Raw genomic sequence first — 56,707 nt, 5'->3', positions numbered from 1 at the left:
ACGTGTAGCACCGCGAGGAAGAACGAATATCCGGCGATATTTGCGCCGACGGGCACGAATTGAGGTAGGAAGGTGACGTAGAATACGCCTATTTTCGGATTCAGCAGATTTGTCAGGAAGCCTCGCGAAAAGGCGCCTCTGAGGCCAATTGAAACGGGTTGAAGGGTTGAGGCATCCAGTTCGTCACGCGGCTCCAGCAACAGCTTCGCGCCAAGCCATAGCAGGTAAGCAGCGCCGGCTGACTTGAGGATAGTGTAAGCCCAGTCCGATGCGCGGAGAATAGTGCCCAGGCCGAGCGAAACGGCAGCGCCCCAGATCAGGCAGCCAAGAGCAATGCCGATAGAGGCGAAAACTGCTGAATGCCGACCATCGATCGTCGCGGCGCGCAGCACCATTGCCGTGTCTACGCCAGGCGTCACAGTGAGGACGCAGGCCGCCCCCAGAAAGGCGAGAAGCAAGGTTAAATCCAGCATCGGGCGATCTCCTTGTGCTCAGTGTTTGCCGCCAATTGCGGCTGAATATGCGGACATCGTGACATCATCGCTTACCATCATCGATGCGCCGCGACCGGCGAGGGCTCCCACACAGCCGGACTCCAACCCGCGTCCGGCCCCGCGAACGAGCACCACGCGCTGTAAAAATTCGATTATAATATATCTCCTGCCGCAGAAGATGCGGCCAGAAGGTAGAGTCGTCCAATACTGTCGAGAGGATGCTGTGATAGCCTAGCACTATCTATGCAGTTACGTCTCCGGCGCGGCGCAGAGCAACAGTTCCAACCGGCCGATCGGCTGGAAATTGGTCGATACGCGATCATTGGTCGCTCGACATCACATCGGGCCAGAACAAATCTCAGATCAAAACCGTGCCCACGTCCGCTGTCTCAGATTTACTCCTGGAAGCGGACTGTCCCAAACCGGCCAAATTAGCCGGTTCGCAGCGGGCGCCCCCGTTCTGGGTCGCTGAACGGAGGGGTTGAGGATTATATCGATACAGTGGATGAAGGTTTGATGAAGCGCCACGTGCCGTAATGCCGGACGCTTTCGCCTCCTTCGTTCCGCCCATCAGATAGGATGTTGGATCCCAATGGGAAGAGGCGATCGATCTCACGCGAGATCGATCGCCCTCCAAACCCGAACGCCTACATCTTGAAGCTGGCGCGGACGTAATAATAGCGTCCGGGCAGGTCATAGCCCGTCGGATCGAAATTGTTGATGTCGCAGCTGATGCAGCCCGGCGCCTTGACGTTGAACAGATTGTTCACGCCGAGCGCGAAGCCGAAGGCCTCGGGATCGTCCGCCGGGAACCAGCGCAGCTGGAAGTCGGTGTAAAAGCGCGCCTTCAACTTGTTGTCGTCGGCCAGCGGCTCCCTGACGGCTGAAACATAACGGCCTGTCAGCGTTGCACCGATTGATGTGCCGTCCCAGTCGATTATGCCGACCGACTTCCATTTGGGGAAGACCTGGCTGGGGCTGCCCTGTTCGGTCCCCTCGCGGCTGACGACGAGAGGGCCGTCGGCGGTCGGCACGATCACGTCATATTGGGTGAGGAACGTGTTGTTCCAGGTGAAGCCGAACCGGCCGGCGGCGGTTTTCTGCGTCCGGTAGGTCAGGTTCGCGTCGATCCCCTTGGTGCGGATGCCGGCGATATTCTGGAGCAGCCCCTCGACGAAGGTGAGCTGTCCGCCGCCCGCGCGGGTGACGAGCGCGCAGGCGTCGGCATCATTCTGCGCGACACACTGGCCCAGCGTGATCTCGGCATTCACCGCCTGGATCGCCCCCTTGATCTTTATGTCGTAATAATTGGCCTCGATCGACAGGCCGGGGATGAAACCGGGACTGTACACGCCGCCGAAAATCCAGCTCTTCGAACTTTCGGCCGCCAGATCCTCGTTGCCGCCGACGAGCACCGAAATCTGCGGATTGGCTTGGGCATAGCCGGCGGCGGGAACGCCCTGCGCGATGCAATTGGCCCTAACGGTTGTGTTATTGTTCCAGTTCTGGCCCGTGGTCGTGGAGGTCGAGCAGGGATCGTTGATCGGCTGGTCGAAGCGCGACTGGGTGCCGAACAATTCGCCGATCGACGGGGCGCGGAAGCCTTCGGCATAGGAGGCGCGGAGGCGCAGGTCCTCGATCGGCTTCCAGTTGACGCCTCCCTTCAGCGTCGTCGTCGAGCCCGAAGTCGAATAGTCCGACCAGCGCACCGCGCCGGTGAATTCGAGCAGGTCGAAGAAGGGGGTGTTGGACAGCACCGGAGCGCTGAGTTCGGCATAGGCTTCCTTGACATTATAGCTGCCGCGCGTCGGCAGCGCCGGGATGTCCGAACTGAAGCCAGCGGCGACGATCGGGTCGGGATCGAAGCTGCCTTTCAGTTTGCGATATTCGACCCCGACCGCGATGCCGAGCGGCCCGCCGGGCAGGTCGAACAGGCTGCCGGTGACGTTGGCCGAGGCGCTGAAGGTCGACTGGCGGCTGCGGTCGCGCTGGGTGAACATGACATAGTCGAGCATCGGCTGGGTGATCGAACCGGCGCCGCCGAAGATGTTGAACGGCACGCATTCGCCGGTGCAGGCGGCGACGGGGCCGAGCGCCTGGCGCAGGCGATCCGAATTGATGTTGCCGAACATCGTCTGCTTGGCCTTGTTGCGGCCATAGGCGGCGTTGACGTCCCAATACCATTTGCGCCCGCCACCGATGTCGAAGCTGCCGTCGAGCGTCGCGACGCCATAGAGGGTCGTCACGGTCTGGTTGAAGCGGCGCGGACCGCCCTCGACGAAACGGCGATAGACCAGATCGGTGTTGCTTGCGTCGAGCGTCACCCCGAACGGGTTGAAGGGGTTGGTCGCATCGACGGTGATCGCGTCGAGCACCGGGGTCAGCCCCGCGGCGGGACCGAAACCGAAGGGCAGCGGCGCGGCCTGGTTTTTCGATTTACGCTGGTTCCAGATCCCGCGAACCGAGAAATTGATGCTGTCGGAGATTTCCTGCCGCGCGTTGATGAAGGCGCCATAGCGTTCGACCGGAATCTGCAGATAGTTGAACGGACCGAAATTGAAGCGGTCGGCATCGCCAAACGCCTTGAAATCGCTCGCGGGATCGGTCGGATTTCCGGCGTTGTACACCGGGTTGCGGCCGATCACCGGGCCGCGCAGCGTCAGGTCGTTGCCGAAGACGATAAAGCGCCCGAGCGGCACGAAGCCCGAGCAGCCGCCATCGAGACAGGTATCCGAATAGGGCGCCGGAAACCGCGAAATCGCCCGGCTGCCTGCGAGGACGCCGTCCTGCTGGACATAGTTGGCGCCGACGACGATCTGCGTCGGGCCGCGACCGTTGCCCCAGCTGACCTGCGCGCTCTTGGTAAAGCCGTCGCCCTGGCCATAGCCGCCGACCTGCGCGCTGGCGCGGAGGCCCTCCTGGCTCTTCTTGGTGATGATGTTGACGACGCCGGCGATCGCGTCCGACCCGTAAATCGCCGAGGCGCCGTCCTGCAAAACTTCGATGCGCTCGATCGCGCTTTCGGGGATCGAGTTGAGGTCGGTCGATCCGGGCACGCCGCTCGCCGAGGCGCCGTTCACATAGCGGATGCCATCGACGAGCACGAGCACGCGGCGCGATCCCAGATAACGCAGGTCGATTTCCGCCGCGCCCGCGCCGACCCCGCCGCCGTCGGGCGGATTGCCGAGGTTGCCGCTGTTGTTGAACTTGCTGTTTAGACCGCCTCCCGAACTGGGTAGCCGCTGGAGCACGTCGTTGACCGAATTGAGACCGGTCTTCGCGATATCCTCCTGACCGATGAACGCGATTGGGGCTTCCTGATCCAGCGGGTCGCGGCGGATGCGCGAACCGGTGACGACAATGGTTTCCCCCGATGCTTCGGCCGTGCTGTCCTGCGGAAGCGGTTCCGATTGCTGTGCGTTGCAGGGGGCGGCGCCTGCCAGAGCTGCCGCGACGGCGATGCCGGCCGTTCCCGACCGAGCAAATTGCTGGAATTGGGTCATCATCCTCTCCTCCTGTTGTTTTCAGGCATATGTGCGGTCGCCGAAATCCGGCAGCCGCGTCAGCAACGCTCGGGAAAACGGTTAGGATGAACGCCAATCTCCCGCCGGATACGAATCATCCGGCGCTGTGGCGCTACGGCCACAGTCTGGATGGAGCGCGAAAGCTTTACGTGGTGGACGACCGCTCCCGGCCATTTCGGCTGTAGGAGAATGATCATGGGATTGCCGCGTCCGGCTTGGAACACCGGCAGAAAGCTGGGCACCAAACGATTGTCGGCCGTGTGGTGCTCGTCGTCGCCGGCCCTTTGCCGGACTTCCGCGATTCTGGCGCTTGCAACGGCAACCAGGCCGCATCCACTCATACGCGCCCAAGTCGCAGGTTGCCATTTTGATCATACTTATATTATAAATAACGATCAGAGCAAAAGGAGGAGAGGCGCATGCTTTTTTCGGGTTCGGTCACCTGTCTTGCGCGCCGTTTCGTCCGGCGGATCGCATGGGGTGTTGCGGTCTCGGCAATCGGCGGTCTCGCATTGCCTGCGGCGGCTGAGGAGGCGGGCGTCGCCACCTTCGCCAATCCCCTGCTGTCCTCTGGCCCCGATCCGTGGATACTGCAGGTCGGCGGACATTATTATTACACTCATACGCTCGGCGACCGGATCGCGCTGTGGCGGACCGACAATGTGGCGAGGCTGGGCGAGGTCGAGCCGGTGGTTGTCTGGACGCCGCCGAAGGAGGGCGCGAACGCCCATTCGATATGGGCGCCCGAGCTGCACCGCATCGATGGGAAATGGTTCCTCTATTATTCGGCGACCGCCAGCGGTTTCACCGATGACGATCATCGCGCGATCTTTGTTTTGGAAAATGCGGGGCCCGATCCGATGCGCGGAAAGTGGATCGACCGCGGCCGCGTCAATACGGCGCATGCCGGGATCGACGGCACCATCTTCGATCACGGTGGCAAGCGCTATTTCGCTTACTCGCCCTATATCGGGCCCGACAGCGCCATCGCGATTGCCGAGATGGAGGATCCCTGGACGCTGAAGGGGCGCGAGACGGTGATCGCGCGGCCCGACCATGTCTGGGAAAGGCTGGGCGGGCGGCAGATTGTCGAGGGCCCCGAATTCCTGCCGGGGCCAAAGGGCGACCTGTTTCTGACCTATTCGGCCAGTGCCTGCTGGTCCGACGATTATTCGCTGGGGCTGCTCCGCGCGCCGCCGGGCGCCGATCCGCTCGACGCCGCCGCGTGGAGCAAGTCGCCGCAGCCTGTCTTCAAGAGCGCCAACGGCGTCTATGCGACCGGCCACAACGGCTTTTTCCGGTCGCCCGACGGCCGGGAAAGCTGGATTGTCTATCATGCCAACCCGGCCCCCGGCATGGGCTGCACGGCGAAACGGGCCCCGCATATCCAGCGTTTTGGATGGACCGCCGCGGGTTGGCCGGATTTCGGCGAGCCCGTAGCCGTCGGAACGCAATCGCCTGTCCCCGCCGGATCGCGCGCTCGCTGAGCGCCCGTTGACGCCGCGCCGGGGTCAGAAAGCGAAAGGCGGCGCGGCGCGCGCCTCACCAACACGGTAGGCTTGTTCGACGAGTTCGAGCGGCGCGGTGTCGGCTTCGATTTCCGCGGCTTCGACCAGCGCGTGGAAGCGACCGTAGAGGCGAGGATATTCGCAATTTTCGCCGCTATTCGGCGCGGCGCCGGGCAGCTCGACCGTCGCGCCGCCGTCGCGCAGGATCAATCGCCCGGCATCGGTCGCAATTTCGATGTCCCAGCTTGGCGCGCCGCCGAACAGGAAATCGAGATCGGCTTCGATCTTATAGCCTTCGGCGCTGCGCAATGTGCAGGCGGCGGCGATCGCGGCGGACCGGTTGCTTGGAATGTCGAGGGTGGCGGCCTCGACGTCGAAGCGTGCCGGCAGGATGCGGGTCAGGATCGAGAGCGCGTTGATCGCGGGATCGAAGACACCCATGCCCGCGCGCTCGAGGATCCACTCTTGGCCGGGGTGCCATTGGCGGATATTCTCTTTCCATATAATCCGCCCGCCGGTGACGACACGACCCGACAGCCAGTCGCGCGCGCTATCGACCGCGGCGGCTTCGCGCGAGTGCCAGGACGCGAACAGCGTGACGCCTTTCGCCGCCGCGTGGCGCGCAAGCGCGCGCACTTCGTCGGCGGTGACGCCGGGCGGCTTTTCGAGCATCACGTGCAGGCCTGCGTCGATCGCGCGGCGCGCGATATCGGCGCGGCCTTCGGGCGGCGTACACAGCGCCACGGCGTCGAGCTGGACGCCGGCGGCAAGCAGATCGTCGATGTCGCGATAGCCCGGCACGCCATCGACCGAATCGTTGCGGCTCGCGGTCGCGGCCAGCCGGAAACGCGGATCGGCGGCGATCGCGGGCAGGTGCTGATCGCGCGCGATCTTGCCGATGCCGAACAGCGCGAGGCGGATTTCCGTTCCCGCGCTACCCCGTGAAAAATCTTTTCCGTCGTTCATCGCGTCCTCTTTATTTATCATATATATCTGCTTATACGAGATCGAAGCTTATGCAAGGGGTCGACGCAGGCCCAACAGGGGAGAGATCATGTCGCTTCGCAGACTGTCGATGGCTTGCTTTGCGCTCGCCGCGCTCATGGCGCCGGCCCTGGCGCAAGATAACACGCAGCCGTCCGCGGCGCCGGGCACCTATGTCCATCCCGACAAAGCCTATCTGTTCGCGCATATGAAAACGGATCATTACGGCATCCTCTATTATTCGGTCAGCCGCGACGGCCTTTATTGGACCGAGCTCAACGGCGGAAAGCCGGTGTCGAAGGATTATCACGGCCACGCTTCGATCGCACAGGGGGCTGACGGACGCTATTATCTGGTCGGCAACAAGAGCGACGAGGACCCGCTGATCCGCTTCTGGGTGTCGGACGACCTCATCACTTGGGCGCCCTACGGCACCTATCAGCCCGACCTTCAGTCCGCGGTCGGCCTTGCCAATCCGCTGCAGCGCATCGGTGCCCCCAAACTCTATTTCGACAAGCCGTCGAAGCGTTTCCTGCTGAGCTGGCACACGCCCACCATTCCCGGATCGGCGAGCGACCCCGAACGTTATTGGGAAAGCCAGCGCACGCTTTACGTCCTGTCCCCCGACCTCAAAAGCTTTGCCGGGCCGCCTCGGCGCCTGTTCGAATGGGAAATGGCGACGATCGACACGGTCATCCAGCCGAACCCCGAGGGCGGCTATTGCGCGATCCTGAAGGACGAGCGTTACCCCTCCTATGCCTGGACGACGGGCAAGACCGTTCGCATCACCTGCGCCAAGGAATTGACCGGCCCCTATCCGACCCCCGGCCCGGCGCTCAGCCCCAATTTCCGCGAGGCGCCGACGATCATCCGCGCGCCCAACGGCGCCGACTGGCTGCTTTATTACGAGCAATATGCGGGCACCAGCTACGGCGTTTCCAAAGCGCCGCGGCTCGAGGGGCCGTGGTTCCAGATGTCGGGGAACAGCGGTGTGACCGAATGGAATCGATACGCGGTGCCCGCCGGCGCGCGCCACGGGTCGATGATCGAGATCAGCAAGGCGCAGTATGACAAGCTGGTCGCGGCCTTCAAATGACATTGAGCCAAGTCAGGAAATAATGTGACGGACGACAAGCAAGACGGCGGATCGAAGCGGCCGGCACTGAGGTCGCGGTTGTGGTTCGACAATCCCGACAATCCCGACATGACCGCGCTCTATGTCGAGCGCTATCTGAATTACGGCCTGTCGCTCGAAGAGTTGCAGTCGAACCGTCCGATCATCGGGATCGCGCAGACGGGCAGCGATCTTGTGCCGTGCAATCGCCACCACATCATTCTCGCCGATCGGGTGAAGCAGGGGATCCGCGACGCGGGCGGCATCCCGATCGAATTTCCGGTGCACCCCATTCAGGAAACGGGCAAGCGCCCGACGGCGGGGCTCGACCGCAACCTCGCCTATCTCGGTCTCGTCGAGACGCTCTATGGCTATCCGCTCGATGGGGTCGTGCTGACCATCGGCTGCGACAAGACGACCCCGGCATGCCTGATGGCCGCGGCGACGGTGAACATTCCGGCGGCCGCACTGTCGGTGGGGCCGATGATCAACGGCTGGTACAAGGGGCAGCGCACCGGGTCGGGCACGATCGTGTGGAAAGCGCGCGAGATGCTCGCGGCGGGCGAAATCGACTATAAGGGCTTTGTCGAACTCGTCGCCTCCTCGGCGCCGTCGACCGGCTATTGCAATACGATGGGCACCGCGACGACGATGAACAGCCTGGCCGAAGCGCTCGGCATGGCGTTGCCGGGCTCGGCGGCGATCCCCGCGCCGTATCGCGACCGCCAGGAATGCGCGTGGCAGACCGGTCGTACGATCGTCGAGATGGTCCACGCCGATCGTAAGCCCTCCGACATCTTGACCCGCGCCGCGTTTCTCAATGCGATCAAGGTCAACGCCGCGCTCGGTGGCTCGACGAATGCGCCGATCCATCTCAACGCGATCGCGCGGCATATCGGGGTCGAGCTGACGATGGACGACTGGCAGCGCGAAGGCGAGGATGTTCCCCTGCTCGTCAACCTGCAGCCCGCGGGCGAATATCTGGGCGAGGATTTTTATCGCGCCGGCGGCGTCCCGGCGGTGATCGGTGAGTTGCTACGTCAGGGGTTGCTCGACGGGACTGTACTGACCGCCAACGGCCGCACGCTCGCCGAAAATTGCGGCGAAGCCGTGACGCAGGACGCGGCGGTGATCCGGCCCTTTGCGTCGCCGCTTCGCGAGGATGCGGGGTTGATGGTGCTCAGCGGCAATCTGTTCGATTCGGCGGTGATGAAGGCGAGCGTGATCTCCGACGCCTTCCGCGCCCGCTATCTGTCGGACCCCGACCGGCCGAACGTCTTCGAAGGCCGTGCGATCGTCTTTGACGGCCCCGAAGATTATCATGCGCGCATCGACGATCCCGCACTCGGCATCGACGAGGATTGCATTCTTGTCATCCGCGGTGCGGGACCGATCGGCTATCCCGGCGGCGCCGAAGTCGTGAACATGCAGCCCCCCGTCGCGCTCATCAAGCGCGGGATCCATACCTTGCCCTGCATCGGCGACGGGCGGCAGTCGGGCACGTCGGGTAGCCCGTCGATCCTGAACGCATCGCCCGAGGCCGCCGCCGGCGGCGGCCTCGGGCTGCTGGCGACGGGCGACATCATTCGCGTCGATCTGGTCCGCCGGACCGCCGACATGCTGGTCGACGACGCCGAGCTTGCGGTACGGCGCGCCCGGCTTGAGCAAGCGGGCGGCTATGCCTATCCAGCTTCGCAGACCCCTTGGCAGGAAATTCAGCGCCAATTGGTCGGTCAGTTCGCTACCGGCGCCGCGCTGGAGGACGCGACCAGATTTCAGCGCCTAGCCCAAAATGCCGGCCTGCCGAGGGACAGCCATTGAGCGCTTTCGCAATTGTCGAGCGCGATACGCGCGACCGGCTGGGCGAGGGGCCTTTGTGGTCGCCGCGCGACAATGCGCTCTATTGGGTCGACATCCTTGGCTGCGGGCTCAATCGGTTCGACCTCGCGGGCGGGGATGTGGCCCGCTGGACGCACGCCGAGCCGATCGGCTGGGTGATCGAACGCGCGCCGGGCGACGGTTTTATCGCGGGGCTGCAAAGCGGTTTCGCCGAGCTACGGCTCGATCCTTTCTCAGTAACTCCGTTCCATGATCCCGAGCCCGGCCTGCCCGCGAACCGGATGAACGACGCCAAGGCCGACGACGCGGGGCGCATCTGGGCGGGGACGATGCCGTTCGATTGCGAAGGCGCGAGTGGAAGCCTCTATCGGCTCGATCCCGATCGCCGCGTCACGCGGGTCGATACTGGCTATACGATCGCGAACGGTCCCGCGCTGATGCCCGGGGGCGAGCATCTGTTCCACACCGACAGCAAGCTGGGACACGTCTATCGCTACCGCATCGCCGACGACGGCAGTCTGCACGATCGCAGCATTTTTCTCGATTTTTCGGATAGCGACGGCACCCCCGACGGCATGACCTTCGATGCCGAAGGCGGGCTGTGGATCGCGCTCTGGGGCGCCGGCCGCATCGAACGCTATGCGCCCGACGCCAGCCTCGACCGCAGCATCCCGCTGCCCGCGGCACAACTCACCAGCTGCGCCTTCGCGGGCGCCGATTTGGACCGCCTGTTCGTCACCTCTGCCGCCGAAGACGACACCGCGTCGCCGCACGCCGGTGCCTTGTTCGAGGTCGATGCCGGCGTCCGGGGATTCGCTCCACGCCAATTCGCAAGTTAATTATCATATTAAACGGCTTTACTCGCAAAAAGGTGCGTGATAGACCATGAAAAGGGAGAGATCATCATGAAGGCGAAGCTTGCGGCATCGCTCGCAATCGGGGCGGCCGGCTGGGCGCTGGCCCTTGCCCCCGCGGGCGCGGCGGAAATCCAGCGCAAGCCTTTTGGGGCGCTGCCCGACGGACGGCAGGTCGAGGCGGTGACGCTAACCAATGCCCAGGGCGTCTCGGCGACGATCATCAACTGGGGCGCCGCGATCCAGTCGCTGATGATGCCCGACAAGCAGGGCAAGGTCGCCGACGTCCAGCTCGGTTACCCCACGCTCGACGGCTATCTGACCAAATCCGAATATTTCGGCGCGACGGTCGGACGCTTTGCCAACCGCATCGCGAAGGGCAAGTTCAGTCTCGACGGCAAACATTATCAGACGCCGGTCAACAACATCGGCAATTCGCTCCATGGCGGCACCGCCGGTTTCGACAAGGTGCTGTGGGAGGTTGTCGAGGTAAAGCAGGGCGACACCGCGTCGGTGACGCTGCGCTATGTCAGCCCCGACGGCGATCAAGGCTATCCGGGCAAGCTCACCGTGCTGGCGACCTATTCGCTCAACGAGCAGAATGAGCTCGGCATCGAATATCGCGCGACGACCGACAAGCCGACGATCGTCAACATCACCAATCACGGCTATTGGAATCTCGCCGGCGAGGGATCGGGGCAGGGGGCGTTGGGGCATGTCCTGACCATTCCCGCAGCAGCTTATACCCCGGTCGACGAAACGCTGATCCCGACCGGCGCGTTCCAGCCCGTCGCGGGCACGGTGTTCGATTTCAACACGCCGCACGCGGTTGGCGAGCGGGTGCGTGACGCGAGCGATCCGCAAATCGTGACCGGCAAGGGCTATGATCATAATTTCGTCGTCGCAAAGACCGTGTCGAAGGCGCTGCGCCAGCTCGCACGGGTCAAGGAACCCATTTCGGGCCGCGGCTTCGAACTGTGGTCGAACCAGCCCGGGGTGCAATTTTATTCGGGCAATTTCCTCGACGGCACTGTCGTCGGTAAGGCGGGCAAGCTCTATCGCCAGGGCGATGCGATCGTGCTCGAGCCGCAGATTTTTCCGGACACGCCGAACCAGCCTGCGCTCGGTTCGGCCCGGCTGGCCCCGGGTCAGACCTATATGAACAAGATGGTTTACCGTCTCTTTTTCGGAGAGTGAGATGCTTCGTACGCTGATGGCGCTGGTCTGCGCCGCGCTGTTCCTGATATCGCCCGCGCATGCCGCCGAACGCTGGACCAAGGCGCAGGCGCACAGCTGGTACGAGGCGCAGCCGTGGCTCGTCGGGGCCAATTACAACCCGGCGACCGCGATCAACCAGTTCGAAATGTGGCAGGCGGAAACCTTCGATCCCGCAACGATCGACAAGGAACTCGGCTGGGCGTCGGCGATGGGCATGAACACCATGCGCGTCTACCTGCACAATCTGCTCTGGGAAAATGATCCCGAAGGGCTGAAGCAGCGGATGGACCAGTTCCTCGCCATCGCGGCGAAGCACAAGATCAAGCCGATGTTCGTGCTGTTCGACAGCTGTTGGGACCCGAACCCCGTTGCGGGCCCGCAGCACCCGCCGATCCCCGGCGTTCACAACAGCGGCTGGATGCAGGCGCCGGGCGCCGTGCGGCTTGCCGACAAGTCGCAGCACGGCAAGCTCGAAGCCTATGTGAAGGACGTCGTCGGCCGTTTCGCGAACGACGATCGCGTCCTCGCCTGGGACGTCTGGAACGAGCCGAACAATGAGGGCGGCGGCAATTACAAACCGACGCCGAACAAGAAGGCGATGGTTGCCGGCCTGCTGGGTCAGGTCTTCGACTGGGCGCGCAGTGCAAAGCCGAAACAGCCGCTGACCAGCGGGCTGTGGATCGGCGACGAATGGTCGGACGTGAATAAGCTTGATGCGGTCGAGAAGATTCAGGTCGCGCAGTCGGACGTCATTTCCTTCCACGACTATAACTGGCCCGAGACGTTTGAACGTCGCGTCAAGCAACTCCAGGTCTATGGCCGGCCGCTGCTGTGCACCGAATATATGGCGCGCGGCAATGGATCGACCTTCGACGGCTCGCTGCCGCTGGGCAAGAAATATGGCGTCGCGATGATCAACTGGGGCTTCGTCGACGGCAAGTCGCAGACGCGGCTGCCATGGGACAGCTGGAAAAAACCCTACACCGGCGACGAGCCGCCGATCTGGTTCCACGAAGTTCTGCGCAGCGACGGCACGCCCTATCGCCAGGCGGAAGTCGACCTGATCAAGCGCCTGACCGCCGCGCCGAAGGGCGTCGTGCCGGTGAAGTAGCGCCTTTCCAATCTCTCAAATTTTTTGTGCCTGAATAATTTGTATTACAAATAAGATATTTAAAATCAACAAGATCGGGTGAAACACCACCTGGCAGCTCTATGGGGAGACGACCGATGAAGACGAGATTGTTCATGTTTACGAGTGCGTCGATGGCGGCCCTGCTCGCATCGGCGTCCGCCGCGGCGCAGACGTCGGACGAGCAAGTGGAAACCGGCAGCGTGGCCAGCGAAGGCACCGCGGCGACCGATCGCGAAATCGTCGTGACCGGCCAGCGCGCCAGCCTGCAGGCCGCCCGCAACATCAAGCGCAATTCGGACCAGGTGGTCGAGGTTATCGTCGCCGACGACATCGGAAAATTTCCCGACTCCACCGTGGCGGCCGCGTTGCAACGCGTTCCCGGCATCCAGACCGTCAACGGCTTTAACAACGAGGTCGTCAGCCCGCTTGTGCGCGGCATCGGCGATATTTTGACGACCCTCGACGGGCGCGAGATCTTCACCGGCGTCGGACGCGGCTTTGCCTTTCAGGATCTTCCCGCCGAAGCGCTGGCGGGGGCCGAAGTCTATAAATCCAACTCCGCCAATCTGCTCGAAGGCGGGGTTGCCGGGGTGATCAACCTCAAGCTGCAAAAGCCGTTCAATTTCAAGGAAGGCGTCAGCGTCGCGCTCAACGCGCGCGGCAGCTATGGCAAGGAAGTCGACAAGTTCAGCTATACGCTGGGTGGGCTCATCAGCGGCCGCTGGAACGTCGGCGACGGCGAATTTGGCGCGCTCCTCAACATTTCCTATTCGGATCAGAATTTCAACCGGCCGATCTCGTTCAACTGCGATCCGCGCTCGGGCTCCAACGGCCCTCCGGGTGCGGCGGGGATCGTGCTGCCGACCTGCGTCGGCGGGCTTACCGACACCGGCGGCTATCGTCGCCCGCAGGCGAACCTCGCACTCCAGTGGAAGCCGACCCCCGAACTCGAGCTCTACGTCGACGGCCTTTACAGCGGCTATCGCTCGCGCTTCGCCACCAACTTCATCTTCTCCGACATCTTTGCGGCGCAAAGCATCACCAATGCGGTGGCGGGCAGCGAATGTTTTACGGCGCAGGTCGACGGCGGCGGCTTTCCGACAAGCAACGGCGGGACCACCCAGAATCTGTGTCTTGGCGAAAGCGCGACCTTCAACAATGTCCCCGGCCTCACCAGCACGCAGGCAAAGCGCGACAAGACCGACCAGTGGCTGATCGCGGGCGGCATGCGGTACGACAATGACCGCATCCATTTCGAGACCGATCTTTCCTATTTCGACACGACGTTCAAGGCGCGCAACATCATCGTCGACATCGGCAAGACGATCCCGTCGGTGAATGTCATCATCAACGACAATGGGCATGGCACGACCGTGATGACGGGCGATCCGCTCAGCGATGCCAATGATTTCCGTTTCGCGAACAGCCTGTTCCAGGACATCAACACCTCGAAAAGTTCGCTGAAGGCGTGGCGGACCGACTTCAGCTATGACGTCGAAAGCTTCATCGACCAGATCCAGCTCGGCTTCCGCTATGCCGACCGCAAGGCATCGTTCGAGGGCTTTGCCGGCGGACCCGCCGCGCCCGGCGGCAACCGCGTCACGCTGGTCAATTCGGTCGGCTTGCCGTCGGATTTCCTGATCCTGTCGCCGGCGTCGATCCCGTTCATCAACAATGGTGCGAACTGGTACACCCCCGATCCCGATTTCCTGCGCGAAAACACGGATCTGCTGCGCCAGCTCTATGGCGCGCCCGCGGGCGACCCCGCGCCCGACCCTTCGCGCAGCTACCGCGCGAATGAAAAGACGATGTCGGGCTATGCGCAGATCAAATATGCCGCCGACCTTGGCGGCGACGCGCTGATCGACGGCCTCGTCGGGGTGCGCTGGGTAACCAACGACCGCGATCTGCAAGGCACGGGCCGGGTCAGCGGTGTGCTGACTCCCGTACGGCGGTCGACCAGCGAAACCGACTTCCTGCCGAACGCAAGCATCCGGCTGAAGCTTTCGCCCGAGCTGCAGCTCCGCGCCAGCTATGCGCGCACGCTGTCGCGTCCGACGTTCGGCGACCTCAATCCGGGCCTCTTTTACGAGGTGCCGAACAACGCCAACATCCGCCCCAACGGCAGCGGCGGCAACCCCGACCTCAGGTCGCAGAAATCGGACGCGTGGGATGCCACCGCCGAATATTATTTCGGCCCGTCGAGCTATGTGTCGGCCGCCGTCTATTATCGCGAGATCAAGGACCGCGTCGCGATCGGGGTCGAGCCCGAGGTCATCGACGGCATCACCTATAATATCTCGCGTCCGCGCAATCTGGGCGGCGCGCAGCTGAAGGGTGTCGAGGTCAGCGGGCAGGTCTTCTTCGATTTCCTGCCCGAAGGGCTCGACGGCCTCGGCATGTTCGGGAACTTCACGATCGCCGACAGCAAGATCAAGACCCCGACCGATCCGCTCGTCGGCGAACCGCTGCTCGGCGTGTCGAAATACAGCTATAATATCGGCGGCCTGTACGAGAAATACGGCATCACCGCGCGCGTCGTCTACACATGGCGCGGCAAGTTCAATGAGGGCCTGTTCGGCGGCGGCTTGCTGGTGCCGGGCGACGGCGCGAAGTTCAACCGCGTGAAGGCGAACGGCCGGCTCGATTTCTCGGTGAGCTATGACATCAACGAGCATCTGGCGCTCAGCGTCGATGGCGTGAACGTGTTGCGGAGTAAGTATCACAGCTATTTCCACACGCCGGGCTTCCCGCACGACATCCGGGTCGACGACAGCTTCTATGGGGCGAGCCTGCGCGCGCGCTTCTGAGCCGACAGGCAAGGCGTCGCGATCATCGCGGCGCCTTGCCTCACCCTCAGCTCTCGGCGGGGCTTTCGCTCGTTTCGATGAGGTCGAGGACGTCGCCGATGATTTTCTTCATCGCCTTGCGCGCGCGGTCGGGATTGCGGCGCGCGATCGCCTCGCTGACCGCCGCATGGTCGGCGACACTCGCCGAACGGCCCTTGATGCGATTGGTGAAGCGGATCGAACTGCGCAGCGCGGTGGTCACGACGTCGCGGAACTGGACGAAAAAGGGGTTGCCCGACGCGCGCAGGATGGCGACGTGAAAGGCGATGTCGGCGTCGAGCGTATCGTCGAGTCCGCGCTCCGCCGCTTCCATCCGCCGGAGTCCCGCGAGGATCGGCTCGAGCTCGGCATCGCTCGCATTGGCGGCGGCGAGCGCCGCAGCCTCGGGCTCGATCGCAACGCGCAACTGGTTGAAGTGGCGCAGCAGGTCGACCGAGAATTTGCGCTCGAGAAGCCAGCGCAGCACGTCGGTGTCGAACAGGTTCCACGTGGTGGACGGCTGGACGATCGTGCCCTGTCGCGGGCGCGCGCTGAGCAGCCCCTTGGCGGTCAGCATCTTCACCGCCTCGCGCGTCACCTGCCGGCTGACGCCATGCTGCTTCGCCAATTCGGCCTCGGTCGGAAAGGGCTGGTCTTCATAAGCGCCGATGACGATCGCGCGGCCCAGCGAATCGAGGAGGCCATAGGTCAGGTTGCGTCCCAATCGGGTTCGCAGTTCCGCCGGATCACCTGGTTGCACGCTATTCCCTCTCTTGTCCGCTGTGCCAGATCAGGCACTTTACGGCATCCTGCCGCGCGCGGGTCCCTCGCGCTTCGTATCGCCCGCAGCTAGGCTCTAGACAAGTGGCATAGATCATATAAATATAAAGTCCTATAAATCGTATAAATAGACGATCGCGCGTTTTTCGGCGCGGCGTTTTGCGGGACACCGCTGGAAAGGGGATACCGAAGATGACGCTGACGACTCTCGATGTGGCGGTGATCGTCGCTTATGCGATCGGGATTTTCGGGTTGGCGCAGTGGGTCAGCCGCGAAAAGGGCGGCAAGGCCAAGGACAGCGCCGACTATTTCCTCGCGTCGAAGAATCTGCCCTGGTGGGCGATCGGCGCATCGCTGATCGCCGCCAATATTTCTGCCGAGCAGATCGTCGGCATGTCGGGATCGGGCTATGCGATCGGTCTCGCGATCGCGTCCTACGAATGGATGGCGGCGCTCACGCTGCTGATCGTCGGCAAATATTTCCTGCCGATTTTCATCCGCAACGAGATCTTCACGATGCCGCAGTTCCTCGAACAGCGCTACGGCACCAACATCCGCACGCTGATGGCGATCTTCTGGCTCGCGCTCTACATCTTCGTAAACCTCACATCGATCGTGTGGCTGGGATCGATCGCGGTCAATAAGGTGGCGGGCGTCGATCAGGACGTCGCGCTGTTCGCGCTCGGCGGCTTCGCGCTTCTCTATCAGCTTTACGGCGGGCTGAAAGCGGTCGCGCTCACCGACATCGTCCAGGTCACTTTGCTCGTTCTCGGCGGTTTGCTCATCTCGGGCATCACGCTCAGCGAAATCGGCGGCGACGCGGGCATCATCGGCGGATTCAGCCGCCTGACCAGCGAGTTGCCCGGGCATTTCGACATGATCCTGACGTCCGACAACCCCTTCTACAAGGATCTGCCCGGCATCTCGGTGCTGATCGGCGGCATGTGGATCGCGAACCTCTCCTATTGGGGGTTCAACCAATATATCATCCAGCGTGCGCTCGCGGCGAAGAGCCTGGCAGAGGCGCAAAAGGGCATCGTGTTCGCCGCTTTTCTGAAGCTGCTGATGCCGGTGATCGTCGTGCTGCCGGGGATCGCCGCGGTGATGCTTGCGCCCGACCTCGCGAAACCCGACGAGGCTTATCCGACGATGATGCGGCTGCTGCCCGCGGGCATATTGGGTCTCGTCTTCGCAGCGTTGATGGCCGCAGTGGTGGCGTCGACCGCCTCGAAGATCAATTCGATCGCGACGATCTTCACGCTCGATCTCTATGCCAAATTCTCGCCTGTGCATGCCGGGGAAAAGACCGAGGCGAGCGAGAAGAAGCTGGTGCTCGTCGGGCGCATGGTTGCCGTCGTCGCGACGCTGCTCGCGCTGATCACGGCGCGCCCCTTGCTCGGCGGTTCGGATCAGGCGTTCCAGTTTATCCAGGAATTTTCGGGCTTCTTCACCCCCGGTATCACGGTGATCTTCCTGCTCGGCCTGTTCTGGAAGCGGGCGAGCGAGGCTGGTGCGATCGCCGCGGCGGTGGCGTCGGTCGGTTTCTCCTATCTGTTCAAGGTGCTCGCGCCTTCGATCCCGTTCATGGATCGCATGGGGATTGTGTTCCTGATCGCGCTCGCGCTGGCGATCGGCCTGTCGCTGCTGATGCCCGCCACCGCCGACAAGGACCGCATCACCGCCGAAGGCGTCAGTTTCCGCACCACGACCGGCTTCAACGTGGCGAGCGGCGCCGTGATCGCGATCCTGATCGCGCTCTATGCGACCTGGTGGTAGGTCGGACGGCGTATGGACGGACATTTTCTCGCCATAGACTGGGGCACCACCAACCGCCGCGTGTACAGCATCGATGCGGGCGGTGCGGTGATCGAAACCGAGCGTGACGACCGCGGCGTCCTGGCGATTGCGCCGGGCAGTTTCGATGCCGAGGCGGCGGGCATCCGTGCGCGCTTTGGCGATGCCCCGATGCTTTGTGCCGGCATGGTCGGATCGAAGCGCGGCTGGCACGAAATTCCCTATGTGCCCGCGCCCGCCGACTTCGCGGCCGTCGTGCGCGGGACGCGGTGGATCGAGGGGCAGCGCGTAGCCATCGTCCCCGGCGTGTGCCGCCTTGACGACAGCCGCGCCGACGTGATGCGCGGCGAGGAAGTGCAGTTTCTCGGCGCGCTCGAGGCGGGGCTGGTGCCCGATGGGGCGATGCTCTGCCAGCCTGGCACCCATTGCAAATGGGCGCGGGTCGCGGGCGGGCGTCTCGTCGATTTTACCACGACGATGACCGGCGAATTGTTCGCGCTGCTCAAGCAGCACAGCCTGCTTGCCGATCTTCTCGACGGCGATGTCGGACCGAACGACGGGTTTCTGGCGGGCGTGCGCCAGGCGCAGGGGCAGGATTTGCTATCGCTGCTCTTCTCCGTCCGCGCGGCACGCCTGCTCGGATCGCTGCCGCTCGAGCAAAGCGCATCCTTTACCAGCGGATTGCTCATCGGCAGCGACGTCCGCGCGCGCCTCACCGATCCGTCGGAGGCGGTGCATGTGCTGGCCGACGCCTATCTTGGCGGGCTTTACCGCTGCGCGATCGAGGAACTCGGCGGCTCGGCGATCCTTGTCGACAGCCATGCGGCCTTCGTCGCCGGCATCACCCGAATCTGGAGAGAATTGTGATGAATTTCGCTTCGGCGCTGGAACAATGCCCGCTTGTCGCCATTCTTCGGGGAATCCGGCCGGAAGAGGCGGCGGCGGCGGGTGAGATGCTTGTCGATTCGGGGTTCACCCTGATCGAGGTCCCGCTGAATTCGCCCGACCCGCTGCGCAGCATCGAGATTCTGGCCGGCACGGTCGGCGATCGTGCGATCGTTGGCGCCGGGACGGTGTTGTCGCGCCAGCAGGTGACCGACGTCGCCGTAGCGGGCGGGCGGCTCATCGTGTCACCCAACACCGACGCCGCCGTCATTGCCGCGACGGTGGAAGCGGGCCTCGCGTCGGTCCCTGGCTTCCTGACCCCGTCGGAGGCGTTCGCCGCGCATGCGGCCGGTGCGACGGCGCTGAAATATTTCCCGGCCGAAGCCTCGTCTCCCCATATCTTGAAAGCGTTGAAAACGGTCTTGCCTTCCGGTGTCCCCGTGATCGTCACGGGCGGCATCACCCCTGACAAATTGGCGCTGTGGAGGGCATCGGGCGCGTCCGGGTTCGGGCTGGGCGGCGCGCTCTATCGCCCCGGCATGGCCCTTGGCGAGCTGAAACGGCATGCCGACGATTTCGTCGCGGCGAGCCGGTAAGCGCAGACTTTGACGTCGCACTGTCAATGGGCCGCGCTGAAACATTGATCGAGGAGTGGAGGCCGATCTCAAGGCGGCCGAGCCCCGCATCAGCTCGATCTACATCCGCCTCGAAAAGCGGCGACGATCTTTACCAATGATCGCGGCAAGCTCATTTCACTCTCCACATCACGCCGCGATATTGGCTATCGCGGCGTCTTCTTCGACGCAGAAGAGGGCTCGCGCTTTCCCTCCGGCCTTCGCGCGATAGAGCGCGGCATCGGCGCACGAGAGGAGCCGTTCCAGTTCGAGGCCGAGTTTCGGGGCGGTGGCGATCCCGACGCTGACCGATACCGACATCGATATATCGTCCACGAGATAGGGTTTGCTGATCTCGCGGATTATCCGGCGGGCCAGGAGTTCGGCTTCGCTTTCATCGCTCAGATCAACCTGCAGCACGACGAATTCGTCGCCGCCGAGCCGCGCGACGACATCGTCGCTGCGCACCATCCCTTCGAGCCGCCGCGCCACCTGTTCAAGCAGCGCATCGCCCGCCGGGTGGCCGTAGCGATCGTTGATCGCTTTGAAGCCGTCGAGATCGAGAAAATGCAGCGCGACGAGATTCTTCGCGCGCATCGCCGTCGCGGCGCGATCCTGAAAAAGTTCGCGCAGCAACAGGCGGTTCGACAGGCCGGTGAGAGCATCGGTCCGGGCGAGCTTCGCCATGTCGTGCCGCGCCGTGTGGTGCTCGATCGCCGAGCGATAGAGGTGGGCAACGGTCTGGAGGCTGAGCCCGGTTATCATGGCGACGATGAGGGCCTCGATCAGAAACAGCTCGGCGTGGAGGGGCGTCGCGTGCGGCTGCATCGGGTGCCATACCAGCGCGGCGACGGTTGGCACGGTCGCGAGCAGCAGGCTGGTTACGCAGATATTCGGCCGGATCGAGGTCCGCGAAACGATGCCCGCGCCGAAGCCGAAGACGAGGCTGACAGTGATGAGATGGAGCAATGGATAATGGGCGGCTATGGCCACCAGATTGAGGAGCGCAAGCAGCACGGCCGACACATAATTGCCGATCGCATAGCGGCGCTCCCAGCGCCTCAACTCTTCGAAATCACGTACCGGGCGTGCGCGGGAATAGGCGCGAAGCGTGGCGAGCCGCAGAAACGTCGTCAGCGTCCCCAGCGCTCCGAGGGCGAGAAGAAAGTTGCTGCCTAGCTCGCGGCCGACAAGAATGCATACACCGACGAACACCACGCCGAGGCCGAATATGGGAAGCCGCATGCTGAACAGCATGTCGACGAAGTCGCGATAGACCGATAGCGGAAGAGTCGCCGGACTTGGGAAAATCCGCAAGCGCCACTGCGACTCGATCGGTGTGGGGGTGTCCGATCGTTTCATGTCGAGATCATGTCCTAATATCGTTAACGTCTCGTAATTCGAGACTTTCTCATAGGCTGCGTTTGGCCTCCCCTAATAAATGAAGATCGTCGCCGCGGGTTCCGGCGATGAATTTTTCGCAGCGAAGTCACCATGCTCTCCGAAGAGATCAGGCATCATGTTGCGGAAGAAGAAAAGCAGCACGACAATATGTTCCGGCAAGCGTGCTGCCGACGTCGATCTCGCCGCGATCGGCGAACGGATGCCGGCGCGGAAGGAGGAACTGAAGCGTCGAGCGGAGACTGAGAGGCTGCCGGCCGCTGAACTCGACCATGTAGTCGCGGTTGCGCGGGAAGAGGGCGGCGGCGACGGGCGCGATCTCGTGGACCGAGCCGGAACGCCTTTTTCTCGCGGCGGCGCGGCGCAACTTGTGAGGCGGTGCAGGCGTTGATCAGGTTGTGATGATGTGCCTGCCGCGTCTCCAGGCGGTCGGGGCACCGAGTCCAGGTCAATTGAGGGGGAAATCAAAAAAGGCGTTGCGATGAAATATGATCCGAAAGCCCTGTCTCTTTCAGACGTTTCAGGCGACGTTCTCCTCCGCGGAATCTCCGAAAAATTGCCGCCGCAAGCGCTAAAGAGGATCGCGCTGGTCGGTTGCTTCCGGCCCCGTCAATGCGGGATCGCGACGTTCACCGCCGACGTTTATGACCATCTCATGGCGACCGGGGCGGGCCTCGCGGTCGATGTTTACGCGATGCGTTCGTTGCATGCGCAGGGCAGCGACGCGGCGATCACCTGTTCGATCGACGACGACAACCCCGCCTCCTATCGAGCCGCCGCAGCGGCGATCAATCGCAGCGCCGCGGCGGCGGTCTGGCTCCAGCATGAATTCGGCATCTTCGGCGGGCCTGCGGGCGACCTGATCCTCGAGCTGGTCGATCGCATCGCAGCGCCGTTGATTGTCACGCTGCACACCGTGCTCGCCGAGCCGAGCGAGGCGCAGCGGCGCGTGATCGCGCAGTTCGTCGCGCGCGCTTCGCGGCTTGTGGTGATGAGCGAATTCGGGCGCCGGACGCTGATTGAAGTCTATGGCGCGGAACCCGCTTCGGTCGTTCAGATCGAACATGGGACTCCCGACCGGCCCTTCACCCCATCGCCGCCGCTGCGCGCGGCGCTCGGGATCGCCGCGCGGCCCGTCCTTTCGACGTTTGGGCTCCTTGGTCCCGGCAAGGGGCTCGAAACCGCGATCCGCGCCTTGCCGGTCATTGCCGCGCAATATCCCGACATCCTCTACCGCATCGTCGGCGCGACCCATCCCAACCTTGTCGCGTCCGAAGGCGAGGCGTACCGCGAGAGCCTCAAGACGCTCGCCGAAAGCCTGGGGGTGAAGGATAATATCGCCTGGGAGAACCGTTTCCTCGAAACCGGGGAGCTGCTCGACCAGATCGAACTGTGTGACATCTATCTCGCGCCCTATCCCAATCTCGCCCAGATCACATCGGGCACGCTTGCCTATGCCGTCGCGCTCGGACGCGCGGTCGTCTCGACACCCTTCGTTCACGCCCGCGAGCTTCTCGCGGACGATGTCGGCATATTGGTGCCGCAGGGTGACAGCGACGCGATCGCGGAGGCGGTGCTCCTCCTTCTCTCGGCCCCGGAGGAGCGCCGCGCCCTCCAGCAACGCGCCTATATGCGCGGACGGCGCACCGCCTGGCCCGAAATCGCCCGACAATACGCCGCGCTGCTTGGCCAGCTTGCGCCGGCGGCAGCGATCAGGGAGGTGCGCGCACCGCCGTCGCTCGGCGCGATCCGCGCGATGAGCGACGGGGTGGGGATCCTCCAGCATGGCCTCGGTATCGTCCCCGATCGCGCACACGGGTATTGCATCGATGACAATGCGCGCGCGCTAATGCTCCTCAACAGTCTCGGACCCGAGGCTTTCGCCAGAAACGAAGCGCTCGCCATGCGCTATGCGAGCTTTGTCCAGCATGCATGGAATCCCGCGAACGGCCGCTTCCGCAACTTCATGGGCTATGACCGTCAATGGCTCGAGGCGGAGGGATCGGAGGACAGCAACGGGCGCGCCCTCTGGGCGCTTGGTCATTGTGCCGGCCGCGCGCCGCTTTCCGGGCTCGCCGACTGGGGGCTTGAATGGTTCGGGCGCACCGCCGAGATGACCCGAGATTTCCGGAGCCCGCGCGCGATCGCTTTCGCGATGCTCGGCGCCGACGAATTGCTTCTGCGGCATCCTGCGCATGCGGATGCGCGCGCGCTGATCGAGCGTGGCGGCGCGTTCCTCCTCACGCTCTGGAAATCATCGCGCCGCCCCGGGTGGGACTGGTTCGAAGCCGGGCTTGCCTATGACAATGCCCGGCTCGCCGAGGCGCTCATGCGCGCTGGTCTCCGGCTGGGCTCGCTCCCCCTCGAGAAGGCGGGGCTTGCGGCGCTCGACTGGCTTTGCGATCGCCAGACGGGCGCGGGGGGATGGTTCCGCCCGGCGGGGTCTGAGGGCTTCGGTCTCGTCGGCGAAACCTTGCCTTTCGACCAGCAGCCGCTCGAGGCGTGGGCGACGATTGCCGCCTGTGGCGAGGCTTTCGTCTCGACCGGGCTGCCGCGCTGGAGCGCGCGCGCCGATATGGCCTGGCGCTGGTTCCACGGTGACAATGACCGATCGCTCGCGCTCGCAAGCGCCGCGACCGGGCGCTGCTGCGACGGACTGACCCCGCGGGGCGTTAATACGAATGTCGGCGCCGAGTCGGTGCTGGCATTTCACCTTGCCTATCACGCGATGGACGACCTATTCTGGCAGGGAGAGATCAAAGAAAAGGCGGGCCTTATCGATGCTGATTTGCAGACCCGACCAGTCGCCGCTGCACATACTCAATGAAAAGCTCAGCGCCGATCCCGCGCGGGTCGTCTTGCGACCCTTCCACCTCGCATGGGCGTCGAATGTTTCCGAACCGCCGCGCGCCGCGCAACTCGTCGCCGACGTCGTCGCGCTCGACGAGGACCAGGCGGAGCTCGAGCTTGGGCTGATCTGGAAGGATTTTTCCGAGCGACACTGGCAGATCGGCCGCATTTTCGACGAACGCTTCGCCGAGATCGCCGAGGATCTGGCGCTTTCCGTGAGCAGCGTCTCGCCGGTCAAGCGGCGGCTGATCGGTGCCTATTTCTGCCACGAATATAGTTACGCCGCGGCGGCGCTGATGAACCCGAGCGTCGTGCCGCATCCCGACCAGACGGGGCTCGCCGCGCACCAGCAGCGTTTCCTGATGTCGATGCGCGCGGTGGGCGAGGGCCATATCAGCTCGGTCGCGTTCCGCGAGGGCATCATCGGCCCCGGCGGCGATTTCCATCTCTGGCCGCAATCGGGGCCGGCGATGGCCGCGGTTGCCGACGACCGCCATCATATCGGTCCCGACGATGCCGTGACCGTGCACCGCCAGCCTGGCAGCGCGATCTCGAACAGCGTGCTCTTTCCCGTGACCGAGGCGCAACGTAACGGGCTCGAGGATCTCCGCCTCGTGCGCTTCGTTCACGACGATGGCAGCACCGAATATATCGGAACGTACACCGCCTATTCGGGGCAGGCGATCCGCTCCGAATTGCTGCGCACCCGCGACTTCACAAGCTTCAGCCTCGCGCCGCTCACCGGGCGTGCCGCGCGGCACAAGGGCATGGCGCTGTTCCCGCGCAAGATCGATGGACGCTATCTGATGGTCGGGCGACAGGATGGCAAGAATATCACCCTGCTCGCGTCCGATACGCTAACGCGCTGGGACGAGGAAGGGTCGATCCTGATGCGCCCGGAATTTCCATGGGAATTCGTCCAGATGGGAAATTGCGGAAGCCCGATCGAGTGCGATGCGGGTTGGCTTCTCCTCACCCATGGCGTCGGGGCGATGCGCAAATACAGCCTGGGGGCGGCGCTCCTCGATCGCGACGACCCATCGCGCGTCCTCGCGCGCACGTCCTGCCCGATCCTCGCCGCCGCCGAGAGCGACCGCGAAGGCTATGTGCCCAATGTCGTCTATACCTGCGGCGCGATGCGCGTCGGCGACGAGCTTTTCATTCCGTTCGGGATATCGGACAGTGCGATCGGCTTCGCGACTGCCTCGATCGACGACCTACTTCGCCACCTCGCCTGAGGGGCGGGCGTTCCCGGATCCGTAAGTTGCCGGCGGGTCGCTCGCCGGAAAGGACTCATCGATCGCCTGATCGATCGCCTCCCATGGCCGGCGGATCCCGTCGCGCATCGCGTCCGGGCCGGCCGATCGTGTCTGATCGAAATTTTCAGCATCGGTCTCGCGGTCGCGAAAGGCAGCCGAATGGCGGTCGGCCTTCGCGGGCGCGGTCCGCCTGCTTATCGCGCGTGCCGCGAGCCAGGCGAGCGCGATGCCGCCGAGTATCCCCGCGAAGCCCCGGAGCCGGGTTACATCCGGATGCGATTCCGCGACCTTTGCCATCTGTTTTCCTCTCGAAGAAGGCAACGGCGCGACGCGGCGATAGTTGCAGCCCGGCGATGGTGTCCGGACGTTTTTGCTGCCGGGGGAGCCTCCCGCATCTCAGGCGGCGAAAACCGACTTCGGGATATGGGTGATGCGGCAGGCGAGGTCGGCTTCACCCGACGCGACGACATAATGGTCACCTCCGTCGGCGATCCCCGTCGTGAACACGACGTCGCGGACGTAGAGCCGGTCCTCCAGCGGGCGCGTGAGGTCGGCATTGGCTTCGATCAACGGCTGGTGGCCGCTTCGCAGGATTTTAGACGGATCGCGCCGGTCGAGTAGCGACCAATAGGTGCGGTAGATTCCGACGATTTCCTTGGGTTCGACCCCGTGCCAGAGCGTTAGCCAGCCTTCATCGGTGAGGATCGGCGGGGTGCCGCCGCCGATCCGCGCGGTTGCAAGAGTGTCGGCATGCGGGCGGATGCCCGGCGCTAGATGGGGTTTCCAGTGAAGGGCGTCGGGTGAGGTCGCGAGGTTGATCGACGGACCCGCGCGCCACTCCGAGCCCGGCGGATAGGCGAAATAGAGGTCGCCCAGCGGGCGCGTCTGTGCCCAGTAATGCCCGTCGATGCGGCCTTCGAAAATGAGCATGTCCTTGTTCTGGTGATCGAGGACGATGTCCTCGAAGCGCCAGTCGATCCCGTTCGTTGAGCTGTAGAGCGTTGTCGAATGCCGTTCGGGGCTTACCGAGCAGGTCGTCATCAGCCAGCGGCCATCCACCCGCGAAATACGCGCATCCTCGACACCATAGCATTGGAAGCTGCCTTGCGGCGCCACCGCTTTGTCATAATGGATCGCGACGCGCTCGAGCCCGTCGGGCGAAAGTTCGACGGGGAGGAGCCAGGAGAGCGAGGTCAGCGCCATCACGCGCCACGCGCCGTCGCGCACCATGAATTTGCGCGGGTCGGCGGTATCGCAAAGGTCAAGCGGCCAGACATCGAGGCGATAGCCGTCCGCGGCCCGGCGAATGGCGCGCACATGGCCATCGGCGATCGGATCGCGCAATGCTTCGGCGATGCGCACCATCATCAGCAGATTGCCGTTTTCGAGCCGCGTAAGGCCGGGATTGAAGGCGCCGAGCACATAGGTTTCGGCATCGAACGCGCCGGCGAGCGGCGAGCGCCCGAGATTGACGTCGTCGGGGCCGAAGATGAGGTGATCTACCGCGAAGTCCATATGGCGCCCCCCGCCATCGCTTCGGCGGCGTGGGCGTTGACCGCGTCACAACGCTCGGTGGCTTCGGCGGGGACGTCGAGGAGTTCGCGCTTGGCGTCCTTCGAATAGGCAACGAACCCGCGTTCGAGATGCGGTCCGAGCGAGACATCGCCGGCAAGCAAGGCGGCAAGCTGGCCGCCGGTACAGCTTTCGGCGGTCGCGATGCTGATCGGGGTGCGCGCGAGGGCAACGATCAGGTCGGCCTTTGGACGGTCGAATTTTCCGCTTCCTGCCATTCTCGCTCCCGCGGTCTGGGGTGGGCGATCGACTGACGCATCACGGCATCGATCGTTCCCGCCCGCAAGCGGTTGCTCGCTTTTGCGCGGGTGCAGCGCACGGTCGGTATCCATCGCCTGCTTGCCGCGCCGACCTGCAACCCGCGCGGCTGTGCGGACGTTGAGCTCATGTCACGAAAAGGAGATCCAACATGTCGCACGGCAATCTCGACCATGCCGCGACCGCTCCCGTCGAGCGTGTCGCGCGCGCTCTCGCCGGTCATGCGCTGAGCAGAAATGCTGAAGGCGAGCTTACGTCGGCGGGTCCGGCGGTCGATGCACTATGGCCCGACTATACCGACGCCGCGCTCGCCGCGCTCCGTACGCTGCGCGAGCCGAGCGGGCGGATGCTCGCGGTCGGCGACGCCGATGTCTGGGACCGGATGATCCGTGCGGCGATCGAGGATGAAACGATCTCGGAATTTTGATCGAATAGCTCCGCGGGCCCTCCAATCTGTGCGGATGATGGACTCCCCGGTCGGGAACAACCTGCGACGAGGTTCGCCCGTTTAACCTGCTTCAACCAATGGACGGCAGCGAATACCTGCTCGCCACGCTTCAGGGCGTTCATCGAGTGCCCATCATATGCATTTCGGATGCCCGTCATTTAAGTTCGAATAGCGTCGGTTCGTCGGGCGATGGTGTTTCGATGACCAGCAGGCCCAGGTGCATGGCCTGGGTTATCAGATGCGCGCGGTTGCGCGCATTGAGTTTCAGCCGCACATTCTCGATGTGCCGTTCGACGGTTCGTGGCGCGATATTGATTTCGATCGCGATCTGCTTAGCCGAGCAGCCGACGGCGACCAGTTCGAGTATTTGATGTTCACGAAAGGTCAAATGCGGTTCGACGTTCAAAGCGTTTTGATGCACGGCGCAATCCCCTGATACCCAAGGCTTAGACACTGTGCGACCGACGAGCATCTTTTGCGCGGCACGACCCGCAACCCACCTGCTCTGGTGTCGATGATATATGTTTGTGTGCTGTTTATCAATTAACCTAAGCTAATTAAGTATATAGAGACACTGCGTGTGCCAAAATACCTATACTATTGAAATTCAGTCTTAATCCATCCTCAAACGCTAAGGAAATTTACGTAAGTGATTTTCCTAGGCTGTTCATACACACGAATTCCTTGGTTTTTATGCGGATGGATTCAGCACCCGCAAAGGGAGATGAGACTCGCAAACGGGGTCGCCGCAAATACCAATTCCAGATTGGAGACGTGGCGTGCAAGGTCTTTCGGCAGAGTTTCAACGCGGGTCCATTCCGCAGGACACCATCCTAAAATTCCGGAAAGGCGAGATTATTTTCTCGCAGGGCGATCCCGGCGATTGCTGGTTCGAAGTCATCTCGGGCACTGTCAGAACCTGTCATTTCCACGTCGACGGGCACCGCCAGCTGACGGGGTTCTTCTATCAGGGTGACGTCTTCGGCGTCGAATATGGCGCGCGCGACGCGGCCGCCGAAGCGGTCACCAACACAATCCTGACCCGCCGTCCGGCGCTGAATGGCGACCCCGATTCGCTCGGGCAGAACCGGGCGCTCGAACGCGCGCTGGACAGCGCGAATCAATGCATCTTCCTGCTCGGCCGCCGCAATGCCAACGAACGCGTCGCGGCGTTCCTGTTGATCGCGGCGAAGCGGCTGTCGGCGCTCGGCAGCGTTCCCTTGCCGATGACGCGCGGCGATATTGCCGATCATCTGGGCCTGACGATCCATACGGTCAGCCGGACGATTTCGGGTTTTGTCCGCCAGGGCCTGATCGAGCTGGAGGGCCCGCAATTGTGCCGGCTGGTCGACCTCGACGGGCTGCGCGCGATTGCCGGCGAAGAAATGGGCGTCGCGATCGACAAGTTGCGCGCGATGCAGCCGCGGCGATCGTTCACCGGGCAGGGGGCAGGCGCATGAGCAATTTATCAGCGCCGCCCGTGCTGCGCCATATGGGTGTGGCCGCCGTCGGGCTGTCGGCGGTTTTTACGCCCTCGCAGGCCAGGGCGCATGAAACACCGGCGCTCGAATGCTTGTGCGATGCGCTTCCCTTTCTCGACACCGCGCCGACGTGGAACGCGGCGGCGGGCGCCCCGGGCGCCGCCGCCGATAGCCCGCCGGCCGCGAGCGCCGAGAGCGAGATCGACGCGCAGCGCCGGATCATCGCCGAACAGCGCGCGATGATCGATCAGCAGAACGCGATGCTCGCCGAGCAGCGGCAGCAGATCGTGAAGATGCAGGGACAGCTTATTACCCAGCAGGCGCAGGTCGACCGGCTATCGTCCTTCGCGCTAGCCGAGGCACCGCTCGAAATGTTTCGCGGAACCGGCATGGGGCAGGGCGTTGCCGGCCCTGCGCTTCCGGGCCCCGGCAGCGACGCGGTCGCGCTGCCCGATGCGCCGGTCGGCGAGGCACCGCCTCCGGGCGAGTCGACCACCGAACGCGTCGCGGCGGTTCCCGAAGGACAGGGGGTGCTGACGCGCGCCGGCAATCTCATTTTCGAACCCTCGTTCGAATATACGCGCTCGTCGACCAATCGCCTCGTCTTTCGCGGGATCGAGCTGATCCCGGGGATCCAGATCGGGCTGATCGAGGCGACCGACGCCGACCGCGATACGCTCGTCGGCACGGCCTCGCTGCGTTACGGAATCAGCGACCGGCTCGAGGCAGAGGTGCGCATCCCCTATCTCTATCGCAACGACCGGATCGAGGTCGTCCAGCAGCGCGACGAAGGCATCGTCCGGTCGATCGCGCTGCGCGAGGACGGGATCGGCGATGCCGAATTCTCGCTGCGCTATCAATTCAATCGCCCGGTCGGGCAAAAGCCGATCTTCGTCGGGACGCTGCGCGTGAAATCGGACACGGGCAAGGGGCCGTTCGAGGTCGGCTACGACGAATTCGGTGTCGCGACGGGGCTGGCCACCGGGTCGGGCTTCTGGGCGGTGCAGCCGGGGCTCAATTTCCTGATGCCGTCGGATCCCGCGGTGATCTATGGCGGCGCGGCCTATCTTTATCATATCCCGCGCGATGTGAATGAATTGGTCGGCGACGTGCTGATCGGGCGCGTCGATCCGGGCGACGCGGTTTCGGCCAATATCGGCTTCGGTTTCGCGCTCAACCCGCGCTTCTCTTTCTCGCTGGGTTACCGGCACAATTATATCTTCCCGACCAAGACCGAGATTGGCGATACGCATCAGAAATCCAACTATATCCACGTCGGTTCGCTCAATTTCGGCATGTCCTATCGCCTGACCGAGCGCGACGTTCTGAACATGGGTTTCGAGATCGGCGTGACCGAAGATGCGCCCGACGTGTCGATCACGCTGCGCATGCCGTTCGGCGGGAAACTATGATCCCGGCGGCCTGATCCAGCGACATAAGGGCGACATAAAGAAGCCCCGCCAAAAGAGGCGGGGCGAGGTGAACCGTCCCTGTCGAAACAGGGGCGGGGGGTCGTTCAGTTGCCGAGCGCGCCGACCGTCTGCGCGCCCATCGCGGCGCCGATTGCGTCGCTCATCCGCGTGGAGGCCAGCGCGTCGCGGAACCCTTCATAGCCGCTGAGGTCGAGCACGGCGTCGACCTGCTGGTTCAGCGACACGTTGCTGGCGGTGTTGATCAATACATTCTGGATCGCGTCGGTATTCTGGATCAGCGCGGTCTGGCCGTTGTTCGCGAGGAACACCGGTTCGTCGCCCACGCGCATGGTGATGCCGCCGCTGGTCAAAATGCCGCCCTGGATCTGCGCCGCATCGACCGCGGTCAGCGCCGGCGACACGAAGCGCTCGATCGAGGACCCTTGGGGCGTCCAGCTGACGATCGTGCGGAGCGCGAGTTCGTCGTTCACGAAGCTGCGAATATCGGCACCGAAGGCGATCACCATGCCCTGAAAGGCAAAGCCGCCGCGCTGCGTCGCCAGCACCTCATCCGATACCGTCTCGGCGTCCACAAGCGGATCGTCGGCCGCGGGCTCGCTCGCCGCGAGGATCACCGGCGCGAAGGCGAGCAGGAGGATGCGGAGGGACATGGGCGGCCTCATTTCACGGTGCCGACGCGCACATCGAGCAGGATCTGCGGCGTCAGCTGATATTGCGGGGGAAGGTTGGTCGTCAGATCGCTGATCGAAACGCGAAGCGCGCCCTCATCTTCGAGCGGCGCCTGCGACCAAGGGCCCCAGTCGCCAGCAAGGTTGAAGGAAGGACGCTTTTGTCCACCCTCGACGATGGCCAGTGCAATGCCGTTCCAATGCTTCTCGAAATCGCTGAGCGAATATTCGTTGAGGCCGAGAACCGAATCGCCGGTGAGCACGCGGTCGCCGCGGACGCCTTTGACGACCACGAAATGCTTGAAGCCTTTCAGGTCCATCAGGACGATCGTCGGGCGCTTCACCTGCTTCAATTGCTCGGCGGTGATCCGGAAGCCTTCGGCACGATAGCCGCGCGAGGCGAGATAGTTTTTCATGTCGAGCATTGAGAAGCCGACCTTGCGGATCGCCTCGCGGTCACCCTTTTCCCACATCGCGCGGAAGGGCATCGTTTCCGATGTCGGCGCGCCATAATGATAGGTGAGCAGGGTCGCGATCGCGGCGGAACCGCAACTGAAATCATAGCGTTGTCGAACGACCGAGCGGAAAGGAATATCCCACCAGGTCATCACCTGAAGCTGGTAATTGCCTCCCGTTTCGGGCCCGGTCAGCCGGACCTCGGCGGCGACGGGGGCGGCCGCAAGGGCGCACAACATGCCCGCGATCAAGGCGCGCATGGGCCGCATGGCGGACTCAATCGCCGAGGTTGATGGTCAGGTTCATGCCGCTCTGGGCACTGACCTGCGCACCGGTGTTGATCAGCAGGTTGCCGACACCATTGAAGTTGGAGAGCGCGAAATCGCTCAACGTGACCGCGCCCGCGGTATAGTCGCCCTTCAGGACGTTGCCGCTGACGATCGATTCCATCGTCTGGTTGGTGATGACGAGCGACTGGCCACCGCGCAACGTGTCGAGCTCTTTGTCTTTCAGCATCGGCGATTTGCGTTCGGGCTGCGCCGGGATCGCCGGGGCTGCATAGGCTCCGGCCGGGACGGCCTCAACCACGCGCGGCGCCGCTGCTTCGGGCGGAGGCAGCTGTGCCGATACGGGCACGGACAGGCCTGCCAGGACCAGCAGGGCCGGGACGATCGGGGGTTTCATGACGCGGGCGCTCCTCGAAAGCGAAACATTGGGAAATGGCCGGCCCGCCAGTGGTGCCGGGCCGGCCATCCGGGGGGACCGGTTAGTCGGCGCCGCCGTCGCCACCGGCCGGAGCGCTGTCGCCGAAGCTCACAGTGCCGCTTGCCGCGATGTTGGTTGCAGCCTGGGCGTTCGAGTTGATGCCCGTGTTCCAGGCGGCGTTCAGGATGCCGGCGTAGGCCGCGAAGGCGCTGCCGCTCACACTGTTGTTGCCGCTGTTGTAGCCGACCGCCGTGTCGCTGTCGTCCTCACCGTCCAGGTCGACGAGTTCGTCCATCTGCTGGTTGGTGTTGTTGGCATTGAGCGTTTGGGTCGCCACAACGAGGCTGTTGCCGTTGAGCGAGCCATTGCCGTCATTGTCCTGATCGTCATCCGAGAAGGTGTCGGCGGCATTGTCCTGGACGAACAGGTCGATCAGGTCGTTGACGACGACGGTGTCGCTGTTGTTGCCCGAAGCACCCGTCGTGGTGTTGTCATTGTCCTGATCTTGGCTTCCCTGCGCGAAGGCAGGTGCGGCCGAGACGGCAAGCGCCAGCGTCGACACCGCCAGCATGACTTTCTTGATCATGACTACTCTCCTTACAAAAAGGGGATGGCGCGCGATGCCGAATGGCATGGCTGATGCGGATCCTCCCCGACTCCGTCCGCATCGGTGCGAACAAGGCGATCATGATCCGCCGCGGCATGACCCGCTTTGCGAATTGGCAATGTCGGGAGCGGAGAAATACCCAGATGTTCTCGGTGGGTGGATTCGCCTTGACCGGGCCCGGCTATGCGACGTCGGCGCGCATCGTCGCGCGTCCTGCTGCATCGCGCGCCCACAATCGCGTCGCATCGCCATCGCGGGCGAGACAGAGGTCGAAGGGGGCGCCGTCGATCAACGGTGCTTCGGCGCGGAAGCTGAAACGGCGCGGTGTTGCGCCGGGCGCGGTGCGCAGAAGGTGATCCATCAGCAAGGTCGCGATCAGCGGGCCGTGGACGACCAGCCCGGCATAGCCTTCGACATTCTGCGCATAATCGCGGTCGTAGTGGATGCGGTGAGCGTTGAAGGTGAGCGCCGAATAGCGGAACAGGAGTACAGGATCGGGCGATAGGCTACGCACAGCATCGGCGGGCTCGGGTTCCGCCGGTTCGACCGGAACGGCGGCGGGTGCAGGCGCCGTCGGCGCGGGTTCGCGAAAGACGATGTCCTGCTCCTCGCGGATCGCGGCAACGCCATCCGCAGTAATGTCGTGACGCAGCGTCACGAACAGGAGGTCGCCGCTCGCGCCGTGCTTTGGCTTGATCGCGTCGATCGTGGTGACGCGCGTCAGTGCGGCACCGACCGCGACCGGGGAAAGGAAGTCGATGCGGCTACCCGCCCACATGCGGCGCCGAAGCGGGACGGGCGGGAGGAGGCCCGCGCCGTCGCGGCGCGGGTGACCGTCCTCGCCGATCGCCGACTGGCGCGCGGTGGGCAGGAAATAGAGCCAATGGGCCAGCGGCGGCACCGTACCGGGTAACCATGGCGAGCTGTCATGATCGAGCAAGGCGGCGAGACCGGCGAGCGGTGCCGCGGCCGCGACATCCTCGCGGGTTTCGCTGCGGCCGACCCAGGCGGAATAATCGTCCATCGGCTCAGAAGCTCTTGGGCAGGCCGAGCGCGTGCGTCGCGACATGGCTCAGGATCAGGTTCGTGCTGATCGGTGCGACTTGGTAGAGGCGCGTCTCGCGGAACTTGCGTTCGATGTCATATTCCTCGGCAAAGCCGAAGCCGCCGTGCGTCTGAACGCACATGTCGGCGGCGTACCAGCTTGCTTCGGATGCGAGCATCTTTGCCATGTTGGCCTCGGTCCCGCCGTCCTGCCCGGCGTCGAACAGCCGCGCGGCCTTGTCGACCATTTCGGCGGCGGCGGCGATCTGGACATAGGCGCGCGCGATCGGGAACTGGACGCCCTGGTTCGTGCCGATCGCGCGGCCGAAGACTTCGCGGTCCTTGGCGTATGCGGTGGCGCGGTCGATGAAAAATCGGCCGTCGCCGATGCATTCGGACGCAATCAGGATGCGCTCGGCGTTCATTCCCGAGAGGATATAGCGGAAGCCCTTGCCCTCCTCGCCGATCAGGTTCGCGGCGGGGACTTCGAGATCGTCGAAGAACAGCTCGGTTGTCGCATGGTTGAGCATCGTGCGGACGGGGCGGATCGTCAGACCCTTGCCCTCGGCCTCGCGCATGTCGACGAGGAGGACGCTCATCCCGTCGGACGGCTTTGCGCATTCCTCGCGCGGGGTAGTGCGGCAGAGGAGGACCATCAGGTCCGAATGCTCGGCGCGGCTGATCCAGATCTTCTGGCCGTTGACGATATATTTGTCGCTGACTCTTTTGGCGAAGGTGCGGATGCGCGTGGTGTCGGTGCCCGCGGTCGGCTCGGTCACGCCGAACGCCTGCAGGCGGAGGTCACCGCGCGCGATTGCGGGCAGATAGGCCTGCTTCTGCGCCTCCGACCCATGTTTCAGCAGCGTGCCCATCGTGTACATCTGCGCATGGCACGCACCGCCGTTGCAGCCCGAACGGTGGATTTCCTCAAGCACCGCAGTCGCGGCACCGAGGCCGAGGCCCGATCCGCCATATTCCTCTGGTATCAGGACCGACAGGAAACCCGCTTCAGTGAGCGTGCGCACGAATTCGGTCGGATAGATGCGGTCGCGGTCGAGCCGCTGCCAATATTCGCCGGGAAAATCGGCGCAGAGGCGGCGCACCGCGTCGCGGATTTCGGGATGGCTTGGCGGCTGGGCTTCGGACATCGGCGTCTGGCTCTCCCCTCATCGTCGGGGAGAGCCTTAGGATGCGAAGCTGTTTCGGTGCAACTGAAACAAGCGCTAGATGCTCGGCAGGTCGAGGCCCTTTTCGCGCGCGCAGTCGATCGCGATGTCATAGCCTGCGTCGGCGTGGCGCATCACGCCGGTGCCGGGGTCGTTCCATAGCACGCGCTCAAGGCGCTTCGCCGCTTCGGGGGTGCCGTCGGCGACGATGACCATGCCGGCGTGCTGCGAATAGCCCATGCCGACCCCGCCGCCATGATGCAGCGACACCCAGGTCGCGCCGCTCGCGGTATTGAGGAGGGCGTTGAGCAGCGGCCAGTCGGATACGGCATCGCTGCCGTCGCGCATCGCCTCGGTCTCGCGATTGGGGCTCGCAACGGAGCCCGAGTCCAGATGGTCGCGGCCGATGACGATGGGCGCCTTAAGTTCGCCCGATGCCACCATCTCGTTGAAGGCGAGGCCGAGCCGGTGGCGGTCGCCCAGTCCGACCCAGCAGATGCGCGCGGGCAGACCCTGAAACTGGATCTTCTCGCGCGCCATATCGAGCCAGTTGTGGAGGTGCGTATTGTCGGGGAGCAGCTCCTTCACCTTGGCGTCGGTCTTGTAGATATCCTCGGGATCGCCCGACAGCGCCACCCAGCGGAAGGGGCCGACGCCGCGGCAGAAGAGCGGGCGGACATAGGCGGGGACGAAACCCGGAAAGTCGAACGCATTCTCGACGCCTTCGTCCTTCGCCACCTGCCGGATGTTATTGCCATAGTCGGTGGTCGGCACGCCCGCAGCCTGCAGGTCGAGCATCGCCTCCACATGCACCGCCATTGACGCCTTGGCCGCTTTTGCGACGGCGTCGGGATCGCTCTCGCGCTTCGAAAACCACTCGTCGAGCGTCCAGCCCGCGGGGAGATAGCCGTTGACCGGATCGTGCGCCGAGGTCTGGTCGGTGAGCAGATCGGGACGGATGCCGCGGCGGAAGATTTCGGGCAGGATTTCGGCGGCGTTGCCGAGCAGGCCGACCGATATGGGCTTGCCATCGGCATGGCTCGCCTCGATCATCGCGATGGCTTCGTCGATGCTGTTCGCCTGCTTGTCGAGATAACCGGTTCGCAGGCGCATTTCGATGCGGCTCGGCTGGCATTCGATCGCGAGGCAGCTCGCGCCCGCCATCACCGCCGCGAGCGGCTGCGCCCCGCCCATGCCGCCGAGGCCGGCGGTGAGCAGCCAGCGGCCCGCAAGGCTGCCGCCATAATGCTGGCGGCCCATTTCGACGAAGGTTTCGTAGGTGCCCTGAACGATGCCCTGGCTGCCGATGTAAATCCAGCTGCCCGCGGTCATCTGGCCGTACATCATCAGGCCCTTTTTATCGAGCTCGTGAAAATGCTCCCAGTTCGCCCATTCGGGGACGAGGTTCGAATTGGCGAGCAGGACGCGCGGGGCATCGGCGTGGGTGCGGAACACGCCCACCGGCTTACCCGACTGGATGAGCAGGGTTTCGTCGTCGTTGAGCCGCTTCAGCGTTTCGACGATCCGGTCATAGCTTTCCCAGTCGCGCGCGGCGCGGCCGATGCCGCCATAGACGACCAGTTCCTCGGGCCGCTCGGCAACGTCGGGGTGGAGGTTGTTCATCAGCATCCGCATCGGGGCTTCGGTGAGCCAGCTTTTCGCGCTGATCTCGCTGCCGGTAGCCGGGCGGATCACGCGGCTGTTGTCCAGTCTGGGATTCTGGGGGCGGGTGGTCATGATTGTCCTTTCGCAAAATCGAGGGCCGCGGCGATCACTTGCTCCAGCACGGGCCGGATCGCGGGGTTGGGGTCGAGAGGGGCGGGCCAGTTGGCGTGGGTGATTTCGGCGGGCTCGGCCATGTAACCGCGCTGTGCCAACTCCATCTGGATCGCGTGGATGCCGTCGTCGGGCTGGCCGTAGTGGCGTGTCGTCCAGCCGCTCTTGAAGCGGCCGTTGACGACATGGCTCTTGCCGCTCGCGGCGCAGATGTTCGCGACGATGGTTTCGAGTTCGGGGGCGCAGGTCGCGCCGCCATTGGTGCCGATGTTGAACTGCGGCAGCTCGCCATCGAACAGACGCGGGACATGGCTGCGGATCGAATGGGCGTCGTAGAGGACGACGCGGCCGTGCGCCGATTTCAAGCGGTCCAGCTCTTCGCTCAGCGTATCGTGATAGGGGCGGTGGTAAGAGTTCAGCCGTTGCAAGATCTCGGCCTCGTCCGGTGCATCAAAGCGATAGAGCGGTTCGCCGTCGAAGGTCGTCGTCGGGCACAGCTCGGTCGTCGCCTGCCCCGGATAGAGCGACGCGCCCGAGGGGTCGCGATTCATGTCGATCACGCTGCGCGAGATATCGGTCGCAACCAGCGTCGCGCCTCGATCGGCAGCGAAGGCGTAAAGTTCGGCGATGTACCAGTCGGTGTCGAGCTGCGCATGCCAGCGCGAGACATACTGTTCGTCGAGCCCCGCAAGCTCGGTGCCGCCGTGCGGAAAGGCGATGACGAGCGGCGCGTCGCCGCGATGGACGCGCAGCCAGTCCATCAGCCGACGCCCGGCAGGCTTGCGGGCACCGCGGCGACGAGACTGCCCGTGCGGATCAGCGCGGTCGCGGCTTCCATGTCGGGGTGGAAATGCCGGTCGTCTTCGAGCGTGGGAACCTCGGCGCGCAGATGCTTGTGCGCAGCTTCGAGTGCATCGCTCGATTTCAGCGGTGCGTGGAAATCGATGCCCTGGCACGCGGCGAGCAGTTCGATCCCGACCACCGCACTGACATTGTCGGCCATCTCGAGCAGGCGCCGTGCGCCGTGCGCGGCCATCGAAACATGATCCTCCTGATTGGCCGAAGTCGGGATTGAATCGACGCTGGCGGGATGGGCGCGCTGTTTATTCTCGCTGACGAGCGCTGCGGCGGTAACCTGCGGGATCATGAAGCCTGAATTGAGCCCGGGGCGTGGGGTGAGGAAGGCGGGCAGGCCCGACAGCGCGGGGTCGACGAGCATCGCGATGCGGCGCTCGGAAATCGAGCCGATCTCGCAGAGCGCCATCGCGATCATGTCTGCAGCGAAGGCGACGGGTTCGGCGTGGAAATTGCCGCCCGACAAAGCTTCGTCGGTGTCGGCGAAGATCAAAGGATTGTCCGAAACGCCGTTTGCCTCGATGCCGAGCGTCGTTCCCGCCTGACGCAGCAGGTCGAGCACCGCGCCCATCACCTGCGGCTGGCAGCGGAGGCAATAGGGGTCCTGCACGCGCGGGTCGTCGACGGCGTGCGACGCGCGGATCGCCGATCCCGCCATCAGATTGCGGAGTGTATCACCGACCTCGCGCTGGCCCGCATGGCCGCGCAAGGCGTGGATGCGCGCGTCGAAGGGGGCGTCCGAGCCCTTGGCGGCTTCGGTCGACAGCGCGCCGGTAATCAGCGCCGAGCGGAAGACGGTCTCGGCGCGGAACAAGCCCGCGAGCGCGTTGGCGGTGGAGAATTGAGTGCCGTTGAGCAGCGCGAGGCCTTCCTTGGGGCCGAGGTCGAGTGGAGTGAGGCCGGCCTGCGCCAGCGCTTCGGCAGCGGGCAAGGTCTTGCCGCCAATCTCGATTTCGCCGACGCCGATCATCGCGGCCGCCATGTGCGAGAGCGGTGCGAGGTCGCCGCTTGCGCCGACCGAGCCCTGCGACGGGACGACGGGAGTGAGGCCTTTCGTGAGCATCGCCTCGATCATCGCGACCGTCTCGCGCTTCACACCCGAGGCGCCCATGCCAAAGCTCGCGAGCTTCAGCGCCATCATCAACCGCACGATCTTCACCGGCGACGGCGCGCCGGTGCCCGCGGCGTGGCTGAGCACGATATTGCGCTGGAGCGTCGCCAGATCGTCGTCGGCGATGCGAACGCTCGCCAGCTTTCCGAAGCCGGTATTGATGCCATAGACCGGCGCGCCCTTCGCGACGATGCGCGCGACCGCGGCGGCGCTCGCGTCGATCGCATCCCATGCACCGGCGCTCAGTTCGGCGCTCGCGCCCTCATAGATTTCGCACCAGTCGGCGAGTGTCATGGCGCCGGGAGTGATGATCATTGTCCGTCCTTGATGCGTTGATGAAGCGGGTTGAAACCGATGCGGTAGACGAGCTCGGCCGGGTCGCTGACGTCCCAGATCGCGAGGTCGCACGCCTTGCCGGGCTCGAGCGTGCCGATCTCGGCGCCAAGGCCGAGCGCGGCGGCGGCATTGATCGTCACCCCGTGCAGCGCCTCGACCACCGTCAGCCCGAACAAAGTCGCGCCCATATTGAGCATGAGCAGCAGCGAGGTGGTCGGCGAGGTGCCGGGGTTGTTGTCGGTCGCGAGCGCGATGCGGGTGCCGTGGCGACGCATCGCGTCGATCGGCGGCAGTTTCGTCTCGCGCATGAAATAATAGGCGCCGGGCAGCAGCACCGCGACGGTGCCCGCCGCGGCCATCGCGCGGACATCGTCGTCGGTCGCATGTTCGAGATGATCGGCCGACAGCGCGCCGTGCCGCGCGGCGAGCGCGCTGCCGTTGAGCGCCGACAATTGTTCGGCGTGGAGCTTGACGGCAAGGCCGTGCGCCTTGGCCGCCTCGATCACGCGCGTGCATTGCGCGGGCGAGAAGCCGATGCCTTCGCAAAAGGCGTCGACCGCGGTTGCGAGCGGCGCCGCCGCGGGGATCATCTCGCCCACGACGAGGTCGATATAGGCGTCGCTGTCACCCTTATATTCGGGGGGCAGCGCGTGCGCGCCGAGGAAGGTTGGCTCGACGCGGATGTTGCGGTGCCCGGCGAGCGCGCGGGCGGCGCGCAGCATCTTGAGTTCGTCGCCGGTAGACAGGCCGTAACCCGATTTGATCTCGATCGTCGTGACGCCCTCGGCGATCAGCGCATCAAGGCGGGGAAGGGCGCTGGCAACCAGTTGCTCCTCGCTCGCGTCGCGCGTCGCGCGCATCGTCGAGACGATGCCGCCGCCTGCACGCGCGATCTCCTCATAGCTCGCGCCCGCAAGCCGCATTGCCCATTCGTTCGCGCGATTGCCGCCGTGGACAAGGTGTGTGTGGCAATCGATGAGGCCGGGGGTGATCAGCCGGCCTTCGCAATCATAGACCTTTTGCGCGGTCGCCGGCGCGCCGTCGGCGGGGCCGGCATAGACGATCCGGCCGTTCTGCGCCGCCACGACGCCATGGTCGATCAGGCCGAGGGTGTCATCGGCCATCGTTGCGAGTCGGGCGTTCGTCCAGAGCTGCTCCATGTAGACATTGTTGTCCGGACGCGTCATTATGTCTAGACATAATATGAGGACGAAAGATGATGGCTCTCTGGTTTGAACGCGCATGGGTCGACAATGGCTGGGCGAAGGATGTGCGATTGCACGTCGCCGACGGCCGGATCGCAGCAGTTGAGACCGGCGTTGCCGCGGAGTCCGGAGACGAACGACATCGTGTCGCGCTTCCCGGCCTGTGCAACGTTCACAGCCACGGCTTCCAGCGCGGGATGGCGGGGCTCTCGGAGCGCCGCAGCCGGCCCGACGATAATTTCTGGAGCTGGCGTGAGATCATGTACCGCTTTCTCGATCGGCTGACGCCCGAGGATGTCGCGGCAATCACCGCGCAGGCATATGCCGAGATGCTGGAGACGGGATTCACGCGAGTCGGCGAGTTTCACTATCTGCATCACGATCCGGCGGGCGCCGCCTATGCCGACCCCGCCGAGATGGCAGGGGCGATTGCGCAGGCCAGCGCCGCGACAGGGATCGGGCTGACCTTGCTCCCCGTCTTCTACGCGCACGGGAATTTCGACGCGGCGCCGCCGAGCCCCGGCCAGCGGCGCTTTCTAAACGACGTCGACGGATTTGCGGCGCTGCTCGACGCTTCGTGGCCAAAGCTCTCCGGCGACGCCAATATCGGCGTTGCGCCGCACTCACTGCGCGCGGTGACGCCCGACGAGCTGGCGGCGCTGCTTGAAATGTCGCCAACTGGCCCGGTGCATATCCATGCCGCTGAGCAGGTGAAGGAGGTCGCCGATTGCGTCGCGTGGAGCGGCGCGCGGCCGGTCGAATGGCTGATCGACAACGCCGGCGTCGACGACCGCTGGTGCCTGATCCATTCGACCCACCTCGATGCGAACGAGGTCCAGCGCCTCGCCGCGAGCGGCGCTGTCGCCGGACTGTGCCCGATCACCGAAGGCAATCTGGGCGACGGCATTTTTCCGGCGGTCGACTATCTCGCCGCGGGCGGTCGTTTCGGGATCGGGACCGACAGCAACATCCTCGTCGACGCGGCGCAGGAACTGCGCGCGCTCGAATATTCGCAGCGTCTGGCGCAGCGTGCGCGGGCATTGCTGGCGGACGAGGCGTCGCCCTTCGTCGGCGCGAACCTGTTCGCACGCGCGGTGCATGGCGGGTCGCAGGCGCTGGGTGTGCCCGCCGGACTCGCCGTCGGTCACGCCGCCGACATTGTTTCGCTCGACCTCGATCATTCCGCCTTCGCGGGAACCGATGATGCGACCTTGCTCGATCGCTGGATATTCGCGGCGCGCGCGGGTGCGGTGGACAGCGTTTGGCGCGCGGGCGCCAAGCGCGTCGAGAAAGGCCGTCATGTCGATGCGGATGACATCGGCGCCGCCTATCGCGCGTGCATCGCGCGGCTGCTCGCATGAACCCCGCGCGGCGCATCCGCGAAGAGATCGCCGCCTCGATCCAGTCGGGCGAGTGGCGCCCCGGCGACCGCGTGCCGACCGAACAGGAACTCGCCGCGCGCTATGGCTGCGCGCGTGCGACGGTGAGCAAGGCGCTCGGCGAACTCGCCGCATCGGGGCTGGTCGAACGGCGCCGCAAGGCGGGGACATTTGTGGCGCATCCGCCGGTTCATTCGGCGGTGATGACCGTGCCCGACCTCGCCGAACTCATCGCCGCGCGCGGCGAAGCCTATCGCTGGGAGCTGGCGTCGATAGAAACCGCCGACGCAGGCGGTGAGCCGCTCTCCGGTCCGGCGCTGCGCATTGAAGGCGTGCATATGGCGGCGGGCGAAGCCTTTGCGCTCGAACGACGGTTCATCGCGCTTAGCGAAGTCCCCGAGGCAGCGGACGCGGACTTTGCCAGGGAAGCGCCGGGAACCTGGCTGCTCGGTCACATTCCGTGGACGCAGGCGCGCCATGTGATCCGCGCGGTGACGCCGACGCGCAAGGAAGCGGCGCTGCTGGGGATCGGAACGGGCGCTGCCTGTCTCGAGCTCGACCGCACGACCTGGCGCGCGGGGCGCGTCGTCACCCATGTGCGGCAGCTGTTTCGCGGCGACCGCTTCGACCTGGTGGCGGACTTCAACGCCGCGCCGTGACCGCCGTCATGCGGCGCGGGTCGAGGGGGTGCCGTCGTCCATCCACGGGGCGAGCCGCTGCCCCTTCGACGTGCATTTCGCCGCCGACTAAGTGAAAGGAGGACATGAAACTGATCCTTAGATGGGGAGGCCTTAGTGTTCTTCGCGCCGGGCGCGACGCGAGGCGCGGATCGCACCCGGCAGCTCGCGGTGGCGGCTTCGCTCGACACGCAGCGCGAGCACGGCCTTCTTTCCCGCGAGCATCAGAAGCAATCCGGCTGCGGCGACGAGAAGGCCGGTAATGCCGACAAGGTTGGCGCCGGCCTCGGTTGCGAGGTGGGTCAGGACATAGCCCGCGCCGATGAGGGCGGCCCCGGCGATACGCCAGAAGAGATAGCGCCGGGTCATGATCCGCGCTCCTGTTTCGCCTTGCGATCCCACAGGACGCTGTTCGCCGAGGTGCGGGCCAGCGCCGCGCGTTCGCGCGTGTCGGCGTCGGACGCCGGGCAGAGCAGCAGGTCAGCCGGATATTCGGCTTCTTCGCGCAGGACCTCGTCCGGGTCGCCCTGTTCGAAGACGAGGCCGATGGCGGGATCGCTGTGCCCGGTGGCCGCGCAGCGCGCGCTGGCGATCAGGTGAGGATCGGCGTCGACACCGCGGCCTTCGATCGCGACGAAACCCATCTCGCGTGCGCGCCGGACGGCGTGAATCAGCAGCTCGCCCGCGCCGCAATCGGCGTCGACGATGCGAATGCTGCGGCGCCCACGCTTGCGCAGGCCCGTGAGCTTGCGAAGCATGGCGGGCCAGCGGCGATCCTTCTCAGCCCGGTTTTGCGCGCCTTGCACCAGCGTTCCCCACCCGTTTGTGGCGGGTGCCATCCAGACGATGCCGGCAGGGGCGCTATAGGAATAATGCATGACGAGCCTCCTCAAGCCGCGCGGTCGATCGCACATTCGTCGGGCCGCAAAGGCTCGAACGAGACGGTGGAAATCAGCGGACGCAGCGCGTGGACTATCCGCGCACCCGGAAGGCCGCGGCACTCGGCGCGGGCAAAAGCCCAGGCGGCGTCGCGGGAAATGAAACGGCCTTCAAGCTGTCCTTTGCAGCCCTGAACGAGCCAGTGGCCGGCCGCGTCGCGGCCAACGAATACTATCGACCCGGCTGGGTCGGGCTCCGCGGAAATCGCAGAAATCATGGTGAGATGCTCCTTGGCTACTCAATCGATGCCCGAAGATCGGAACTCGATGCCCGCAATCTATTGGGAGGCGCATAGGGATTCGAGATCGAGGAAGGGCGCCGCCCATTGTATTTCCATTTGTTTTCGCGGCCCGCGCTCACCGGCCAGAAAATCTGCAAAATCATATGAGAATACTATGCGAGCCGCCCTTTCGGTCTCTCGCATTCAAACGCGCGCCTCACCTATTTGGGAGTCCGCAGACGACTCGTGCCACGTCCCGTGGCCAGCGCCTTGCTGGAGCAAAACCATGCAGGATCTCATCTGGGTCGGCATCATCCTCGCCTTGCTCGCCGCGAGCCTCGGCTACGCGCGCCTGTGCGACGACGCATAAGGAATGATGTCCATGACTCTCGACCTCTGGCTCGCGGGCGCCACCGCGCTCGGCCTTCTCATCTATCTCGTTGCCGTGCTCGCACGGCCTGAACGCTTCTAAGGAGGCGAACCCATGACCTTTCAGGGATGGTTTCTCATCATCGCGTTCGTCGCGATCCTGCTCCTGCTCTGCAAGCCGATGGGGCAGTGGCTCTTCGCGCTCTACGAAGGGCGCCGGACGCCGCTGCACCGCATACTCGGCCCGGTCGAGACGGGCTTTTACCGCCTGTCGGGCATCGACCCGACCGAAGAGCAGGGGTGGCGCCGTTACGCGGTCCATATGCTGATCTTCAACGCGATGCTCGCGCTCTTCACATATGCGATCCTGCGCCTGCAGGGCGGGCTGCCGCTCAATCCGCTTGGATTTGACGGGGTCAATGAGCATCTGGCGTTCAACACCGCGATCAGCTTCACTGCCAACACCAACTGGCAAAGCTATGGCGGGGAATCGACGATGTCGAACCTCAGCCAGATGCTCGGGCTGACGATCCACAACTTCCTGTCGGCGGCGACGGGCATCGCGCTCGCTTTCGCACTGTTCCGCGGCTTTGCCCGGCGCAGCGCATCGACGATCGGCAATTTCTGGGCCGATATGACGCGCGTCACCCTCTATCTGCTCCTCCCGCTCTGCTTCGCCATCGCGATCTTTTATATCGCGAGCGGCGTGCCGCAGACGCTGGCGGGTTCGGTCGACGTGACGACGCTAGAAGGCGTCAAGCAGACGCTCGCGCTCGGTCCGGTCGCTTCGCAGGAAGCGATCAAGCTGCTCGGCACCAATGGTGGCGGCTTCTTCAACGCCAACTCGGCGCATCCGTTTGAAAATCCAACCGCGCTCACCAACCTCGTCCAGATGCTTTCGATCTTCGCGATCGGCGTCGGGCTGACCTGGACCTTCGGCCGTGCGGTGGGCAACCAGCGCCAGGGCTGGGCGATCCTTGCCGCGATGACGACGTTGTTCGTCGCGGGCACCGCGATCACCTATTGGCAGGAAGCCGCGGGCAATCCGATCCTCCATGATCTTGGCGCCATGGGCGGCAATATGGAAGGCAAGGAGGTTCGCTTCGGCATCGCCCAGACGGCGCTGTTCGCGGTCGTCACTACCGCCGCGTCGTGCGGGGCGGTCAACGGCATGCATGACAGCTTTACCGCGCTCGGCGGGATGATTCCGCTGTTCAACATGCAGCTTGGCGAAGTCGTGATCGGCGGCGTCGGTGCGGGCATCTACGGCTTCCTGCTCTTCGCGATCCTCGCGATCTTCGTCGCGGGGCTGATGGTGGGGCGTACCCCCGAATATGTCGGCAAGAAGATCGAGGCGCGCGAGGTGAAGCTCGCGGTGCTCGCGATCGCTGTCCTGCCGCTCATCATCCTCGGCTTCACGGCGATCGCGTCGGTGACCGAGGCGGGGCTGGCGGGGCCGCTCAACAAGGGTCCGCACGGCTTTTCGGAAATCCTCTACGCCTTCACCAGCGCGGTCGCGAACAACGGGTCGGCCTTTGCGGGCCTTACCGCCAACACGCCTTTCTATAACGGCATGCTGGGCGCCGCGATGTGGATCGGCCGTTTCTTCATCATCATTCCCATGCTGGCGATCGCGGGCGGTCTGGCGGCGAAGAAATATACGCCGGAATCGGCGGGTAGTTTCCCGACGACGGGGCCGCTGTGGACGTGCCTTTTGATCGGCATCGTGCTGATCGTCGGCGGCCTGACCTTCCTTCCCGGCCTCGCGCTCGGTCCCATCGCCGATCATCTCGCGATGATCAACGGCCAGCTCTTTTAAGGATCCATGCACATGGCTCGGTCCGTACAAAAATCATTGTTCACGGCAGACCTGATCGTTCCGGCGATCGGCGACGCCTTCCGCAAACTCAACCCCAGGGAGCTGATCCGCAACCCGGTGATGTTCACCACGGCGGTCGTGGCAACCTTGCTGACGGTGCTGCTCGTCGTCGGTCAGGATGGCCTCGCGACGGGCTTCAAGCTGCAGCTCGTGATCTGGCTCTGGCTGACGGTGCTGTTCGGCACCTTCGCCGAGGCGCTTGCCGAAGGGCGCGGCAAGGCGCAAGCCGCCTCGCTGCGCGCCACCAAGGCCGAACTCACGGCAAAGCGGCTGAAAGGCGAGGGGAAGGCGTATGAAGGCGTTCCCGCCAGCGCGCTCCGGGTCGGCGACGTCGTGCTTGTCGAGACGGGCGACCTGATCCCGTCGGACGGCGAAGTCGTCGCGGGCGTCGCGTCGGTCAACGAAGCGGCGATCACCGGCGAAAGTGCGCCGGTGATCCGCGAGGCGGGCGGCGACCGCTCGGCGGTGACCGCAGGGACACGCGTCATCTCCGACGAGATCCGCGTGCAGGTGACGGTCAATCCGGGGCAGGGCTTCCTCGACCGGATGATCGCGCTCGTCGAAGGCGCCGAGCGGCAGAAGACGCCGAACGAAATCGCGCTGACGCTGCTGCTCGTCGGCCTGACGATCATCTTCCTGATCGCGGTCGGCACGATTCCGGCTTTTGCGAGCTATGCAGGCGGCAGCATCCCCGTCGCGATCCTCGCGGCGCTGCTGATCACGCTTATCCCGACGACGATCGCGGCCTTGCTCTCCGCCATCGGTATCGCCGGCATGGACCGCCTCGTGCGTTTCAACGTGCTCGCGAAATCGGGCCGCGCAGTCGAGGCGGCGGGCGATATCGATGTCCTGCTGCTCGACAAGACCGGCACGATCACCGTCGGCGACCGTCAGGCCACCGAATTCCGCCCGGTCGGCGGCCAGTCGATGGCCGTCCTGTCGGAGGCGGCGCTGCTCGCCAGCCTCGCCGATGAAACCCCCGAAGGCCGCTCGATCGTTGCGCTCGCGCGCGAGAAGTTCGGCCAGACGATGATAGACTTGCCCGCGGGTGCTGAGATCATTCCCTTCACCGCGCAAACGCGTATCTCGGGCCTCAAACTTGAGGGCAGCGTGATCCAGAAAGGCGCGGTCGATTCGGTCCTCAAGGCCAATCCCGGGGTGGAGGCAACCGCCGCCGCAACCGAACTGCGCCGCATCACCGACGAGATCGCGCGCGCGGGCGGTACGCCGCTCGCCGTCGCGAAGGATGGTCAGCTGCTCGGCGCGATCTTCCTCAAGGACATCGTCAAGGCGGGCATTCGTGAACGGTTCGGCGAACTGCGCGCGATGGGCATCCGCACGGTGATGATCACCGGCGACAACCCGCTCACCGCCGCCGCGATCGCCGCGGAGGCCGGGGTCGACGATTTCCTCGCGCAGGCGACCCCAGAGGACAAGCTCGAGCTGATCCGCAAGGAACAGCAGGGCGGGCGGCTCGTCGCGATGTGCGGCGACGGCACCAACGACGCCCCGGCGCTCGCGCAGGCCGACGTCGGTGTCGCGATGAACACCGGCACGCAGGCGGCGCGCGAGGCGGGCAATATGGTCGATCTCGACAGCGATCCGACCAAGCTGATCGAGGTCGTCGGTCTCGGAAAACAGCTCTTGATGACGCGCGGGGCGCTGACGACCTTCTCGGTCGCCAACGACGTCGCCAAATATTTCGCGATCATCCCCGCGATGTTCATCGTGCTCTATCCGGGCCTCGGTGTGCTCAACGTGATGGGGCTGACCAGCCCCGAGAGCGCGATCCTGTCGGCGATCATCTTCAACGCGCTGATCATCCCGCTGCTCGTGCCGCTCGCGCTGCGCGGTGTTAAGTACAAGCCGATGGGCGCCGGGCCGCTGCTCGCCCGCAATCTTGCCGTCTATGGCCTTGGCGGCCTCGTGGCACCTTTTGTCGGCATCAAGCTGATCGACCTCGCGGTCGGCGGCCTGGGTCTCGTCTGAGGATATGACAATGAACAAGGATCTCATCACCTCGCTGCGTCCGGCGCTCGTCATGACGCTATTGTTCGCGCTGCTTCTCGGGCTTGCTTACCCGCTGGCGCTCACCGGCATCGGGCAGGCGCTCTTCCCGAGCCAGGCGAACGGCAGCCTCGTCGAAGAGAATGGCAAGGTCGTCGGCTCGACCGTCGTCGGTCAGGCCTTTACGTCGGAGCGCTATTTCAACACGCGCCCCTCGGCGGCGGGCAAGGGCTATGACGGGCTCGCCTCGTCGGGCTCGAACCTCGGGCCGACGTCGCAGGCGCTGGTCGACCGCGTCAAGGGCGACGTCGAGAAATTGAAGGCCGCCGAACCCGGCAAGGCCGTGCCCGCGGACCTCGTCACCGCCTCGGGTTCGGGCCTCGACCCCGACATCACCCCCGAGGCCGCCTTCTATCAGGTCGATCGCGTCGCAAAGGCGCGCAGTCTCGATCCAGCAGTGGTTCGCAGGCTGGTCGAACAGAGCGTCGACAAGCCGCTTCTCGGCTTTCTTGGCGAGCCGCGCGTCAATGTGTTCAAGCTCAATCGACGGCTCGATGCTTTTGGGGCTAAACCCGCCGCGTGACAGGAAACGATCGACCATCCCCCGAAACCTTCCTGCGTCAGGCGGCGCAGGAAGGTCGCGGTCGTCTCAAGGTGTTTCTCGGCGCTGCGCCCGGCGTCGGCAAGACGTGGGAGATGCTCACCGACGGACGGCAACGCCGCGAGGCCGGGGTCGATGTCGTGATCGGGGTGGTCGAGACGCACGGCCGGCGCGAGACCGAGGCGCTTGTCCACGGCCATGAGATCATCCCGCGCCGCGACGTCGACCATCAGGGCCATAGTCTGGGCGAAATGGACATCGACGCGATACTCGAACGCCGCCCCGGGCTCGTTCTGGTGGATGAGCTTGCGCATACCAACGCGCCCGGCAGCCGCCATCCCAAGCGGTATCAGGATGTCGAGGAACTGCTGGGTGCGGGGATCGACGTCTATTCGACGATCAATATCCAGCACGTCGAAAGCCTGAACGACGTCGTCGCATCCTTCACCCGCGTCCGCGTCCGCGAAACGGTGCCCGACTCGATCCTCGAAAATGCCGAGATCGAGGTCGTCGACATCCCGCCCGACGAGCTGATCGAGCGGCTGCGCGACGGCAAGGTCTATATCCCGCAGGAAGCGACGCGCGCGCTTACCCATTTCTTCTCGAAATCGAACCTCACCGCGCTGCGCGAACTCGCGCTGCGCCGCGCGGCGCAGGCGGTCGATGCGCAGATGCTCGACCATGTGCGCAGCCATGCGCTCGCGGGCAGCTTCGCGGTCGGCGAACGGATCGTCGTCGCGGTCAGCGAACTGCCCGTCGCCGCCGAACTCGTCCGCGCGGGCAAGCGGCTCGCCGACGCACTCAGGGCGCCGTGGAGCGCGGTCTATATCGAGACGCGGCGCAGCCGGGGCATGACCGACGAGGATCGCCGCCAGCTCGCGGATACGCTCGCACTCGCCTCGCGGCTCGGCGCCTCGACCGCGACGGTCCCGGCGGCAAGCGTCGTCGAAGGGCTGCGCGCCTTTGCCGGCGATGCGCGCGCGACGCAGATCGTCATCGGCAAGTCGAGCCGTCCCTGGTGGTTCGAGCTGCGTCACGGATCGGTCGTCGACCAGCTCGTGCGGACGATCGACGATGTCGCGGTGCATGTGCTGCCCGGCGAGCCCGCCGCAAAGCCGGGGCAACCGCGCGTCCGGATCACGGTCCCCGGACGCTGGGGCCGGCCGGCCGACTATATCTGGTCGCTGGTCATGGTCGCCGCGATGACGGCGCTCGCACGCCTGCTCCTCGCGGCGATCGACCTTGGCAATATCGCGTTGCTCTTTCTGGTGCCGGTCATGTTCGCCGCGGCGACATTCGGGCTGCGCGCCGGCCTGTTCGCGGGCCTTGCGTCGAGCCTCGCCTATAATTTCTTCTTCCTGCCGCCGACCGGCACGCTGACCGTCAACAACCCCGAAAATGTCGTCAGCATTCTCGTGCTGCTCGGGGTCGCCGTGGTGACCAGCCAGTTTGCCGCGCGCGTGCGCGCCCAGGCCGATCTGGCCCAGTGGAGCGCACGCCAGAATGCGGCGCTCGCCAGCTTCTCACGGCAATTGATCGCGGCGCCCGACCAGGACACGCTGATGCACGCGATCTGCGCTGAGGTCGGGCGGCTGCTCGACGTCCGCACCGCGCTGCTGCTGCCGTCGGCCGATGGTCCGATGCTGCGCGCCGCGGTGCCGCCCGAGGACCGGCTCGAGCAAATCGAGCGCGCGGCGGCGCAGTGGGCGATGGACAATGAACAGCCGGCGGGGCGCGGGTCGTCGACCCTCACCGCGTCGGACTGGCTGTTCCATCCCTTGCGCACGACGCGCGGCGTGCTCGGCGTGCTTGGCCTGACGCGCGACGACGCGCGCGAGCCTGTCCGTTCGGATCAGGTGCCGCTGTTGATGAGCCTCCTCGATCAGGCGTCGATTGCGCTCGACCGCATGGAACTTGAAGAGGCGTCGCTTCGTACGCGGCAGGTCGACGAACGCGACCGGCTGCGCTCGGCGCTGCTCTCGTCGGTCAGCCACGACCTTCGCACTCCGCTCACGACGATCCTCTCGGCCGCGCAGGAAATCCGGCGCAATCCCTCGGCGCAGCTCGCCGAGACGATCGAGACCGAGGCGCTTCGCCTCAATCGCTTCGTGTCGAACCTGCTCGACATGGCGCGCGTCGAGGCGGGGGCGCTGCCGATGAAGGTCGAGGCGACCGACCTGTTCGATGCCGCCGCCAGCGCGGCGCACGATACGCGGGCGTCGCTGCTGGGGCATGAGGTCAAGGTCGATATCTCGCCTAATATCCCGTTGGTGCGGGTCGATCCGGTGCTGCTCCACCACTGCCTGATCAATCTGCTCGACAATGCCGGGCGCTATGCCGACCCCGGCACCCCGATCACCATTCACGCCCGCCGCGCCGCCGATGCCATATCGTTGTCGATCATCGATCAGGGGCCGGGGATCGCGCCCGGAAACGAGAAGCGCGTCTTCGAAACCTTCACCCGTCTCGAGGGCAGCGATCGCGCGAAGCATGGCACCGGCCTTGGGCTCGCCATCGTCAAGGGATTTGCCGAGGCGATGGGGCTGTCGGTCGACGCGAGCAACAATGAAGACCCGCGCGGCGCCTGCTTCACCATTCGCATCCCCGAGACGCTGATCATCACGCATCTGGACGACAAGGATCAACCATGAAAGTGCGTCACAAGGTTCTGGTTGTGGACGATGAGCTGCATATCCGCCGCCTGATCCATGCCGCGCTGGCGCGCGCCGACTATGCGATCGTCGAAGCCGAGAGTGCCCGCGAAGCGCTCGAACTGCTTCGCGAGGAGCGTCCCGATATCGTGCTGCTCGATCTGGGTCTGCCCGATCGCGACGGGCTGGAGCTTGTGCCCCTCGTCAAGCAGCAGTCGGACACGACGCTGATCGTCGTCTCGGCGCGCGACGCGACCGACCAGAAGGTCGCCGCGCTCGACCTCGGCGCCGACGATTATCTGACCAAGCCGTTCGACACCGACGAATTGCTCGCGCGCGTGCGCGTGGCCTTGCGTAACCGCATGACCCGTGACGGCGGCATGCTCTCGGTGACCGCAGGGGATGTGACGATCGATCTCATCGCACGCACCGTCGTAAAGGCGGGCCGCGAGGTTCATCTGACCCCCAAGGAATATGCCGTGCTCGCCCAGCTTGCGCGGCACCCGGGGCGCGTCATCACGCACAACCAGATCATGGCGCAGGTCTGGCCGCACGAGGTCGAACATCATGTCGAATATCTGCGCGTCCTCATCCGCACCCTGCGCCAGAAGCTCGAGAGCGATCCGCAACAACCACAGATCATCAGCAACGAACTCGGCATCGGCTATCGCCTGCGATCGGTGAGCGAGACGCCGGGCGACGAACTCGGACGGGCGCCTTAAATCGCGCGGATACTATGCCGATCATATGGACATGAGGCTGACCTGCTCTCGATTTTAAATGGCGGGAGCGCCTATCTGATCGTGATGATAGGCGACGATTTCAAAAACCCGTCCGATGCTGCGCGGTCGTCGCGGTACGACCGGGTCGTCGACTGGCTGGGCGCACAAGGGCCCTCGGCACTCACAATCTATATGTGCGCCATGGTGGCTCTGGTCGCCTTTCTCGCCGACAAGATGAGCTGAGACCGGGTCGCCCCAATTATACGCAATCTCAATGCGCGGCGCCGTTTCCCAATCTCGAATTCCTACGCGATCATGCGTAATTGGGCGGCCTCCCGCTGGAGGTTCGCAATGAAGAAATGGCATGAAACGCCCGCCGCCAATATCGGGCTGCGCGCGTCGGGCATCTTGCTCCTGGGCATCGGCTGGCTGCTCGCGCTCCGGCTCCATAATATGGCCATGACGACCGGACCGCGCGATCCGGGTGCGCTGATGATCCTTCTGTCGGCGGCGACCTTCCTCGGCGCGAGCGCCGGAAGCGCCTTGCTGTTTGTTGGCCCGGGCTTGTGGGAGGCTGTCGAGGTTTCAGAGCGATGGAGACGCCTGTCTCCGCCGGATTCAAATGCGCCATTTTTCTTTGAAAGCGTTCCGGAAATTCTTGTCGAACCCCCTACGAGAGAGCGAACCGGCGCATAAAGAAAACACTATGCAAATGAGCATCCGGCGCTCTCGATTTTCAATGCCGCGCTGATCTAGTTGGACGTCCTCGCGAGCCTCCCCACTCCGGAAGAGGCCATATCAGAGGATCAGATGAAGACCATTATCTCAGCCGCCGCCCTGCTCGCGTGCCTTTTGCCGGCCGCCGCTTTTGCGCAGGATGAAGAAGCAAAATCCGTCACGATCACGGGATCCGCGACCATCGTGTCCGATTACCGTTTCCGCGGCGTCTCGCAGTCCGACGAGGAAATGGCCGTCCAGGGCGGCCTGACGCTCACGCATCAAAGCGGCCTCTATGCCGGCGTCTGGGCGTCGAATCTTGCGGGGTGGGGGACCTTCGGGGGCGCCAATATGGAACTCGATCTGATCGGCGGTTATAAATTGCCGCTAAGCGACAAGACCACGCTCGACGTCGGCCTTGTCTGGTACATGTATCCCGGCGGCGCCGATGAATCCGATTTCGCCGAGCCTTATGCGAAGCTGACCGGAACGACCGGATCGGCGACTCTGACCGCCGGGGTCGCCTATGCGCCCGAGCAACATGCGCTCGCCAATGTCTCGAGCGCGCCGAACAGCCGCGGGCAGAGCGACGATAACCTCTACCTGTGGGGCGACGGCGCGGTCGCGATTCGCGGAACGCCCTTCACCGCAAAGGCGCATATCGGCCATTCGGACGGCAATCCCGGTCTCGGCCCCAACGGCACCAGCGTTGCCCCGACGGGCCGCTACTGGGACTGGTCGCTCGGTATGGACGCCAGCTGGCGCAACCTGACGCTCAATCTGTCCTATATCGATACCGACATCAGCAAATCCGGGGCAGCGCGCCTGCAGCCCAATTTCAGCGAGGGTGGGGACGGGACCGGCTCGATTGCCGACGCCGCGGTGGTAGCCAGTGTGACCGCAGCCTTCTGATATGCGCACTGCCCGGGCGGTCCGCGCCGCCCGGGCCATTTTGCCCGCATCGCGGCATACCAAATGATATCCGCACGGATCATCTTGTATCCGGCACGTGCCCGCGCGGCCCGCTTGTATTCCCTGGCGCCCAAGACATGTTGCATTGCAACAATATAGCCAACCCCAGGGAGCTCCCCATCCCATGACCAAAATCGACTTGGCGCTCCAAGGCGCACCCATTCGAACGCCGCTTGCGAAAGCGGCGCGGCGCGATGCCAAGATATGGCTCTGTCTGGGACTGATAGCCTTGGACGCGGCGGCGCTCGCGGTGGGCTTCGCCGTGACGTTGATGATCGAGCAGCCCCGCAGCATCTCGGAAGGATTGTTGACCGCGATGCTGGGCGCACTGTTCGTCCATTTCGCGATCGCCTTCCAGAATCAGGCCTATAATCCGCGCTGCCTGACCCGCCCGGTCAAAAGCGTTCGCCAGACGCTGCTGTCGTTCGCGACGACCTTGTTCGTCTTCCTGCTTGTGGCCTTCTCGCTACGGATAACCGGCAAAGTGCCACGTCTGGCGGTCGGCATGGGCATGGTGACCGCAGTGACTTTGTTGGTCGCGCAGCGGCTCCTGATCTGCCGTATCGTGCGCCGGGCTTTCGGCGACATGACCGCCGAACTGGTCATTGTCGACGGCGCGAGCCTGCCCGCATCCTACCTCGATCGCGAGATCATCGATGCGCGCGCGTCGGGGCTCCGTACCGATCTCGACGACCCCTATATGCTCGATCGCCTCGGCACCGTGCTGCAGGATTACGACCGGGTGACGATCGTGTGTGCGCCCGAACGGAAGGTCGAATGGGCCCGCGCGCTGAAAGGCGTCAATATCGTGGGTGAGATCGTGATGCCCGAAATTGCCGAACTGGGGCCGCTGACCACGCGCCAGCGCGGCGGGGTGACGACGCTGGTGGTGTCGTGGGGCCCGCTCAACCGCGCCAACCGGGTGAAGAAGCGCGCGCTCGATCTTGCGGTGACGATTCCGGCGCTGATCCTGCTGTCGCCGCTGCTGTTGATCGTGGCGCTGGCGATCAAGCTCGATTCGCCGGGGCCGGTCTTTTTCCGCCAGGAGCGGATGGGGCGCGGCAACCGCATCTTCCGGATCCTGAAATTCCGCAGCATGCGCGCCGAGACGACCGACGCCAACGGCGCGCGTTCGGCGAGCCGCGACGACGACCGGATCACGCGCGTCGGACGGTTCATTCGCGCGACGAGCATCGACGAGCTGCCGCAGCTGATCAACGTGCTGTCGGGCGAAATGAGCCTCGTCGGGCCGCGCCCGCATGCGCTGGGCTCGACCGCCGGGAACGAGCTGTTCTGGCGCGTCGACCGGCAATATTGGCACCGCCATGCGCTCAAGCCGGGAATTACCGGCCTCGCCCAGATCCGCGGCTTTCGCGGCGCGACCAATACCCGGCGCGATATTCTGGACCGGCTCGAATCCGATCTGGAATATCAGCACGGCTGGTCGCTGCTGCGCGACGTTTCGATCCTCGCGCGCACCGCGCAGGTGCTGGTACACCGCAACGCCTATTGAGCGGCGCCCCGTGGACGGCGCTTAGCCGTCCACGATTTGCGGGGCGCGGCAGGCCAGCGCGGTGTCGAAAGCTTCGGCGCGATTTGTCGCGCGCATCAGCCCCGCATAGTCGCCCGTCCATTGATCGGCGAAGCCCGCGACCTTGCCATAGCTGTTGTCGAGCAGCACGTGCGGGATGTCGAGCAGCAGCGAGAGAATGTGCGCGTGCAGCCGGTCGGTGACGACCAGCTCGCCGGTCGACAGCATCGCGAGACCGCGCTGGAAGCGCCATTCGGCGAGACGCTGCTGCCGCGCGGCGCGCTGCACCATCGGATCGCGGGTGAGGAGGCGGCCGAGCCCCAGCGACAGGCGGAGGCGGCGTTTCTGGCCGGCATCTTCTTCGAGCCAGTCGTCGGCGACGACGCCCGCAGGTAGCGTGGCGTCGCCGGCGGCGCGTTCATGGTCGGTGCGGAGTAGCGCGAAGACCGGCGCGGTGGCGGGGTCGCGGCGCTGGCGGCCAAGCATCAGCGCGGCGTCGGGGCAAAGCCGGATATCGCAATCGAAATGCTGCTCGGCAAAGGCGAGCGAGCGGGCGTCGCGGACGAGCAGGGTGAACTGGCCATGCGCGCGGATCGCCTCGGCCATTTCGGCGGCGGCGGCGGGGTCGGCATAGTGGATAGACTGCGGCATCTGGACGATCGGATGGCCGCGATGCGTACGGAGCAGGTGCAGGCGGAAGGCTTCATGCTTGGGCCAGAGCGTCCCCATATTGCCGCCGCCGTGGATCAGGATCGGCCCGTCGCCGATCGCCGCGCGGCAAGCCTCGTCGTCGAAATCGGCGATCGCGGAATAATAGGCCGGAAGACGGCCCGACTTTCGCAGATACGCCATCTCGCCGAGCCAGATCGCCGAATCGCCGACATTGGAGTGGTCGGGGAAGTCGACCAGCGCGAGCTTGCCCGCAGGGATCACGGCGTCGAGCACGCGCGTGAAACGCTGGGCGAGTTCGCCGACGAGCTGGTCGGCAGTCTTCTTGGTCATATCGGGCTCTTTCTGAAGCGTTTGAACAGGAACAGGAAACGGCCGCGCCACGCGCCCGAAATGGCGAGCAGCGCGATCGCGTAAAAGAGCGCGCCAATCGCGGTGAGCAGCAGCAGCGACTGCCAGCCCGCCAGATGCGTATCGAGCAGCCGCATCGCGATCGCCAGCGCGACGCCCATCACCGAGGAGGCGATCAGCGGGGCACCGACCGCGCGCAAACTGTCGACCGGGCGGATGCCCGAGGCGCGGCGGAGCAGCCAGATCTGCAGCGGCAAGGTGAGGTAGGCGCGCCCGACATAGGAAATTGCGACCGCAAAGAGGCCGTAAGGGAGCGCCGCGAGCGTCAGGATCACGCCGAGGACCAGCTGCGTCGTCGAGAGCGAGATCAGGCTGCGCGACGCGCCGAGTACGCTGAGCGAGGGCGAGGCGAAGAAGTTGAGCGTGAAGGGCACGGCCATGAAGGCGAAGATTTGCGCGAGCTGGCCGGCTTCGGCCCATTTGGCGCCGAACACGGTGGGGATCGCGATCGGCGCGAGGGCGCCGAAGCCGACAAGCGCCGGGAAGGATAGCGCCGAGGCGCGCGCAATCATCCAGCGATAGGCTTTGCGCAGCTCGGCTGGGTCGTCCTTGACCCGCGCGAGCGTCTGCACCGCGACCTGCGTAAAGGGCTGGATCGCGCCGCGCCCGATCAGCTCGACGGTGCGCCAGGCGGTGCGATAGACACCGACCGCGGCGAGCCCGATCCCGGCGCCGATCGCCATTTCCTGCACGCGCACCGTCGCGAGGAAGGCGAGCTGGACATAGATCAGGCTGGCGTTGAGCATGATGTTGCCGCGCAGGAT

At 64.7% G+C, this 56,707-nt stretch carries 52 protein-coding genes (2 of these 52 only partly in view); 28 read left to right on the top strand and 24 right to left on the bottom strand.

The window, feature by feature from the left end; translation table 11 throughout:
• On the bottom strand, positions 1-473 hold the 5' portion of the coding sequence (locus tag ASD73_RS04010) for a LysE family translocator (protein WP_056368936.1). 157 nt of this gene lie to the left of the window's left edge; the window shows 473 of its 630 coding nt (coding positions 1-473); it begins with the start codon at positions 471-473; the stop codon falls past the left edge of the window.
• Between the two features lie 668 nt (positions 474-1,141).
• Positions 1,142-4,000, bottom strand: a complete 2,859-nt coding sequence (locus ASD73_RS04005) for a TonB-dependent receptor (protein WP_056368938.1) — start codon at positions 3,998-4,000, stop codon at positions 1,142-1,144.
• 437 nt (positions 4,001-4,437) lie between these two features.
• On the opposite strand from ASD73_RS04005, the gene ASD73_RS04000 reads away from it, so the two are divergent.
• Positions 4,438-5,505, top strand: coding sequence for a glycoside hydrolase family 43 protein (locus ASD73_RS04000; protein ID WP_056368940.1), 1,068 nt, complete (start codon positions 4,438-4,440; stop codon positions 5,503-5,505).
• A gap of 24 nt (positions 5,506-5,529) precedes the next feature.
• Here the strand turns inward: ASD73_RS04000 and ASD73_RS03995 are convergent, their stop codons facing one another.
• On the bottom strand, positions 5,530-6,492 hold the full coding sequence (locus tag ASD73_RS03995) for a Gfo/Idh/MocA family protein (RefSeq protein ID WP_056370314.1): 963 nt from the start codon (positions 6,490-6,492) through the stop codon (positions 5,530-5,532).
• 88 nt (positions 6,493-6,580) lie between these two features.
• Here ASD73_RS03995 and ASD73_RS03990 point away from each other — a divergent pair, with 88 nt between their 5' ends.
• The 6 genes from ASD73_RS03990 (at position 6,581) to ASD73_RS03965 (ending at position 15,477) form a co-directional block, all read left to right on the top strand.
• A complete protein-coding gene (locus ASD73_RS03990) occupies positions 6,581-7,606 on the top strand; it encodes a glycosyl hydrolase family 43 (protein ID WP_156377279.1) in 1,026 nt (341 codons plus the stop codon).
• A gap of 108 nt (positions 7,607-7,714) precedes the next feature.
• Complete coding sequence (locus tag ASD73_RS03985) at positions 7,715-9,445, top strand: IlvD/Edd family dehydratase (RefSeq protein ID WP_235534176.1); 1,731 nt, start codon at positions 7,715-7,717, stop codon at positions 9,443-9,445.
• A complete protein-coding gene (locus ASD73_RS03980) occupies positions 9,442-10,302 on the top strand; it encodes an SMP-30/gluconolactonase/LRE family protein (protein WP_056368944.1) in 861 nt (286 codons plus the stop codon). The genes ASD73_RS03985 and ASD73_RS03980 overlap by 4 nt, the downstream gene beginning before the upstream one ends.
• A gap of 66 nt (positions 10,303-10,368) precedes the next feature.
• Positions 10,369-11,514: an aldose epimerase family protein gene (locus tag ASD73_RS03975; protein WP_056370317.1), complete on the top strand. Its 1,146-nt coding sequence runs from the start codon at positions 10,369-10,371 to the stop codon at positions 11,512-11,514.
• Position 11,515: 1 nt separating this feature from the next.
• Positions 11,516-12,646, top strand: a complete 1,131-nt coding sequence (locus ASD73_RS03970; protein WP_056368948.1) for an endo-1,4-beta-xylanase — start codon at positions 11,516-11,518, stop codon at positions 12,644-12,646.
• A 116-nt stretch (positions 12,647-12,762) separates the two neighbouring features.
• Complete coding sequence (locus ASD73_RS03965) at positions 12,763-15,477, top strand: TonB-dependent receptor (protein ID WP_235534121.1); 2,715 nt, start codon at positions 12,763-12,765, stop codon at positions 15,475-15,477.
• Positions 15,478-15,523: 46 nt separating this feature from the next.
• Here the strand turns inward: ASD73_RS03965 and ASD73_RS03960 are convergent, their stop codons facing one another.
• On the bottom strand, positions 15,524-16,255 hold the full coding sequence (locus ASD73_RS03960; protein ID WP_056368951.1) for a FadR/GntR family transcriptional regulator: 732 nt from the start codon (positions 16,253-16,255) through the stop codon (positions 15,524-15,526).
• A 212-nt stretch (positions 16,256-16,467) separates the two neighbouring features.
• On the opposite strand from ASD73_RS03960, the gene ASD73_RS03955 reads away from it, so the two are divergent.
• The 3 genes from ASD73_RS03955 to ASD73_RS03945 are packed head-to-tail and all read left to right on the top strand — an operon-like array spanning position 16,468 to position 19,550.
• Positions 16,468-18,051 (top strand): sodium/sugar symporter, encoded by a 1,584-nt coding sequence (locus ASD73_RS03955; RefSeq protein WP_056368952.1) that lies wholly within the window; start codon positions 16,468-16,470, stop codon positions 18,049-18,051.
• A 12-nt stretch (positions 18,052-18,063) separates the two neighbouring features.
• Positions 18,064-18,936, top strand: a complete 873-nt coding sequence (locus ASD73_RS03950) for a 2-dehydro-3-deoxygalactonokinase (RefSeq protein ID WP_056368953.1) — start codon at positions 18,064-18,066, stop codon at positions 18,934-18,936.
• A complete protein-coding gene (locus ASD73_RS03945) occupies positions 18,936-19,550 on the top strand; it encodes a 2-dehydro-3-deoxy-6-phosphogalactonate aldolase (RefSeq protein ID WP_056368954.1) in 615 nt (204 codons plus the stop codon). The genes ASD73_RS03950 and ASD73_RS03945 overlap by 1 nt, the downstream gene beginning before the upstream one ends.
• A gap of 168 nt (positions 19,551-19,718) precedes the next feature.
• Here ASD73_RS03945 and ASD73_RS23460 read toward each other — a convergent pair whose 3' ends face one another.
• The gene (locus ASD73_RS23460) at positions 19,719-20,930 is read right to left on the bottom strand and encodes a GGDEF domain-containing protein (protein ID WP_327196897.1); all 1,212 of its coding nucleotides are present in this window, start codon (positions 20,928-20,930) and stop codon (positions 19,719-19,721) included.
• Positions 20,931-21,009: 79 nt separating this feature from the next.
• Between ASD73_RS23460 and ASD73_RS22705 the strand changes: the two genes are divergently transcribed.
• The 3 genes from ASD73_RS22705 (at position 21,010) to ASD73_RS03930 (ending at position 25,057) form a co-directional block, all read left to right on the top strand.
• Positions 21,010-21,360 (top strand): hypothetical protein, encoded by a 351-nt coding sequence (locus ASD73_RS22705; RefSeq protein ID WP_156377278.1) that lies wholly within the window; start codon positions 21,010-21,012, stop codon positions 21,358-21,360.
• Between the two features lie 264 nt (positions 21,361-21,624).
• Positions 21,625-23,796 (top strand): glycosyltransferase family 4 protein, encoded by a 2,172-nt coding sequence (locus tag ASD73_RS03935; RefSeq protein ID WP_082521392.1) that lies wholly within the window; start codon positions 21,625-21,627, stop codon positions 23,794-23,796.
• A complete protein-coding gene (locus ASD73_RS03930) occupies positions 23,750-25,057 on the top strand; it encodes a glycoside hydrolase family 130 protein (protein WP_056368956.1) in 1,308 nt (435 codons plus the stop codon). The genes ASD73_RS03935 and ASD73_RS03930 overlap by 47 nt, the downstream gene beginning before the upstream one ends.
• Here ASD73_RS03930 and ASD73_RS03925 read toward each other — a convergent pair.
• From ASD73_RS03925 to ASD73_RS03915, 3 genes are all read right to left on the bottom strand, one after another.
• On the bottom strand, positions 25,037-25,375 hold the full coding sequence (locus tag ASD73_RS03925; RefSeq protein WP_156377277.1) for a hypothetical protein: 339 nt from the start codon (positions 25,373-25,375) through the stop codon (positions 25,037-25,039). The two genes, ASD73_RS03930 and ASD73_RS03925, sit on opposite strands and share 21 nt — an antisense overlap.
• 99 nt (positions 25,376-25,474) lie before the next feature.
• A complete protein-coding gene (locus ASD73_RS03920) occupies positions 25,475-26,593 on the bottom strand; it encodes a glycosidase (protein WP_056368957.1) in 1,119 nt (372 codons plus the stop codon).
• Entirely contained in the window at positions 26,578-26,868 is a 291-nt protein-coding gene (locus ASD73_RS03915; protein ID WP_056368958.1) for a CinA family protein, read from the bottom strand. The genes ASD73_RS03920 and ASD73_RS03915 overlap by 16 nt, the downstream gene beginning before the upstream one ends.
• Before the next feature lie 191 nt (positions 26,869-27,059).
• Here ASD73_RS03915 and ASD73_RS03910 point away from each other — a divergent pair, with 191 nt between their 5' ends.
• Positions 27,060-27,335 carry a hypothetical protein gene (locus ASD73_RS03910; protein ID WP_056368959.1) on the top strand — a complete coding sequence of 92 codons (276 nt, stop codon included), beginning with the start codon at positions 27,060-27,062 and terminating at the stop codon, positions 27,333-27,335.
• Between the two features lie 175 nt (positions 27,336-27,510).
• On the opposite strand, the gene ASD73_RS03905 is transcribed toward ASD73_RS03910, so the two are convergent.
• Entirely contained in the window at positions 27,511-27,762 is a 252-nt protein-coding gene (locus ASD73_RS03905; RefSeq protein ID WP_231732902.1) for a response regulator transcription factor, read from the bottom strand.
• 373 nt (positions 27,763-28,135) lie between these two features.
• Between ASD73_RS03905 and ASD73_RS03900 the strand changes: the two genes are divergently transcribed.
• Positions 28,136-28,816 (top strand): helix-turn-helix domain-containing protein, encoded by a 681-nt coding sequence (locus ASD73_RS03900; RefSeq protein WP_056368960.1) that lies wholly within the window; start codon positions 28,136-28,138, stop codon positions 28,814-28,816.
• Positions 28,813-30,249 (top strand): hypothetical protein, encoded by a 1,437-nt coding sequence (locus ASD73_RS03895; protein ID WP_200934870.1) that lies wholly within the window; start codon positions 28,813-28,815, stop codon positions 30,247-30,249. Before ASD73_RS03900 ends, ASD73_RS03895 begins: the two co-directional genes overlap by 4 nt.
• A gap of 104 nt (positions 30,250-30,353) precedes the next feature.
• On the opposite strand, the gene ASD73_RS03890 is transcribed toward ASD73_RS03895, so the two are convergent.
• From ASD73_RS03890 to hutI, 10 genes are all read right to left on the bottom strand, one after another.
• Positions 30,354-30,920, bottom strand: a complete 567-nt coding sequence (locus tag ASD73_RS03890) for a hypothetical protein (RefSeq protein ID WP_056368961.1) — start codon at positions 30,918-30,920, stop codon at positions 30,354-30,356.
• 8 nt (positions 30,921-30,928) lie between these two features.
• Entirely contained in the window at positions 30,929-31,654 is a 726-nt protein-coding gene (locus ASD73_RS03885) for a C39 family peptidase (protein WP_056368962.1), read from the bottom strand.
• A gap of 16 nt (positions 31,655-31,670) precedes the next feature.
• Positions 31,671-32,078 carry a hypothetical protein gene (locus ASD73_RS03880; RefSeq protein ID WP_056368963.1) on the bottom strand — a complete coding sequence of 136 codons (408 nt, stop codon included), beginning with the start codon at positions 32,076-32,078 and terminating at the stop codon, positions 31,671-31,673.
• An 82-nt stretch (positions 32,079-32,160) separates the two neighbouring features.
• Positions 32,161-32,685, bottom strand: a complete 525-nt coding sequence (locus ASD73_RS03875) for a hypothetical protein (RefSeq protein WP_056368964.1) — start codon at positions 32,683-32,685, stop codon at positions 32,161-32,163.
• 202 nt (positions 32,686-32,887) lie between these two features.
• Positions 32,888-33,730: an FAS1-like dehydratase domain-containing protein gene (locus ASD73_RS03870; RefSeq protein WP_056368967.1), complete on the bottom strand. Its 843-nt coding sequence runs from the start codon at positions 33,728-33,730 to the stop codon at positions 32,888-32,890.
• Positions 33,731-33,734: 4 nt separating this feature from the next.
• Positions 33,735-34,898, bottom strand: coding sequence for an acyl-CoA dehydrogenase family protein (locus ASD73_RS03865; protein ID WP_056368969.1), 1,164 nt, complete (start codon positions 34,896-34,898; stop codon positions 33,735-33,737).
• A gap of 75 nt (positions 34,899-34,973) precedes the next feature.
• Positions 34,974-36,653, bottom strand: a complete 1,680-nt coding sequence (hutU, locus tag ASD73_RS03860; protein WP_056368971.1) for a urocanate hydratase — start codon at positions 36,651-36,653, stop codon at positions 34,974-34,976.
• Complete coding sequence (gene hutG, locus ASD73_RS03855) at positions 36,650-37,453, bottom strand: N-formylglutamate deformylase (protein ID WP_056368973.1); 804 nt, start codon at positions 37,451-37,453, stop codon at positions 36,650-36,652. Before hutG ends, hutU begins: the two co-directional genes overlap by 4 nt.
• A complete protein-coding gene (hutH, locus tag ASD73_RS03850; RefSeq protein WP_056368975.1) occupies positions 37,453-38,973 on the bottom strand; it encodes a histidine ammonia-lyase in 1,521 nt (506 codons plus the stop codon). The genes hutG and hutH overlap by 1 nt, the downstream gene beginning before the upstream one ends.
• Complete coding sequence (gene hutI, locus ASD73_RS03845; protein ID WP_056370321.1) at positions 38,970-40,154, bottom strand: imidazolonepropionase; 1,185 nt, start codon at positions 40,152-40,154, stop codon at positions 38,970-38,972. The genes hutH and hutI overlap by 4 nt, the downstream gene beginning before the upstream one ends.
• Positions 40,155-40,210: 56 nt before the next feature.
• Here hutI and ASD73_RS03840 point away from each other — a divergent pair, with 56 nt between their 5' ends.
• Both ASD73_RS03840 and ASD73_RS03835 read left to right on the top strand, forming a co-directional pair.
• Complete coding sequence (locus ASD73_RS03840; protein WP_056368978.1) at positions 40,211-41,560, top strand: formimidoylglutamate deiminase; 1,350 nt, start codon at positions 40,211-40,213, stop codon at positions 41,558-41,560.
• Positions 41,557-42,237: a UTRA domain-containing protein gene (locus tag ASD73_RS03835; RefSeq protein ID WP_056368980.1), complete on the top strand. Its 681-nt coding sequence runs from the start codon at positions 41,557-41,559 to the stop codon at positions 42,235-42,237. Before ASD73_RS03840 ends, ASD73_RS03835 begins: the two co-directional genes overlap by 4 nt.
• 132 nt (positions 42,238-42,369) lie before the next feature.
• On the opposite strand, the gene ASD73_RS03830 is transcribed toward ASD73_RS03835, so the two are convergent.
• From ASD73_RS03830 to ASD73_RS22165, 3 genes are read right to left on the bottom strand one after another with little or no spacing between them, the layout of a single operon-like run.
• Entirely contained in the window at positions 42,370-42,624 is a 255-nt protein-coding gene (locus tag ASD73_RS03830; RefSeq protein WP_056368981.1) for a hypothetical protein, read from the bottom strand.
• Positions 42,621-43,133 carry a hypothetical protein gene (locus ASD73_RS03825; RefSeq protein ID WP_056368984.1) on the bottom strand — a complete coding sequence of 171 codons (513 nt, stop codon included), beginning with the start codon at positions 43,131-43,133 and terminating at the stop codon, positions 42,621-42,623. Before ASD73_RS03825 ends, ASD73_RS03830 begins: the two co-directional genes overlap by 4 nt.
• 11 nt (positions 43,134-43,144) lie before the next feature.
• Entirely contained in the window at positions 43,145-43,411 is a 267-nt protein-coding gene (locus tag ASD73_RS22165; protein WP_082521339.1) for a hypothetical protein, read from the bottom strand.
• A 385-nt stretch (positions 43,412-43,796) separates the two neighbouring features.
• Between ASD73_RS22165 and kdpF the strand changes: the two genes are divergently transcribed.
• The 10 genes from kdpF (at position 43,797) to ASD73_RS03775 (ending at position 54,845) form a co-directional block, all read left to right on the top strand.
• Positions 43,797-43,886, top strand: coding sequence for a K(+)-transporting ATPase subunit F (gene kdpF / locus ASD73_RS03815; protein ID WP_039576313.1), 90 nt, complete (start codon positions 43,797-43,799; stop codon positions 43,884-43,886).
• A 12-nt stretch (positions 43,887-43,898) separates the two neighbouring features.
• Positions 43,899-45,602 (top strand): potassium-transporting ATPase subunit KdpA, encoded by a 1,704-nt coding sequence (gene kdpA / locus ASD73_RS03810; protein WP_056368987.1) that lies wholly within the window; start codon positions 43,899-43,901, stop codon positions 45,600-45,602.
• A 12-nt stretch (positions 45,603-45,614) separates the two neighbouring features.
• Positions 45,615-47,651 carry a potassium-transporting ATPase subunit KdpB gene (gene kdpB, locus ASD73_RS03805; RefSeq protein ID WP_056368989.1) on the top strand — a complete coding sequence of 679 codons (2,037 nt, stop codon included), beginning with the start codon at positions 45,615-45,617 and terminating at the stop codon, positions 47,649-47,651.
• A gap of 10 nt (positions 47,652-47,661) precedes the next feature.
• A complete protein-coding gene (kdpC, locus tag ASD73_RS03800) occupies positions 47,662-48,252 on the top strand; it encodes a potassium-transporting ATPase subunit KdpC (RefSeq protein ID WP_056368991.1) in 591 nt (196 codons plus the stop codon).
• Positions 48,249-50,921: a sensor histidine kinase gene (locus tag ASD73_RS03795; protein ID WP_056368994.1), complete on the top strand. Its 2,673-nt coding sequence runs from the start codon at positions 48,249-48,251 to the stop codon at positions 50,919-50,921. Before kdpC ends, ASD73_RS03795 begins: the two co-directional genes overlap by 4 nt.
• Positions 50,918-51,643, top strand: coding sequence for a response regulator transcription factor (locus ASD73_RS03790; RefSeq protein WP_056368996.1), 726 nt, complete (start codon positions 50,918-50,920; stop codon positions 51,641-51,643). The genes ASD73_RS03795 and ASD73_RS03790 overlap by 4 nt, the downstream gene beginning before the upstream one ends.
• Before the next feature lie 84 nt (positions 51,644-51,727).
• Positions 51,728-51,886, top strand: coding sequence for a hypothetical protein (locus tag ASD73_RS22700; RefSeq protein WP_156407304.1), 159 nt, complete (start codon positions 51,728-51,730; stop codon positions 51,884-51,886).
• A 108-nt stretch (positions 51,887-51,994) separates the two neighbouring features.
• The gene (locus ASD73_RS03785) at positions 51,995-52,339 is read left to right on the top strand and encodes a hypothetical protein (RefSeq protein ID WP_056368999.1); all 345 of its coding nucleotides are present in this window, start codon (positions 51,995-51,997) and stop codon (positions 52,337-52,339) included.
• Positions 52,340-52,453: 114 nt separating this feature from the next.
• Complete coding sequence (locus tag ASD73_RS03780; protein ID WP_056369001.1) at positions 52,454-53,272, top strand: TorF family putative porin; 819 nt, start codon at positions 52,454-52,456, stop codon at positions 53,270-53,272.
• Positions 53,273-53,456: 184 nt separating this feature from the next.
• Positions 53,457-54,845, top strand: coding sequence for an exopolysaccharide biosynthesis polyprenyl glycosylphosphotransferase (locus ASD73_RS03775; protein ID WP_056369003.1), 1,389 nt, complete (start codon positions 53,457-53,459; stop codon positions 54,843-54,845).
• Between the two features lie 21 nt (positions 54,846-54,866).
• On the opposite strand, the gene ASD73_RS03770 is transcribed toward ASD73_RS03775, so the two are convergent.
• Entirely contained in the window at positions 54,867-55,865 is a 999-nt protein-coding gene (locus tag ASD73_RS03770; RefSeq protein ID WP_056369006.1) for a polysaccharide pyruvyl transferase family protein, read from the bottom strand.
• Positions 55,862-56,707, bottom strand: the 3' portion of a protein-coding gene (locus ASD73_RS03765; protein WP_056369008.1) for a lipopolysaccharide biosynthesis protein. The gene runs 636 nt beyond the window's last position; the window shows 846 of its 1,482 coding nt (coding positions 637-1,482); its start codon lies off the right edge, out of view; it ends in the stop codon at positions 55,862-55,864. The genes ASD73_RS03770 and ASD73_RS03765 overlap by 4 nt, the downstream gene beginning before the upstream one ends.

The sequence above is a fragment of the Sphingopyxis sp. Root154 genome, from assembly GCF_001427105.1.
GTDB lineage: Bacteria > Pseudomonadota > Alphaproteobacteria > Sphingomonadales > Sphingomonadaceae > Sphingopyxis.
This window is presented reverse-complemented; position numbering and strand designations above follow the sequence as displayed.

Coding starts and splice junctions, on each gene's coding strand:
- ASD73_RS04005 (WP_056368938.1), bottom strand. CDS start 4,000: ATGATGACCCAATTCCAGCAATTTGCTCGGTCGGGAACGGCCGGCATC.
- ASD73_RS04000 (WP_056368940.1), top strand. CDS start 4,438: ATGCTTTTTTCGGGTTCGGTCACCTGTCTTGCGCGCCGTTTCGTCCGG.
- ASD73_RS03995 (WP_056370314.1), bottom strand. CDS start 6,492: ATGAACGACGGAAAAGATTTTTCACGGGGTAGCGCGGGAACGGAAATC.
- ASD73_RS03990 (WP_156377279.1), top strand. CDS start 6,581: ATGTCGCTTCGCAGACTGTCGATGGCTTGCTTTGCGCTCGCCGCGCTC.
- ASD73_RS03985 (WP_235534176.1), top strand. CDS start 7,715: ATGACCGCGCTCTATGTCGAGCGCTATCTGAATTACGGCCTGTCGCTC.
- ASD73_RS03975 (WP_056370317.1), top strand. CDS start 10,369: ATGAAGGCGAAGCTTGCGGCATCGCTCGCAATCGGGGCGGCCGGCTGG.
- ASD73_RS03970 (WP_056368948.1), top strand. CDS start 11,516: ATGCTTCGTACGCTGATGGCGCTGGTCTGCGCCGCGCTGTTCCTGATA.
- ASD73_RS03965 (WP_235534121.1), top strand. CDS start 12,763: ATGAAGACGAGATTGTTCATGTTTACGAGTGCGTCGATGGCGGCCCTG.
- ASD73_RS03955 (WP_056368952.1), top strand. CDS start 16,468: ATGACGCTGACGACTCTCGATGTGGCGGTGATCGTCGCTTATGCGATC.
- ASD73_RS03950 (WP_056368953.1), top strand. CDS start 18,064: ATGGACGGACATTTTCTCGCCATAGACTGGGGCACCACCAACCGCCGC.
- ASD73_RS03945 (WP_056368954.1), top strand. CDS start 18,936: ATGAATTTCGCTTCGGCGCTGGAACAATGCCCGCTTGTCGCCATTCTT.
- ASD73_RS23460 (WP_327196897.1), bottom strand. CDS start 20,930: ATGAAACGATCGGACACCCCCACACCGATCGAGTCGCAGTGGCGCTTG.
- ASD73_RS22705 (WP_156377278.1), top strand. CDS start 21,010: ATGAAGATCGTCGCCGCGGGTTCCGGCGATGAATTTTTCGCAGCGAAG.
- ASD73_RS03935 (WP_082521392.1), top strand. CDS start 21,625: ATGGCGACCGGGGCGGGCCTCGCGGTCGATGTTTACGCGATGCGTTCG.
- ASD73_RS03930 (WP_056368956.1), top strand. CDS start 23,750: ATGCTGATTTGCAGACCCGACCAGTCGCCGCTGCACATACTCAATGAA.
- ASD73_RS03925 (WP_156377277.1), bottom strand. CDS start 25,375: ATGGCAAAGGTCGCGGAATCGCATCCGGATGTAACCCGGCTCCGGGGC.
- ASD73_RS03920 (WP_056368957.1), bottom strand. CDS start 26,593: ATGGACTTCGCGGTAGATCACCTCATCTTCGGCCCCGACGACGTCAAT.
- ASD73_RS03915 (WP_056368958.1), bottom strand. CDS start 26,868: ATGGCAGGAAGCGGAAAATTCGACCGTCCAAAGGCCGACCTGATCGTT.
- ASD73_RS03910 (WP_056368959.1), top strand. CDS start 27,060: ATGTCGCACGGCAATCTCGACCATGCCGCGACCGCTCCCGTCGAGCGT.
- ASD73_RS03895 (WP_200934870.1), top strand. CDS start 28,813: ATGAGCAATTTATCAGCGCCGCCCGTGCTGCGCCATATGGGTGTGGCC.
- ASD73_RS03890 (WP_056368961.1), bottom strand. CDS start 30,920: ATGTCCCTCCGCATCCTCCTGCTCGCCTTCGCGCCGGTGATCCTCGCG.
- ASD73_RS03885 (WP_056368962.1), bottom strand. CDS start 31,654: ATGCGCGCCTTGATCGCGGGCATGTTGTGCGCCCTTGCGGCCGCCCCC.
- ASD73_RS03880 (WP_056368963.1), bottom strand. CDS start 32,078: ATGAAACCCCCGATCGTCCCGGCCCTGCTGGTCCTGGCAGGCCTGTCC.
- ASD73_RS03875 (WP_056368964.1), bottom strand. CDS start 32,685: ATGATCAAGAAAGTCATGCTGGCGGTGTCGACGCTGGCGCTTGCCGTC.
- ASD73_RS03870 (WP_056368967.1), bottom strand. CDS start 33,730: ATGGACGATTATTCCGCCTGGGTCGGCCGCAGCGAAACCCGCGAGGAT.
- ASD73_RS03865 (WP_056368969.1), bottom strand. CDS start 34,898: ATGTCCGAAGCCCAGCCGCCAAGCCATCCCGAAATCCGCGACGCGGTG.
- hutU (WP_056368971.1), bottom strand. CDS start 36,653: ATGACCACCCGCCCCCAGAATCCCAGACTGGACAACAGCCGCGTGATC.
- hutG (WP_056368973.1), bottom strand. CDS start 37,453: ATGGACTGGCTGCGCGTCCATCGCGGCGACGCGCCGCTCGTCATCGCC.
- hutH (WP_056368975.1), bottom strand. CDS start 38,973: ATGATCATCACTCCCGGCGCCATGACACTCGCCGACTGGTGCGAAATC.
- hutI (WP_056370321.1), bottom strand. CDS start 40,154: ATGGAGCAGCTCTGGACGAACGCCCGACTCGCAACGATGGCCGATGAC.
- ASD73_RS03840 (WP_056368978.1), top strand. CDS start 40,211: ATGATGGCTCTCTGGTTTGAACGCGCATGGGTCGACAATGGCTGGGCG.
- ASD73_RS03835 (WP_056368980.1), top strand. CDS start 41,557: ATGAACCCCGCGCGGCGCATCCGCGAAGAGATCGCCGCCTCGATCCAG.
- ASD73_RS03830 (WP_056368981.1), bottom strand. CDS start 42,624: ATGACCCGGCGCTATCTCTTCTGGCGTATCGCCGGGGCCGCCCTCATC.
- ASD73_RS03825 (WP_056368984.1), bottom strand. CDS start 43,133: ATGCATTATTCCTATAGCGCCCCTGCCGGCATCGTCTGGATGGCACCC.
- ASD73_RS22165 (WP_082521339.1), bottom strand. CDS start 43,411: ATGATTTCTGCGATTTCCGCGGAGCCCGACCCAGCCGGGTCGATAGTA.
- kdpF (WP_039576313.1), top strand. CDS start 43,797: ATGACTCTCGACCTCTGGCTCGCGGGCGCCACCGCGCTCGGCCTTCTC.
- kdpA (WP_056368987.1), top strand. CDS start 43,899: ATGACCTTTCAGGGATGGTTTCTCATCATCGCGTTCGTCGCGATCCTG.
- kdpB (WP_056368989.1), top strand. CDS start 45,615: ATGGCTCGGTCCGTACAAAAATCATTGTTCACGGCAGACCTGATCGTT.
- kdpC (WP_056368991.1), top strand. CDS start 47,662: ATGAACAAGGATCTCATCACCTCGCTGCGTCCGGCGCTCGTCATGACG.
- ASD73_RS03790 (WP_056368996.1), top strand. CDS start 50,918: ATGAAAGTGCGTCACAAGGTTCTGGTTGTGGACGATGAGCTGCATATC.
- ASD73_RS22700 (WP_156407304.1), top strand. CDS start 51,728: ATGATAGGCGACGATTTCAAAAACCCGTCCGATGCTGCGCGGTCGTCG.
- ASD73_RS03785 (WP_056368999.1), top strand. CDS start 51,995: ATGAAGAAATGGCATGAAACGCCCGCCGCCAATATCGGGCTGCGCGCG.
- ASD73_RS03780 (WP_056369001.1), top strand. CDS start 52,454: ATGAAGACCATTATCTCAGCCGCCGCCCTGCTCGCGTGCCTTTTGCCG.
- ASD73_RS03775 (WP_056369003.1), top strand. CDS start 53,457: ATGACCAAAATCGACTTGGCGCTCCAAGGCGCACCCATTCGAACGCCG.
- ASD73_RS03770 (WP_056369006.1), bottom strand. CDS start 55,865: ATGACCAAGAAGACTGCCGACCAGCTCGTCGGCGAACTCGCCCAGCGT.